50 protein-coding genes, 1 pseudogene and 1 riboswitch (1 of these 52 cut by a window edge) are annotated in these 57,187 nt (G+C 68.3%); of the genes and pseudogenes, 26 read left to right on the top strand and 25 right to left on the bottom strand.

Going from position 1 to position 57,187, the window contains the following annotated elements:
* From C1706_RS06515 to C1706_RS06575, 14 genes and pseudogenes are all read left to right on the top strand, one after another.
* On the top strand, nt 1-415 hold a 415-nt coding region (locus C1706_RS06515; protein ID WP_206661017.1), incomplete at its 5' end, for a type I restriction endonuclease subunit R, EcoR124 family.
* A 558-nt stretch (nt 416-973) separates the two neighbouring features.
* Complete coding sequence (locus C1706_RS06520) at nt 974-1,366, top strand: hypothetical protein (protein ID WP_129458431.1); 393 nt, start codon at nt 974-976, stop codon at nt 1,364-1,366.
* Nucleotides 1,359-2,666, top strand: coding sequence for an ABC transporter substrate-binding protein (locus tag C1706_RS06525; protein ID WP_129458432.1), 1,308 nt, complete (start codon nt 1,359-1,361; stop codon nt 2,664-2,666). The genes C1706_RS06520 and C1706_RS06525 overlap by 8 nt, the downstream gene beginning before the upstream one ends.
* Nucleotides 2,667-2,811: 145 nt before the next feature.
* Complete coding sequence (locus C1706_RS06530; RefSeq protein ID WP_129458433.1) at nt 2,812-3,753, top strand: ABC transporter permease; 942 nt, start codon at nt 2,812-2,814, stop codon at nt 3,751-3,753.
* On the top strand, nt 3,750-5,540 hold the full coding sequence (locus C1706_RS06535) for a dipeptide/oligopeptide/nickel ABC transporter permease/ATP-binding protein (protein WP_206661018.1): 1,791 nt from the start codon (nt 3,750-3,752) through the stop codon (nt 5,538-5,540). The genes C1706_RS06530 and C1706_RS06535 overlap by 4 nt, the downstream gene beginning before the upstream one ends.
* Entirely contained in the window at nt 5,537-6,415 is an 879-nt protein-coding gene (locus tag C1706_RS06540) for an ATP-binding cassette domain-containing protein (RefSeq protein ID WP_241653465.1), read from the top strand. Before C1706_RS06535 ends, C1706_RS06540 begins: the two co-directional genes overlap by 4 nt.
* Complete coding sequence (locus C1706_RS06545; protein ID WP_129458435.1) at nt 6,412-8,001, top strand: family 20 glycosylhydrolase; 1,590 nt, start codon at nt 6,412-6,414, stop codon at nt 7,999-8,001. The genes C1706_RS06540 and C1706_RS06545 overlap by 4 nt, the downstream gene beginning before the upstream one ends.
* A pseudogene (locus C1706_RS14965) lies at nt 7,998-8,147 on the top strand (glycoside hydrolase family 1 protein); the annotation flags it as partial. The gene C1706_RS06545 and the pseudogene C1706_RS14965, both read left to right, overlap by 4 nt.
* Nucleotides 8,148-8,152: 5 nt before the next feature.
* The gene (locus C1706_RS06550) at nt 8,153-9,022 is read left to right on the top strand and encodes a family 1 glycosylhydrolase (RefSeq protein WP_241653466.1); all 870 of its coding nucleotides are present in this window, start codon (nt 8,153-8,155) and stop codon (nt 9,020-9,022) included.
* 70 nt (nt 9,023-9,092) lie between these two features.
* Nucleotides 9,093-9,662: a MarR family winged helix-turn-helix transcriptional regulator gene (locus tag C1706_RS06555; RefSeq protein WP_206661019.1), complete on the top strand. Its 570-nt coding sequence runs from the start codon at nt 9,093-9,095 to the stop codon at nt 9,660-9,662.
* Nucleotides 9,655-11,535 (top strand): AMP-dependent synthetase/ligase, encoded by a 1,881-nt coding sequence (locus C1706_RS06560; protein ID WP_129458436.1) that lies wholly within the window; start codon nt 9,655-9,657, stop codon nt 11,533-11,535. The genes C1706_RS06555 and C1706_RS06560 overlap by 8 nt, the downstream gene beginning before the upstream one ends.
* Entirely contained in the window at nt 11,532-12,410 is an 879-nt protein-coding gene (locus C1706_RS06565) for a DUF1295 domain-containing protein (RefSeq protein WP_129458437.1), read from the top strand. Before C1706_RS06560 ends, C1706_RS06565 begins: the two co-directional genes overlap by 4 nt.
* Nucleotides 12,411-12,611: 201 nt before the next feature.
* Complete coding sequence (locus C1706_RS06570) at nt 12,612-12,941, top strand: ArsR/SmtB family transcription factor (protein WP_284690555.1); 330 nt, start codon at nt 12,612-12,614, stop codon at nt 12,939-12,941.
* 6 nt (nt 12,942-12,947) lie between these two features.
* The gene (locus C1706_RS06575; protein WP_129458439.1) at nt 12,948-14,192 is read left to right on the top strand and encodes an MFS transporter; all 1,245 of its coding nucleotides are present in this window, start codon (nt 12,948-12,950) and stop codon (nt 14,190-14,192) included.
* A gap of 23 nt (nt 14,193-14,215) precedes the next feature.
* On the opposite strand, the gene C1706_RS06580 is transcribed toward C1706_RS06575, so the two are convergent.
* Together C1706_RS06580 and C1706_RS06585 are read right to left on the bottom strand one after the other, a co-directional pair.
* On the bottom strand, nt 14,216-16,123 hold the full coding sequence (locus tag C1706_RS06580) for a BCCT family transporter (RefSeq protein WP_241653467.1): 1,908 nt from the start codon (nt 16,121-16,123) through the stop codon (nt 14,216-14,218).
* Between the two features lie 218 nt (nt 16,124-16,341).
* On the bottom strand, nt 16,342-17,190 hold the full coding sequence (locus C1706_RS06585; RefSeq protein WP_129458440.1) for an SDR family oxidoreductase: 849 nt from the start codon (nt 17,188-17,190) through the stop codon (nt 16,342-16,344).
* A 163-nt stretch (nt 17,191-17,353) separates the two neighbouring features.
* Between C1706_RS06585 and C1706_RS06590 the strand changes: the two genes are divergently transcribed.
* A complete protein-coding gene (locus C1706_RS06590) occupies nt 17,354-18,865 on the top strand; it encodes an NAD-dependent succinate-semialdehyde dehydrogenase (RefSeq protein ID WP_129458441.1) in 1,512 nt (503 codons plus the stop codon).
* 21 nt (nt 18,866-18,886) lie between these two features.
* Here C1706_RS06590 and C1706_RS14570 read toward each other — a convergent pair whose 3' ends face one another.
* From C1706_RS14570 to C1706_RS06605, 4 genes are all read right to left on the bottom strand, one after another.
* A complete protein-coding gene (locus tag C1706_RS14570) occupies nt 18,887-19,378 on the bottom strand; it encodes an amidohydrolase family protein (protein WP_241653468.1) in 492 nt (163 codons plus the stop codon).
* Nucleotides 19,309-20,055 (bottom strand): amidohydrolase family protein, encoded by a 747-nt coding sequence (locus tag C1706_RS14575; protein WP_241653469.1) that lies wholly within the window; start codon nt 20,053-20,055, stop codon nt 19,309-19,311. The genes C1706_RS14570 and C1706_RS14575 overlap by 70 nt, the downstream gene beginning before the upstream one ends.
* A 10-nt stretch (nt 20,056-20,065) precedes the next feature.
* Nucleotides 20,066-20,962, bottom strand: coding sequence for a patatin-like phospholipase family protein (locus C1706_RS06600; protein WP_431830689.1), 897 nt, complete (start codon nt 20,960-20,962; stop codon nt 20,066-20,068).
* Between the two features lie 93 nt (nt 20,963-21,055).
* A complete protein-coding gene (locus C1706_RS06605) occupies nt 21,056-21,817 on the bottom strand; it encodes a trimeric intracellular cation channel family protein (RefSeq protein ID WP_129458442.1) in 762 nt (253 codons plus the stop codon).
* Nucleotides 21,818-21,919: 102 nt separating this feature from the next.
* Here C1706_RS06605 and C1706_RS06610 point away from each other — a divergent pair, with 102 nt between their 5' ends.
* Both C1706_RS06610 and C1706_RS06615 read left to right on the top strand, forming a co-directional pair.
* Nucleotides 21,920-22,897, top strand: a complete 978-nt coding sequence (locus tag C1706_RS06610; protein ID WP_129458443.1) for a L,D-transpeptidase family protein — start codon at nt 21,920-21,922, stop codon at nt 22,895-22,897.
* A 38-nt stretch (nt 22,898-22,935) separates the two neighbouring features.
* Nucleotides 22,936-24,120, top strand: a complete 1,185-nt coding sequence (locus C1706_RS06615; protein ID WP_129458444.1) for a M20 metallopeptidase family protein — start codon at nt 22,936-22,938, stop codon at nt 24,118-24,120.
* 79 nt (nt 24,121-24,199) lie between these two features.
* Here C1706_RS06615 and C1706_RS06620 read toward each other — a convergent pair whose 3' ends face one another.
* A complete protein-coding gene (locus C1706_RS06620) occupies nt 24,200-26,395 on the bottom strand; it encodes an NADP-dependent isocitrate dehydrogenase (RefSeq protein WP_129458445.1) in 2,196 nt (731 codons plus the stop codon).
* Between the two features lie 443 nt (nt 26,396-26,838).
* Nucleotides 26,839-27,888, bottom strand: coding sequence for a VanZ family protein (locus tag C1706_RS06625; protein WP_206661020.1), 1,050 nt, complete (start codon nt 27,886-27,888; stop codon nt 26,839-26,841).
* 120 nt (nt 27,889-28,008) lie between these two features.
* On the opposite strand from C1706_RS06625, the gene C1706_RS06630 reads away from it, so the two are divergent.
* Nucleotides 28,009-28,746, top strand: a complete 738-nt coding sequence (locus tag C1706_RS06630; protein WP_164987463.1) for an FCD domain-containing protein — start codon at nt 28,009-28,011, stop codon at nt 28,744-28,746.
* 46 nt (nt 28,747-28,792) lie between these two features.
* Here the strand turns inward: C1706_RS06630 and C1706_RS06635 are convergent, their stop codons facing one another.
* The 11 genes from C1706_RS06635 to C1706_RS06685 form a co-directional block, all read right to left on the bottom strand.
* On the bottom strand, nt 28,793-30,067 hold the full coding sequence (locus C1706_RS06635) for a citrate synthase (RefSeq protein WP_129458447.1): 1,275 nt from the start codon (nt 30,065-30,067) through the stop codon (nt 28,793-28,795).
* 83 nt (nt 30,068-30,150) lie between these two features.
* On the bottom strand, nt 30,151-31,041 hold the full coding sequence (locus C1706_RS06640; RefSeq protein WP_129458448.1) for a ribonuclease HI family protein: 891 nt from the start codon (nt 31,039-31,041) through the stop codon (nt 30,151-30,153).
* Nucleotides 31,042-31,077: 36 nt separating this feature from the next.
* The gene (locus C1706_RS06645) at nt 31,078-31,833 is read right to left on the bottom strand and encodes a ferric iron reductase (protein ID WP_164987464.1); all 756 of its coding nucleotides are present in this window, start codon (nt 31,831-31,833) and stop codon (nt 31,078-31,080) included.
* 76 nt (nt 31,834-31,909) lie between these two features.
* Nucleotides 31,910-32,042: riboswitch (cobalamin riboswitch) on the bottom strand.
* A gap of 60 nt (nt 32,043-32,102) precedes the next feature.
* The gene (locus C1706_RS06650; RefSeq protein ID WP_164987465.1) at nt 32,103-34,472 is read right to left on the bottom strand and encodes an FtsX-like permease family protein; all 2,370 of its coding nucleotides are present in this window, start codon (nt 34,470-34,472) and stop codon (nt 32,103-32,105) included.
* 5 nt (nt 34,473-34,477) lie between these two features.
* Entirely contained in the window at nt 34,478-35,164 is a 687-nt protein-coding gene (locus C1706_RS06655; protein ID WP_129458451.1) for an ABC transporter ATP-binding protein, read from the bottom strand.
* A gap of 155 nt (nt 35,165-35,319) precedes the next feature.
* Nucleotides 35,320-35,997: a response regulator gene (locus C1706_RS06660; protein WP_129458452.1), complete on the bottom strand. Its 678-nt coding sequence runs from the start codon at nt 35,995-35,997 to the stop codon at nt 35,320-35,322.
* Nucleotides 35,994-37,229, bottom strand: a complete 1,236-nt coding sequence (locus C1706_RS06665; protein WP_129458453.1) for a sensor histidine kinase — start codon at nt 37,227-37,229, stop codon at nt 35,994-35,996. The genes C1706_RS06660 and C1706_RS06665 overlap by 4 nt, the downstream gene beginning before the upstream one ends.
* Nucleotides 37,226-38,131, bottom strand: coding sequence for a metal ABC transporter ATP-binding protein (locus tag C1706_RS06670; protein ID WP_129458454.1), 906 nt, complete (start codon nt 38,129-38,131; stop codon nt 37,226-37,228). Before C1706_RS06670 ends, C1706_RS06665 begins: the two co-directional genes overlap by 4 nt.
* Complete coding sequence (locus C1706_RS06675) at nt 38,128-38,976, bottom strand: metal ABC transporter permease (RefSeq protein WP_129458455.1); 849 nt, start codon at nt 38,974-38,976, stop codon at nt 38,128-38,130. The genes C1706_RS06670 and C1706_RS06675 overlap by 4 nt, the downstream gene beginning before the upstream one ends.
* Before the next feature lie 13 nt (nt 38,977-38,989).
* Nucleotides 38,990-39,991, bottom strand: coding sequence for a metal ABC transporter solute-binding protein, Zn/Mn family (locus C1706_RS06680; RefSeq protein ID WP_129458456.1), 1,002 nt, complete (start codon nt 39,989-39,991; stop codon nt 38,990-38,992).
* Nucleotides 39,992-40,083: 92 nt separating this feature from the next.
* Nucleotides 40,084-40,515, bottom strand: a complete 432-nt coding sequence (locus C1706_RS06685) for a MarR family winged helix-turn-helix transcriptional regulator (RefSeq protein WP_164987466.1) — start codon at nt 40,513-40,515, stop codon at nt 40,084-40,086.
* Nucleotides 40,516-40,573: 58 nt separating this feature from the next.
* Between C1706_RS06685 and C1706_RS06690 the strand changes: the two genes are divergently transcribed.
* On the top strand, nt 40,574-42,370 hold the full coding sequence (locus C1706_RS06690; protein ID WP_129458458.1) for an ABC transporter ATP-binding protein: 1,797 nt from the start codon (nt 40,574-40,576) through the stop codon (nt 42,368-42,370).
* Nucleotides 42,371-42,385: 15 nt separating this feature from the next.
* On the opposite strand, the gene C1706_RS06695 is transcribed toward C1706_RS06690, so the two are convergent.
* A complete protein-coding gene (locus C1706_RS06695) occupies nt 42,386-43,483 on the bottom strand; it encodes a GTP pyrophosphokinase (RefSeq protein WP_164987467.1) in 1,098 nt (365 codons plus the stop codon).
* A gap of 94 nt (nt 43,484-43,577) precedes the next feature.
* Between C1706_RS06695 and C1706_RS06700 the strand changes: the two genes are divergently transcribed.
* Nucleotides 43,578-44,891, top strand: coding sequence for an MFS transporter (locus tag C1706_RS06700; protein WP_129458460.1), 1,314 nt, complete (start codon nt 43,578-43,580; stop codon nt 44,889-44,891).
* A 96-nt stretch (nt 44,892-44,987) separates the two neighbouring features.
* Here C1706_RS06700 and C1706_RS06705 read toward each other — a convergent pair whose 3' ends face one another.
* Nucleotides 44,988-46,298, bottom strand: coding sequence for a YncE family protein (locus C1706_RS06705; RefSeq protein WP_206661021.1), 1,311 nt, complete (start codon nt 46,296-46,298; stop codon nt 44,988-44,990).
* A 165-nt stretch (nt 46,299-46,463) separates the two neighbouring features.
* On the opposite strand from C1706_RS06705, the gene tkt reads away from it, so the two are divergent.
* On the top strand, nt 46,464-48,533 hold the full coding sequence (tkt, locus tag C1706_RS06710; protein ID WP_129458461.1) for a transketolase: 2,070 nt from the start codon (nt 46,464-46,466) through the stop codon (nt 48,531-48,533).
* A gap of 175 nt (nt 48,534-48,708) precedes the next feature.
* Nucleotides 48,709-50,472: a VanW family protein gene (locus C1706_RS06715; protein WP_129458462.1), complete on the top strand. Its 1,764-nt coding sequence runs from the start codon at nt 48,709-48,711 to the stop codon at nt 50,470-50,472.
* On the opposite strand, the gene C1706_RS06720 is transcribed toward C1706_RS06715, so the two are convergent.
* Entirely contained in the window at nt 50,469-51,053 is a 585-nt protein-coding gene (locus C1706_RS06720) for a hypothetical protein (RefSeq protein ID WP_129458463.1), read from the bottom strand. The genes C1706_RS06715 and C1706_RS06720 overlap by 4 nt on opposite strands.
* A 77-nt stretch (nt 51,054-51,130) precedes the next feature.
* On the opposite strand from C1706_RS06720, the gene fdxA reads away from it, so the two are divergent.
* Both fdxA and dapC read left to right on the top strand, forming a co-directional pair.
* Nucleotides 51,131-51,451, top strand: coding sequence for a ferredoxin (fdxA, locus tag C1706_RS06725; protein WP_129458464.1), 321 nt, complete (start codon nt 51,131-51,133; stop codon nt 51,449-51,451).
* Nucleotides 51,448-52,548 (top strand): succinyldiaminopimelate transaminase, encoded by a 1,101-nt coding sequence (gene dapC, locus C1706_RS06730; protein ID WP_129458465.1) that lies wholly within the window; start codon nt 51,448-51,450, stop codon nt 52,546-52,548. The genes fdxA and dapC overlap by 4 nt, the downstream gene beginning before the upstream one ends.
* A gap of 53 nt (nt 52,549-52,601) precedes the next feature.
* Here the strand turns inward: dapC and C1706_RS06735 are convergent, their stop codons facing one another.
* Genes C1706_RS06735 through C1706_RS06745 form a run of 3 tightly spaced genes read right to left on the bottom strand, consistent with a single transcriptional unit; the run spans nt 52,602 to nt 55,686 of the window.
* Nucleotides 52,602-53,468 (bottom strand): hypothetical protein, encoded by an 867-nt coding sequence (locus C1706_RS06735; RefSeq protein ID WP_129458466.1) that lies wholly within the window; start codon nt 53,466-53,468, stop codon nt 52,602-52,604.
* Nucleotides 53,469-53,474: 6 nt separating this feature from the next.
* Nucleotides 53,475-54,413: a 2,3,4,5-tetrahydropyridine-2,6-dicarboxylate N-succinyltransferase gene (dapD, locus tag C1706_RS06740; protein ID WP_129458467.1), complete on the bottom strand. Its 939-nt coding sequence runs from the start codon at nt 54,411-54,413 to the stop codon at nt 53,475-53,477.
* A 19-nt stretch (nt 54,414-54,432) separates the two neighbouring features.
* Nucleotides 54,433-55,686, bottom strand: coding sequence for a hypothetical protein (locus tag C1706_RS06745; RefSeq protein ID WP_129458468.1), 1,254 nt, complete (start codon nt 55,684-55,686; stop codon nt 54,433-54,435).
* Between the two features lie 62 nt (nt 55,687-55,748).
* Between C1706_RS06745 and dapE the strand changes: the two genes are divergently transcribed.
* A complete protein-coding gene (gene dapE / locus C1706_RS06750; RefSeq protein WP_129458469.1) occupies nt 55,749-56,804 on the top strand; it encodes a succinyl-diaminopimelate desuccinylase in 1,056 nt (351 codons plus the stop codon).
* A 29-nt stretch (nt 56,805-56,833) separates the two neighbouring features.
* Nucleotides 56,834-57,187: the 5' portion of an LOG family protein gene (locus C1706_RS06755; RefSeq protein ID WP_241653470.1), read on the top strand. It continues 414 nt past the right edge of the window; 354 of the gene's 768 nt are visible here — the first part of the coding sequence; the start codon lies at nt 56,834-56,836; the stop codon falls past the right edge of the window.

Genomic DNA, 57,187 nt, shown 5'->3' on the forward strand with positions numbered 1-57,187 from the left:
GGACGACCTGCTCCGGGGTGTGACGCTTCCTGCTGTTCGTCATGATCTGACCAGTCTCCCCGCCCGCGACCGCGGGCAACAGGACGACTCTCATAACGACTGGACCTACGAAACGGGGTCAGCCCAACTCCACAGGCAGGCGTACATCTCCACGAAGCGCGAGGCCGAGCTTCAGGAGCTCATCGAAGCGCACAAGCTCAAGCTGGAGGAGACGCAGTCGTTCGTGGAAGAGGCGTTCCGGGACGGACAACTGCGCACAGCGGGAACTGAGATCACCCGCATCCTGCCGCCCGTGTCACGGTTCAACCGCGAGTCCAACCACGGCGACAAGAACAAGCGGGTCATCGAAGCGCTCTCCAGATTCTTCGAGCGGTTCCGCGCGCTAGCCTCGGGGAATGAAGCGTCTACGGACTGAGACCAGCAACGGGTGGGATCATGGGCTCATGACCGAGGACAACCCCGATCGCGCGCCGAGGGTCATTCGCTGTAAGCACTGGTCCGAAGATGCTGGTCGATACTACGGCTGGCACCACCATGACGGTCCCCACGCGTGCGACTGGGGAAACCACGATGGAGAATGTCCGTACTTGGTCGGCCCGTAGCGCACGCCGCCGCATCGGTGCAAATCGTGTGCATCGCTGCATGCTCCGACCTGTACAACGACGCCTGACGCCAACCCCTCAATCTGCCCCGGTGCTGCCCTGGTCAGCAGGGTCCGATCGGCCCCGATGGGCGGCTGCTGCTGCGGCTATATCCGACCAAAACCCCAGGTCAGAGGGCGACTCCCCCTCGATCTGACGCTCCTGCCAGACCTGTACAACGCACATGTTTCTACGTGCCGGAATGCGGTGGAGTTCCGGTTCAACGTGTGTCGTGTGTGATGGCGGCGCCTCCGGGCAACCCCGCTGAACCGTGAGCTCGCCGGGCCCCGGCACGGGCGGCGTTCCCCACCGGCGTCGCGGGGATCTAGGACATGTCTATTTCGACGACGCCGGTTCCCAAGGCGGGCGACACGCTCGTCTCCACGCTCGGCGGCGAAACGTGGACCGTTCCGAACACCGGCGACAAGACCAAGATGGCGAAGGCCGCCGCGCTGGTGGCAGCCCTGAACGCGCCGGAGATCCAAACCGAACTCGCCACCAAGCGCAAGACCGTCCCGACGCGGTTGGCGCTGCTGGACGACTTCAAGAAGCCGATCCCCTTCATGGCGCCGTTCGCCGACAGCATCAAGACCGCCCGTGCACGCACCGGCGAACTGGGCCCCGACTGGCCCAAGGCTGCGACGAAGATCTACACCGCCATCCAGCTGGCTCTGGCGGGTGGAAAGTCGCCGAGCGACGCGCTCGCTGAGGCGTCGAATGGCTAGCACCACCCCCGAGGGCGGCAGCATCGAGACTGCTGCCGCCCTCGGCCCCGGCGCGGGGGCGGTTGCCGCCCCCGCGCCGCGGCGGACCGGACACTATTCCAAGAGCCGCAAGCAGCGTCTCGTGCAGATCCTGTTCATCCTTCCCGCAGTGATCTACATGCTCGCCTTCTTCGGATATCCGGTCATCAAGAACTTCGTCATGGGGTTCCAGGACTACACGACGACCACGTTCTACACCGGCGAGGCCCCCTGGGTCGGCCTCGACAACTACGCGGACGTCGTCCGTTCGCCCGTCTTCATGCAGGCCGCGATCAATACGGTCATCTTCACCGTGGGATCCATCGTCGGTCAGCTCATCATCGGCATGATCCTCGCCCTGTACTTCCAAAAGAAGTTCCCGGGCAGCGGCGGTCCGTACACGATGAACGCCAGCGAGACCACGATCGGTACCTCCTGGGTGTTCGATCGTCGCGACGACTACTGGGGCGACAAGCTGCCCTTCAAGCGCGTGGTCATCAGCGTCTTCGACAACGAGAACGCCATGGTCAACGGCTTGAAGACGGGCCAGCTCAACTCGGTGCTGCTGCAGACCGCCGACCAGCAGGCCGCAGCCAAGTCCGATGCGAACCTCACCAGCCAGGACACGTCCTTCGACTTCCAGGGCATCTTGATCTTCGACCGGGGCGGCAAGCTCAACCCGGCCCTCGGTGATGCCCGCGTCCGCCAGGCACTGAACTACGCCGTCGACCGCGACGCGCTGGTGAAGGGCATCCGTCAGGGCCGCGGCACGGCCACCTCGCAGGTCTTCGGCACGACCACCAAGGGCTACGAGGCCAAGCTGGACACGTACTACTCCTACGATCCGGCCAAGGCGAAGGCGCTGCTGGCCGAAGCCGGCTACGCCAACGGCCTCACAGTCACGCTGCCGAACCTGCCCACGATCTCCACCGACAACATCCGCACGGCGCTGACCTCGCAGATGGCTGAAGCCGGGATCAAGCTGGAATGGGCCGAGAGCGCCAACCCGCTGCAGGAGATCTTCCGCCAGTTCAAGTTCTCCGGCATGGTCATGAACATGGGTCAGTCGTCGAACGACTGGAACTACGTCCAGACCTACATCCAGCCCGGCACGTTCAACTTCTTCGCCAACACCGACCCGGTGCTGACGGAGCAGGCTGCCAAGCTGCAGAAGTCGACCGGGGCTGAGTACGAGGCTGCCGCGAAGGCGATCAACGAGCGCTTCGTGGAGCAGGGCTGGTTCATCCCGTTCTACCGGATGAACCTACTCCCTGGTCTCTGACAAGACGGTGACGGTGGTGCCGCAGGACGGCATGGCAGTTCCGTCGCTGTACAACTACACCCCCGCCTCCTGATAGACGCTTCTCTCACCTTCTGAGGCGGGCGGGTCGCACGCCCGCCTCAGAACCAGAAGGGCAAACCGCATCATGGTCAGATTTGTTGCGCGGCGTCTCGCCGCCGGCGTCGTCTTGCTGTTCGTGATCTCCTTCCTGTCCTACGTCTTGTTGTCCCTTCCGGGCACCGACGTGGGGCGGCAGTTGCTCGGACAGTCAGCCGCTCAAGAGCTGGTGGACGCCAAGAACCACGAGCTGGGCCTGGACCAGCCGATCCTTACCCAATACTGGAACTGGCTTGTCGCAGCGCTGCAAGGCGACTTCGGCAAGTCCTGGTTCACCTCCGAGAGCGTCCTGCGCGCCATCGGCAACCGACTCCCCGTGACCCTGTCGCTGATGATCGGCGTCACGCTCATCACCGCCGTCGTCTCCTTCGCCGTCGGCATCTGGGCTGGCGTACGCCGTGGCGTGGTTGATCGCGCCCTGCAGATCTTCGCCGTCCTCGGCTACGCGCTCCCCGGCTTCCTCGTGACGCTGGTGCTGGTGCTCGTCTTCGCCGTCCAACTGCGCTGGTTCCCCGCGATCGGCTACATCTCGATCGACCGCTCGTTCGTCGGCTGGCTCTCCACGGTGACCCTGCCGATCATCGCGTTGTCGATCGGCTCCATCGCAGGCACCAGCCAACAAGTCCGCGGCTCGGTCATCGAGGTCATGCGCCAGGACTACGTCCGCACCCTGCGGGCCCGGGGCCTCCCGATGCGCACGATCCTGATCCGCCACGTGCTGCGCAACGCGTCCGCGCCGGCGCTCACCGTGCTGGGCATGCAGTTCGTCGGCCTGCTCGGCGGCGCCGTCATCGTGGAGCAGATCTTCGGCCTGCCGGGCATCGGCTCCATGGCCGTGAAGTACACCACGCGCGGCGACATCCCCATCATCATGGGCCTGGTCATGGTCACCGTGGTCGGGGTCATCATCATCAACCTGCTGGTCGACATCATCATCGGCTGGCTGAACCCGAAGGCGAGGGTAGCGTGACCCAGCTCACCCCAGCAGACGTTTCCAGCCCGAACGAGAGCGCCGCTCCCGCGTCCGCACCGCCGCGCTCCGGCGTGCGCGCACCGCTGCGCAACCCCTTGGGGATGATCTCGATCATCCTGCTCGCCCTCGTGGTGCTCCCCGCGATCTTCGCGCCCTTCCTCGCCCCGCAAAGCCCCGAACTCGCCGAACTGGGCCGCGCGTTCGAGGGCCCCCAGCCAGGCCACCTGTTCGGCTTCGACTCGGCCGGACGCGACGTCTTGTCCCGCATCGTCTTTGGCGCTCGCTACACCCTCGGCGGCGCAGCGCTCGCCCTGGGCGTCGCCTTGGTGCTCGGCGTCCCGACCGGCCTACTGGCCGGTTACTACGGTAAATGGTTCGACTCCCTGTCCACCTGGGCGACCAACCTCATCATGTCGCTGCCCGCCATGGTCGTCCTTTTGGCCGCCCGCGCCATCCTCGGCCCCACGGTGTGGGTCCTGATGGTGATCATGGGTGTCCTGGTCGCCCCCAGCTTCTTCCGCCTGACGCGCGGCATCGTCGCCAACGTGCGCGGCGAACTGTACGTCGACGCCGCCCGCGTCTCAGGCCTGCCCGATTGGCGCATCATCGGACGCCACGTCCTCATCGTGGTGCGAGCCCCCATCATCATTCAGGTCGCCCTCGTGGCCGGTGTCGCCATCGGTCTGCAGGCTGGCCTGGAGTTCCTGGGAATCTCCTCGGGGTCGATGCCCACCTGGGGCGCCATGCTGAACGAGGCGTTCCAAAACATCCAGCGCGCGCCGATGCTGCTGCTGTGGCCGGGCCTCGCCTTGGGCATCACCAGTTCCTGCCTGGTGCTGCTGGCCGCCGCGCTGCGCGACGTCTTGGAAGATCGTGGTGCCGAACCCGTCGGAGCTAGCGCGGTCAAGGCCGCCGTGGCGCCGGTCAGCATGGCACCGGACGCTCCCGGGCGCGCAGGCCTGCTGTCGGTTCGCGATCTCAAGGTGGCGTACACGCTGCCTGGTGGCGGGGACAAGGAGATCGTCCACGGCATCGACCTGGACATCGCCCCGGGCGAGGTCCTGGGTCTGGTGGGCGAGTCGGGGTCGGGTAAAACCCAAACCGCTTTCGCCATCCTCGGCATCCTGCCCGAGGGCGGACGCATCTCCGCAGGCTCGATCACGATCAACGGCCAGGAAGTCCGAGGCATGCCGGACGCCGCCCGCCGCGGCCTGCGCGGCGACGTGGTCGCCTACGTACCCCAAGAACCGATGAGCAACCTGGATCCGTCGTTCACGATCGGCAGCCAGCTCATCGAACCCATCCGGTACAAGCTGGGCCTCTCCCGCAAGGACGCCCGCGCGAAGGCGATCGACTTGCTGCGACTGGTCGAGATCGCTGACCCGGAGCGGACGATGGATCTGCATCCGCACGAGATTTCCGGCGGCATGGCGCAGCGCGTCCTGATTGCCGGGGCCATGTCGTGCGACCCGGCCTTGCTGATCGCCGACGAGCCGACCACGGCCCTGGACGTGACCGTGCAGGCCGAAGTGCTCGAACTGCTGCGCAAGCTGCAGCGCGACCGCGGGCTGGGTGTGCTGCTGGTCACCCACAACCTCGGCGTGGTGGCCGACCTGTGCGACACGGTCGCCGTCATGCAGCATGGCGTCATCGTCGAGCGTGGGACCGTCACCGACGTGTTCGATCACCCGCAGGACCCCTACACGCTGAAGCTCATGGGAGCCGTCTTGGACGGTTCCGAGACGCGCGAGGCATGGCATGCACCGCTGGAGGTGGCGAAGTGAGCGCACAGGATCAATCCCTCCTCACCGTGCAGGATCTGCACGTGAGCTTCCCCGGACGCGGGTGGCGCGCCCAACCCAAGGAGGTGCTCAAGGGCATCAACCTGGACGTCCGCCCCGGCGAGACGCTCGGCCTGGTGGGGGAGTCCGGTTCGGGCAAGACCACCATCGGACGCGCGATCTTGGGGCTGGCGCCGGTGGCGTCCGGCTCGATCCGCTTCGACGGGGAAGAGATCGTCCACGCGAACCCCCGGCGACGCAGGGAACTGGCCCGCGACATTCAGGTGATCTTCCAGGATCCCTACACGTCGCTGAACCCGTCCTTGACGATCGGGGACACCTTGAGCGAGCCTCTGCTGGCCCAAGGGCTGTCGCGGGATGAGGCACGCTCGCACGTCGCGGAACTGCTGACCAGCGTCAACCTTCCCGCGGACGCGGCCGACCGGCTGCCCCGCGAGTTCTCCGGCGGGCAGCGACAGCGCGTCGCGATTGCCCGGGCGCTGGCGATCAAGCCGCGGCTGATCGTGTGCGACGAGCCGGTCTCGGCTCTCGACCTCACGACGCAGCGCACCGTCTTGGATCTGCTGTTGAAGATCCAACGCGAGACGGGGGTGGCGCTGCTGTTCATCTCCCACGATCTTGCGGTCGTGCGCGCGATGAGCCACCGGGTGGCGGTCATCCACCGGGGTCTCATCGTCGAGTTTGGCCAGGCGGACGTCGTCACGTCCGACCCGACCGACCCCTACACCCAGCGCCTGCTGCTGGCCGCGCCCGTCCCCAATCCGGCCAAGCAGCGCGAGCGCCGCGCCGAACTGGAGAAGGTGCGCGAGCGCGAGCGGGCCATGCAGGCCGCGGCGGGTGCGGAGGCCGGGCGATGAGCGACGCACGCGAGGGCAGCGTCTTGATGGTCGTTGCAGGGCTGGAGGCCGCGCTGGGTCAGGAACGGGCGTCCGGTGTGGCGGACCTGCTGGTCCGCGCCGCGGGCCTGGAACTGCGAGACGCCTCGCGCACCGACGCCGTCGCGTCCGCGCGCGAGGGGCGCGAGACGCTCGCCGTCGCAGCACGGGTGGTCTCGGCGCAGGAATGGGAGGCGGCGTGTGCGGCGGCCGGGGTGCCTCCGGTCGCGCCCTCCACGGGAGCCGACCCGCGTCCCGGCACGCAGGCCCAGCCTCGCGACGAGCGGTACCTGATCACGCCCGACGGTGACGGCCTGCAGATTCTGGCGGTGGACCCGGAAGGTCTGCTGCGCGCCCTGATCGCCTGCGGGCGTGAGGTCGTGGCGTCCGATCGGGTTGCCACGCAAGCGCGTGCCGAGGGCCCCGCCCTTGCGTGGCGGGGGCTGTCCCTGGACGCGGTGCGCTACGCGTTCACGCCGCAGGACATCGCTTCGGTGATCGATCTGCTCGCCTGGCTTGACCTGTCGGTACTGCACCTGCACCTGACCGACGTCCAGGACTGGCGTCTTGCGATGGCCTGCGAGCCGCGCCTGACCGACGGGATCGACACGGCGATCAGCGTCGCCGACTATGACGCGCTGGTGGCCTATGCGGACGCCCGCGGGATCACGCTGCTCCCCGAGATCGACCTGCCGGGCCACGTCGCCGCGGCGTTGGCGCGCGTCCCCGATCTGGTCGGGGAGCCCGCACCGCACCCGATGCTGGGCTACCTGGATCCCCGGCTCCCCGCGGTGCGTTCCTTCATCACCGCCGTGGTCACCGAGTTGGCGCAACGCTCCCCGGGTCGTTACGTCCACATCGGCGGCGATGAGGCGTTCGGGATGCCCGAGGGCCTGTACGCGGACGCGGTGAGGCTGGCCGTCCAGGCTGTGCGCGACGCCGGGAAGATCCCGGTGGCGTGGCAGGAGGGGGCACGCTCGGAGGCGTTCGTCCCCGGGGATCTCCTCCAGGCCTGGATCAGCCCCGGTGACGCTTTCGACGCCGACAAGGCTCGCAAGGAGCACCCGCCGGAGGCGCAGCCGATCATCGAGATGGTCGCGGCGTGCTTCGCGCAGGCCCCCTTCGACGTACCGCGCGCGGCCCAGGCAGGCGTGGAGATCGTGGCCTCGCCGCAGTCGACCGTGTACCTCGACCGTCGCTACGCCGAGTCGAGCGTCGATCCGGCTCAAAACGAGCGCGCGGAGCGGCTGGGGTTCCCCACCTACGAACCGGAGGGCGTCTTGGCCGCGGCGGGCTGGGTGCCGAGCGCCACGCCGGAGATCGTGGAGTCGGGTGGTCGCATCGCGGCCGCCGAGGCTGCGCTGTGGTGCGAGACCGTGACGAGCCTGGACGATGCGGCGTTCCTGCTGCTGCCACGCCTGGCGGTCATCGCCGAACGCATGTGGGCCGATGCGCCTGCGACGCCGGACGATCTCCCCGCGCGGCTGCGTGCCCAGGCGCCCGCCTGGGAGGCGTTGGGCTTCCACGATCACTTCCGTTCCACGGCCGTGTGGGGGCAAGCGCGATGACCGCGTTCCCGGACGGCTTCCTCGTCGGTGCGGCCACCGCCGCGCATCAGATCGAGGGCAACAACGTCGCCAGCGACATGTGGCGTTTGGAGACTCAACCGGACTCCCCGATGCCTGAGCCGTCGGGGGACGCCTGCGACTCCTACCACCGGTGGCGCGAGGACATCGACCTGGCCGCACAGGCGGGGTTGCGCGCCTACCGCAGGACGCGACCGCGCGCTTCCTGGCCTACGTTGAGGCGATCGAGCCCGTGTTGGCCGAGGCCGGACGCTACGTCGTCACGTTCAACGAGCCCAACATGGTCGGTGTCATGGCGGCCGTTCGTGCTGGTCAGGGGAGCTTGACGACGGGGCTGGGTGGCGGCTTGCCCACCCCCCATGACCCGACGGTGCAGGCGCTGATCGCGGCGCACCGTGCGACCCGCGACTACCTGCACGCGCGGCATCCTCACCTGCTGGTGGGCTGGACGATCGCCAACCAGGTGGTCCAGGCGCTACCGGGCGGCGAAGCGGGGGCGCAGACCTACCGCGAGGCGATCGAGGATCAGTTCCTGCGCGTGTCGTGCGAGGACGACTTCGTCGGCGTGCAGTCCTATACGCGCAACCGGGTGGGGCCAGAAGGCGTCCTGCCCCCACCGGAGGACGCCCCGCGAACCTTGACCGGGTGGGAGTACTACCCGCCTGCTTTGGGTGAGGCGGTGCGCCACACGGCTGAGGTGGTCGGGCCTGCGGTGCCCATCCTGGTGACGGAGAACGGGATTGCCACTGCCGATGATGCGCAGCGGATTGCCTATACCCAGGCAGCGCTGGTGGGGCTGGCGGCGGCCATGGCCGACGGGATCGATGTGCGGGGGTACCTGCACTGGTCGTTGCTGGATAACTACGAGTGGGGTCACTACGGGCCCACGTTCGGCCTGATCGCTGTGGACCGCGCGACGTTCATTCGGACCCCGAAGCCGTCGCTGAGCTGGCTGGGGGAGTGGGCCAAGCGAGGCGAACTCGAGCCACCTGCCGAGTCCTAGCGTTTCCCCTCGAGAGGGAAGATAGTGGGTAGCCTGGCTAGTAGCTAGCTAGGTGTAGTAAGTTCCGGCTGTGGACCAGAACCTCGGCGTGACCTCAGGCGGCATCCGTCCCTACGGCGTCATGGCCAGCGCCCCTCACGGACACCTGCGTGAGGGGCGCGACCTCGATGACGGTGATGTCGCGCAGATTGCCGAACTCGTGCAGGCGATGGCTGATCTGCGCGAGGCCGAGCGGCGCGCCAGCCAAGCGTCCGCCCGCTATATGGACCTCAACGAGACTGACATGCGGGCCATCCGTTTCGTGATGTTCAACGAAAATCGGGGCGTCAGTGTCACGGCGGGGGATCTCTCTGCGCACCTGGGCATCTCCACGGCGTCCACGACCAAGCTGCTCGACCGGCTCCAGGCCCGGGGGCATATCGTCCGCAATCCGCATCCCACGGATCGTCGGTCGCTGCAGATCTCCGTCACTCCCGAGACTCGACGCGTGGCCCGCGACACGGTCGGACGCCACCACGCTCGGCGCTACGAGGCGGCCGCGCGGCTGACCCCCTCCGAGCGCGAGGTCGTCATCCGGTTTCTGCGGGAGACCACCGAGGCGATCGACCTGAAGAACGCCGACTGGATGCCCCATGAGTGAGCGCCTTGTCGAGGTCTCCACGCCCGCGCGCATCGTCGATGATCCCCGCCGTATCGTCTCGGACCTCCTGATCGCTCGTGTCGAGCAGGCTCCCCGTCATCCAGCCTTCCGGGTTCGGGTCGATCCCCAACTCAGTGAGGATCCCGACCGTGACGTGAGCACCGAGGAGTTTCACGCGCTGGTCGTTGCCGTGGCCAAGGGCCTGGTCGCGATGGGCGTGCGGCGCGGTGACACGGTGGGGATCCAGGGCCCGACCGGCTACCCCTGGGCCGTGGCCGACATGGCATGCCTGTGGGTCGGTGCCGTGGTGGTCCCCCTCTTCGATAGCGCGGCTGCTGACCAGGTCGGCTACGCCGTGACCAACGCGCGCATGGCCTGGGCCTTCGCCAGCACCCCGGCCCAGAGGGCAGTGCGGCGTGGGCATCGTCCGCCGGGTGGTGACCCGCTCACGGTGTGGTCGCTGGGCTTCGGCCCCGACGGCATGGGGCTCCTGATCGACGCCGGACGTGCGGTAGAAGACGCCGAACTCGAGCAGCGACGTACCACGAACACGGCGCAGGACGACGCCACCCTCGTCTACACCTCCGGGACCGAGGGCCATCCCAAGGGTGTGCGCATCACGCACGCCAATCTGGTGGGTCAGGTGCTCAACATCGGCGCCGAGTACGCCGATGTCGTCCGGGAGGATGGGCGCACGGTCATCTTCTTGCCGCTCGCGCACGTGCTGGCTCGCGGCCTGCAACTCATCTGCCTGGCTGGGGGCATGACGATCAGCTATGAGGCCGACCCGGGGCGGGCCGTCGCCGCGCTCGCGAAGGTCCACCCCACGTTCCTGGTGGTGGTGCCGCGTGTCCTGCAGAAGATCGCGGAGCGAATCGCGGCGACGGCCCAGGCCAAACACCTGGGGTGGCTATGGCGCCGCGCCGAGCGCACGGCGATCGCCTACGGCAGGCACGTCCAGAGTGCGCCGACGGCACGCCCGCCGGTGGGGCTTCGGCTGCGGTGGCGGCTGTACGACCGACTGTTCTACGCACGAGTGCGTGAGCTCATGGGCGGCAGCCTGGACTACGTGTTGTGCGGTGCGGCGCCGCTGGGTGCGGAGTTGGGGCTGTTGTTTGCGGGCATGGGCGTGGAGGTCATCGAGGGGTATGGGCTCACGGAGACCACCGCACCGCTGACCGGGAACCGGCCTGGTGACCACCGGGCAGGGACGGTGGGGCGTCCCGAACCCGGTCACACCGTGCGCATCTCCGCCGAGGGAGAGATCCTGGCTCGGGGTGTGGGTGTCTCCCCGGGGTACTGGGATCCGCGCGATGACCAGGACGCCTACGTCGACGGGTTCCTTCGTACCGGCGATCTGGGCTCGTTCGATGCGGATGGTCGACTCGTCATCACCGGACGCCTCAAAGACGTCATCGTGACGGCCGGGGGCAAGACGATCTCCCCGCAGGGGTGGCAAAGCGATGCCGAAGCGGAGGCCCTGATCGCTCACGCCGTTGTCGTGGGGGACTCACGCCCTTACCCGGCCGCGCTGATCTTTCTCGATCAGGACGAACTGGACCGGCAAGGCCTCGGTGCGCACGCGGTTCCTGGGCTGCTGTGGCCGGTGAGCGAGCCACGCGTCCTCGCACGCATCGACGCGGCTGTGGAGCGTGCCAATGCGCGCGTGTCGGGGCCCGAACGGGTCAAGCGTTACGCCGCCTACTCCGTCGATCTGGTCCCCGGTGGCGCCTGGGTGACGCCCACGATGAAGCTGCGTCGCGCTCATCTGCTTGCCGCGATGGCGTCGCAGGTCGACGCGCTCTATGCCCAAGGGCGCGAACTGCCCGGTGCGGGCCCCCTCCACGACCGAAATCGAAAGGAGCCGTCATGACCCTCGCGTCGCAAGCCTCGAAGGTGGCCGTCCTGGCCGCAGTGGTCTGTCTCGCCGCCGGTGTCGCCTGGGCCGGCGGGCACAGCGGCATCCTGGCTGCGGGGGTCCCGCTTTTCGCGTGGGCTGTCGCCGCGGCGTTCCTTGTGCAGTGGATCGCCTACGTTCCGGCACAGATCCTGCGCACCGAGCGATTCTTCGATGCGGTCGGCAGCGCCACGTACATCCTGATCACCGTGGCCCTGTTCGTGGCGCTGGGGGAGCCAGGGCCCCGGGCTCTCATGCTGGGCATCGCCGTGATCGTGTGGGCGGCGCGCCTGGGGGCGTTCTTGTTCCTCCGGATTCGGGCGAGCGGCTCCGACAGCCGGTTCGATGAGATCAAGGGTTCTCCCCTGCGGTTCTTCACGGTCTGGACGATGCAAGGCTTGTGGGTTTCCCTCACGGCGTCCGCCGCGTGGATCGCCATGACGTCCACCACGCAAGCGCCCCTGTCGGTCTCGTTCTTCGTCGGGGCCGCGTTGTGGGCGGGCGGACTAGCCCTTGAGGTTGTCGCCGACGCGCAGAAGTCGCGGTTCCGCGCCGATCCGGCTAATCGTGGTGCGTTCATCTCCACCGGGTTGTGGTCGTGGTCGCAGCACCCCAACTACTTCGGGGAGATCGTGGTGTGGGTGGGGATCGCGGTGATGGCGCTGCCCAATCTGGCCGGGTGGCAGGTGGTGGGGCTGGTGTCTCCGGTCTTCGTCGTCCTCCTCCTGACCCGGGTCAGCGGAATTCCGTTGCTCAGGCAGAAGGCCGAGCAGCGGTGGGGCGGAGACGCACGCTACCGCGAGTATCGTCGTCGCACCTCAATCCTCGTGCCTTTGCCTCCGCCGTCCTAGGGACGGGAAATGTCTCCGGCTAGCGTTGCTGGTGGCCGCACGGAAGCATTTCTTCACTAGGTAAGGGCGATCCTCGCACGAGTCATCCCGCAGTGAAGGAGCGAGCCTGGGCCGAGTGTGGCCCGGGCTCGCTCGCGTTCTGAACGGCAGCCACCCTGCAAGTGTTACTATCCGCGTATGTACGCAGATAGCAGTGTTTCGGTGTCACGAGAATGCGTTGACCTCGCCGTCGAGGTGCTCCGCATCCTCGCTGACGTGACCCGGGTCCGCCTGGTGCTGGCCCTCCACGAGGCATCCGAACTGTCGGTCAGTGCGCTGGCGGAAGCGGTGGAGAAGAAACCATCGGCGGTATCGCAGCACCTGGCGCGCATGCGGATGGCGCGCATCGTGTCCACGCGGCAGCAAGGCACCAGCGTCTTGTACCGCCTCACCGACGAGCACGCCCTCGCCGTGGTGCTGGAGGCCATCAAGCAGGCCGAGCATGCCGTATCCCAGGGGCAGATTCCGCCCCACCATCACGGGGCGGACTGACACGCCATGCTGAGCGTGCTCCGCAACCGCGCCTACGCGTTGCTCTTCAGCGCGCAAGTCATCGCCCTGGTAGGAACAGGCCTGCTCACCATCGCCTTGGGGTTGCTGTCCTTCGACATCGCCGGGGGAGACGCGGGCGTCATCCTGGGCGTAGCCATGACCGTGAAGATGATCGCCTACGTGACCGTCGGGCCCCTCATCGCGGCGCTGACGGCGCGGCTGCCGCGCAAGCCGCTGCTGATCACCGCTGATCTCCTTCGGGCCAGCGTCGCCATGTCGCTCCCGTTCGTCACGCAAGCGTGGCAGATCTACGTGTTGATCTTCATTCTGCAATCAGCATCGGCGACCTTCACCCCCGCCTTCCAGGCGGTCATCCCGTCGATCCTGCCGAAGGAGGGGCAGTACACCCGCGCGCTGTCCTTGTCCCGGCTCGCTTACGACCTGGAATCGCTGGTCAGCCCCGCGCTGGCCGCCCTCCTCCTCACCCTGGTCAGCTATCACCAGCTCTTCGTCGGGACGGTCATCGGCTTCCTCGGGTCGGCGTCCCTGGTGCTGGCCGTGCGGTTCCCGCGGATCGAGGCGCCTCCGGCTGCCCCCTTCCTGGCTCGTCTCACCGAAGGCGTGCGGGTGTTCGGCTCCCGCCCCGAACTGCGTGCCCTGATGGGGCTCAACCTCGTGGTGGCTGCTCCGACCGCCATGGTCATCGTGAACACGGTCGTCCTCGCGCAGGGGCATCTGGGGCGACCCCCGTCCGACACGGCCGTCCTCCTGGGGGCGTACGGCTGCGGGTCCATGCTCGTCGCGTTGGGCATGCCGAAGCTCTTGGACGCGCGACCCGATCGTGGAGTCATGATGATGGGGGCCCTTGCGGCGCCCGCTCTCCTCGTGGCGAGTGCCGCGCTCATCGCCTGGGGGAGCGGGAGCCTGGCCTGGCCTGCCCTACTGGTCGTGTGGTTCCTGACAGGGGCCGCCACCTCGACCGTGGCAACACCCTCGTCGCGGATTCTGCGGCGCAACAGCACCGAACAGAATCGGCCCGCCGTGTTCGCCGCGCAGTTTTCGCTCTCCCACGCCTGCTATCTGGTCGCCTATCCGCTCGCGGGTGCGCTCGGCGCGACCGTAGGACTCCCGGTGATCGCCCTCGTCTTGGCGGCGCTGGCGGTGGTGGGCGCGACGGCAGCGGCCCGTGCCTGGCGTCCTGATGGCCGGGTGTGCCGCCTCGACCAGACGGCACAGGCCACCCGGCATTAACGTTCAGGAGACCTGGACGCGCTTCATTCCGTCACCGTCTCCGGGGTGGCCTCGTCCTCGACAAACTCCTCCTCCGTCTCGGGCTCGGGGGTGTCGACCCGTGCGCCGACCCCCTCGCCGGGGGGCGTTTCCGAGATGGCCAAGACGAAGTCGTCGCCATGCTGCCGGACGCCCTCGACGACCGCTGTGTTGATCGCCTCGACGGCGTAGCGTCGCCGCACGATCATGGGATCGGTGTTGAGATCGCGCACCAGGGCCACGGCAATGCCGATCATGACGATCATGAACGGCAAGCCCGCGATGATGGTGATCGCCTGAAGACCGTTGAGCGCATCCGCCCCGCCCGCGACCAACATGATGGCTGCAGCGGCGCCGGTTGCCACCCCCCAGAACACCACGACCGGACGCCGGGGCTCCATCGTGCCGTTCTCGCTCAACGTGCCCATGACGACCGAGGCGGCGTCCGCGCCAGAGACGAAGAAGATCGCCACCAGCACCATCACCAAGACGGAGGTGATCGTCGGCCAGGGCATCGTGTCGAGCAGGGCGAACAGCGTGCCTTCGGAGGAGCCGACAGCGCTGAGTTGCGCGCCGGCCTGCTCGGCGTTGATGGCGGCTCCGCCGAAGATGGCGAACCAGATCAGGCTGACGAGGCTGGGCAGCAGCAGGACGCCGGTCACGAACTGGCGGATCGTGCGGCCCTTGGAGATGCGGGCAATGAACATGCCGACGAACGGCGTCCAGCTCACCCACCACGCCCAATAGAAGATCGTCCAGCTAGCCAGCCAAGCGTTGGCGTCGGGGCCCGCGGCGCCGGTGCGCGCCGACATCTCCATGATGGTCTGCAGGTAGGTGCCCAGGGTGGTCGGCAGCAGGTTCAAGATGAAGACCGTCGGGCCGACGACGAACACGAAAGCCGCCAAGACAACGGCGAGCACCATGTTGATGTTGGAAAGATACTGAATGCCGCGTCCCACCCCGGATACCGCCGACAAGACGAAGCAAATCGTCAAGGCGGTGATGAGCAGGACCAAGAAGGTGTTGCCGACGTCCCCGATCCAGCCGACGATCTGGGCGCCGTGCGCGATCTGCAGTGCGCCAAGACCGAGCGAGGTCGCCGAGCCGAAGAGCGTGGCGAAGATCGCGAACATGTCGATGATCTTGCCGCCGGGGCCATAGGCCTGCCGTTTGCCCAGGAGCGGTTCGAAGGCGGCGCTGATCGTCAGGGGGCGTCCCTTGCGGAACACGCTGTAGGCAATTGCGACGCCGACCACGGCGTAGATGGCCCAGGGATGCAGCCCCCAGTGGAAGAAGGTCGTCGCCATGGCTGTCCGGACGGCGTTCTCGTTCCCGGGAGCGCCGGTGCCGGGCGGGGGAGTGATGAAGTGAGCCAGGGGCTCGGCGGCACCGTAGAACATGAGGCCGATCCCCATCCCTGCGGAGAACATCATGGCGATCCAGGACACCGTGGAGAACTCGGGGCCCTCGCCGTCGCGGCCGAGGGGGATGTTGCCGTATTTCCCTGCGGCGAGCCACAGCACGAAGAAGACGAATCCAGTCGCGGCGAGGGCGAAGAGCCAGCCAGTGTTGTCGACAACCCATTCCAGGCCGACGCTGGACGCCTGGCCCAGCGTCATCGGGGAGATGATGCCCCACGCGACGAAGGCGATCGACAGCAGGGCGGTGACGCCGAACACGACGCGGTCCAAAGAGCCGGGGCGTTCGCTACGGAGCGCCTCCGCGGGAGGTTCGAGCGCCGGATGGGCGGCGTCGAGAACTTGGCCTTGGCCGGTCATGCGCGCAACGCCTGCTCCGGCGGTGATGTTGAGCAGGCTCCTACGGCCCGGCGTGGCCTGGTGATGATTCCTTGCCGCGCGGCTGGGGAATAGCCGACGCGCACCACGCGTGCTGGGGCGCTCTTTTTTCGCCATGGAGGGGGTCTCCTTTGGTGGACAACCCTCCCCACGTTAGCGAGGTCCTAGCATCAAGTCACCTTGTAAACGCGAGATTACGTTGTCTCGCGTTGTCACGGCCGGGTTCGTTTTGGGCGCGCGGGTCCGATCCGGGTCCGCTGGGAGTGGTGAAATCCAGGCCGATAGTTGTTGAATTCTGTATGGCGCAGGTGTCCCGGAGTGCGCCGTGGTGCGCGCTAGTTCAGGGAGCGGGCGAAGGCGTCCAGGGATGTCGCGGGACGCCCCAGAATGCGCTCGACGTCGGGGCTCACCGGCGCCAACGCGCCGGTGGCGATCGCCGCATAGGTCGAGACCCAGGCGTCGTAGACCCAATCGGGCTCGCCAGGCCAACCCGCTCGACGGGACGCGTAGGCCTGCTCCAGCGTCTCGTTCTCGAAGCGGTACTCCTGCCCGGTCGCCTCGCTGAGGACGGCATAGGCCTCGGCCAGCGTGAAGGATGCGGGGCCGGTCAAGGTGTAGGTAGCACCCCGATGCTCCAGCGGCTCGCGCAAGACGGCTGCGGCAACCTGTGCCACGTCCTCGCGCACGACGAAGGAGCAACGGCCCTCCCCTGCAGGACCGCGTGCCACCCGCTGGGCCCCGGCAAAAGCCGGGAGCACGTCCGCGTAGAAGTTGTCACGCAGGAAGGTGAAGTGCAGCCCCGACTCCCGGATCACCGCCTCCGTCGCGCCATGATCGCGCCCCAACGTGAACACCGCGTCGGGGGCCGCGGCCGCGAAGGAGGTGTAGACGACGTGCTGGACGCCTGTGGCAGCGGCCGCGCGGACGAACGTCTCCTGATCCTGCTCTCGAGTCGCCGATTCCCCGGCCGACACCATCAGTGCCACGTCGATGCCCGTCAACGCGGCAGTAACGGCGGCGGCATCCCCGAACGTCGCGACGGCCACCTGCGCGTCGGCCAGCGCGGGCGCACGCGAGGCATCGCGCACGACGAGGCGTAGCGGGATCCCTTCGGCGGCCAGCAACGCGGCCACCCGTCCGCCGAGGTGTCCTGTTGCTCCAGTGATAGCGATACGAGAAGACATGCCTGCACTGTGGTTCGCCGGTTTGCTCGACCAGCAGCGTCGGATGCCGGAGCCCTCACGTGCCCGCCCCAGTGGTGAGGGAGGCGCCTATCGTGGGGGCAGAAGCGGACGCCGGCGTCGATGCAGAGCCGGACGCGAGCCAGGCAGCCACGAGAGGGACGAGATGAACCCCACCCAGACCAGCGCAACGGATCCTCAGGGCAGCCTTGCCGCACGCACGGTGGCGCTCCTAGGCCGCGTCCCGGACGGCCTCCTGATCGACGGGGTGTGGCGTCCCGCCGAAGGGGATCGAACCTTCACCGTCAGCGACCCGGCGACTGGCCTGCCCCTGGTGCGTATCGCCGACGCGTCACCCCGCGATGCGCTGGACGCTCTCGCGTCCGCCGATCGCGCTTTTCCCGCCTGGGCCAGGGTGGCGCCCCGTGAGCGTGCCGAACTGCTGCGCGCCGCCTTCGAGGAACTCCAGCGACGCCGCGACGAGTTCGCGCTGCTCATGACCCTGGAGATGGGCAAGCCGCTGCAGGAGTCGTTCGGGGAGGTGGCCTACGGGGGCGAGTTCCTCCGCTGGTTCAGCGAAGAGGCGGTCCGCATCCAGGGCCGTTACGGCATCACCCCGGAGGGAACTGGCCGCGTAGTGGTCAGCCAGCACCCGGTGGGGCCCTGCTACCTCATCACGCCGTGGAACTTCCCGTTGGCCATGGCGACCCGTAAGATCGCCCCGGCGTTGGCGGCAGGCTGCACGGTCGTGGTCAAGCCTGCTTCCCTCACCCCACTCACGACCTCGTTGTTCGCGCAGGTGCTCCTGGACGTCGGGGTACCCGCCGGTGTCGTCAACGTCGTGCCCAGCACGAAGTCCGGGCCGGTGAGTGCGGCGATCCTGGACGATCCGCGCGTCCGCAAGCTGTCTTTCACGGGGTCGACGCCGGTGGGGCGCGACCTCCTGGCGCGGGCCGCGCCCGGTGTCCTGCGCACCTCGATGGAGTTGGGTGGAAATGCGCCGTTCCTCGTCTTTGCCGACGCCGATCTGGATGCTGCCGTCGCGGGCGCGCTGACGGCCAAGTTCCGCAACATCGGGCAAGCGTGTACGGCGGCCAATCGGTTCTTCGTGCATGCGAGTCTGGTCGAAGAGTTCACTGCCCGGGTCACCGAGGCCGTGGCCGCGTTCGAGACGGGCGCGGGGACGCAGCCCGGAGTGACCATCGGCCCGTTGATCGATTCTCGGGCGGTCGCCAAGAGTGAGGAACTCGTCGCGGACGCCGTCGCCCGCGGCGCCACGGTGCGGACCGGCGGGCACGCCGTGGAAGGCCCAGGGTCGTTCTTCGAGGCGACCGTGCTCGCCGACGTGCCAGCCGACGCCGCCCTCATGCGGGAGGAGATCTTTGGCCCGGTCCTCGCGATCACCACATTCGAGAGCGAGGACGAGGCCGTCCGACTCGCCAACGACACCGAATATGGGCTCGTCTCCTACGTCTACACCCGGGACCTTGCCCGCGCCCAGCGCATGATCGAGCGGCTCGCGACCGGCATGATGGGGCTCAACGTGGGGGTCGTCTCCAACGCGGCGGCCCCGTTCGGGGGCTGGAAGGAGTCGGGGCTCGGCCGTGAGGGTGGCCCCGAAGGCATCCGGGAGTACCTGCAAACCAAGTACACCCTCACCCCCGACCCGTTCGCCTGAACCGGTCGGGGCGGGCGGGCCTCAGTAGCGGGACGCCCAGGTTGCCTGACGGGTGTCGGGATCCCAGGAGTAGACCTCGTCGCCGGAGACGAAGGTGCGCAGCACCCGGTTGCGGATGTCGAGAGGATCGCCGTTCCACAGCACGACGTCGGCGTCCTTGCCCTTCTCCAGGGAGCCGACCCGGTCGGCGACCCCCATCACGGTGGCGGGGTTGATGGTGATGGCGCGCAACGCGGAGGCGGGCTCCATGCCCTCCTTGACGGCCAGCGCAGCCTGCGTCACCAGGAAGTCGATCGGCACCACGGGATGGTCGGTGATGATCGACACGTCGACGCCGGCGCGATCCAGAATACCGGGGGCGGCAGGGATGCGGTCACGCACCTCCACCTTCGACCGGGACACGATCAGCGGCCCGTACAGGACCGGGACGCCGCGTTCGGCGATCAGATCAGCGATCTTCCAGCTTTCGGTGCCGTGATCGAGGACGAGGTCGTAGCCGAACTCCTGCGCCATCCGCAGGGCGGTCGCGATGTCGTCGGCGCGGTGGCAGTGCTGACGCCACGGGATCTCACGGTTGAGCACCGACAGCAGCGCATCGTGACCAGGTTCTGCTCCGGGGACTCCTGAGCGCCGACGTTGCGGGCGGCGACGAAGGCCTCGCGGATGGTGAGCGCCGTCCCGAGCCTCGTGGAAGGAGTCTTCTTCTGCTCACCGTAGAAGCGCTTCGGGTTTTCGCCGAGGGCAGCCTTCAAGCCGGAGGGGGAGCGCATGACCATCTCGTCCACGACGCGGCCAAAGGTCTTGATCGCAACGGTCAGGCCGCCGATGGGGTTACCCGAGCCGGGATTCACGTTCACGGAGGTGACGCCGCCCGACAGGGCATCGTCGAAGCCCTTCTCCATCGGGTTGATCGCGTCCAGGGCCCGGGCTGCGGCCATCACGGGGTTGGTCGCCTCGTTGGTGTCGTTTCCAGCCCACCCCTCGCCCTCCTCGTGGACGCCCAGGTGGACGTGCGCGTCGATGAAGCCAGGCAGCACCCAGGCGCCCTCTGCGTCGAGCACGGCGTGCCCCTTCGGGATCCGCGCCCGGGGCCCCAGCGACGAGATGTGCCCGTCGGTCATGACGATGGTCCCCTCGAACGGCTCCGCCGTGATGGGGACGATGTGGGCTCCGGTGATCGCGAGATTCATGGCATCGACTCTAGTCACCGGCGGGGACGTCCAGGTATTCGCGCCAGGCAGGGACTTCGCGACGCGCCTGTTCCAGGCCGAGTGCATGGGCCCGTTCCAAGGCGTCCACGTGGCGTTCGGAGTTACTGATCGGCATGTGGTCGGGAACGAAGAGGTAGGCGTCCCCGCTGCGCTCGAGTTCGAAGAGTTCTTCCCGGGTGGCGTTGTAGCGTGCCGGACGCGTGAGCAGCGCGTCGGCGACTGCGGGCATCCGGCGGAAGTGGGCCTGGTAGAAGCGCGGATACTTCATCGGCGCCTTGATGTATCCCCGCTCCTGGGTCAGGACGACGAAGAATTTCGTGTACCCGACGGCGCGGGCCGCGTCGAGGGCGATGCCGCCCGACTCGCCGAGCGCACCGTCGACGTACACCTCGTCATCGATGGTCACGGGCGGCATGAGGACGGGCATCGTGGAGGACGCCTGGACGCGCACCATCAGGTCCCCCATGGTGCCGATGTCGCGTTTGCTCCAGCGCACGGTGGCGCCGTCGCGGCAGCGGAAGGCGGTCAGCGACATCTCGGCCGGATGTGCGACGAAACGGTCGAAGTCATACGGCAGCGCCTCATCGGGGGCCGAGGTGTGCTGGTAGATGTAGTCGGCGTTGAAGAACCCCTGGCCGCGGACGAAGGTGCCCAGCCCGCCGAAACGTGGATCGGCCGCAAAGGTCGTGAAGGACGCCTTGGCTCGGGGGCCGTCGCCTGCGAGGTAGTTGGCCGTGTTGGAGGCGCCTGCCGAGATGCCTGCCACGAACGGGAACACCAGCCCCGCTTTCAGTAGTTCCACGACGACGGCGGAGGTGTAGGCGGCGCGCATGCCGCCCCCTTCGAAGATCAAGGCCACATCGGGCACGTTCACCACTGGTGTCACGGCTTCTCCTGGTTCGGGTTCACCCCAGCCTAAGCGGCGAAGCGAACGTGCAGGGCCGCTGCCGCGGGTCCGGGCGTGCGCGGCGTGGCTGTCTCACAGGGCGTCGTCGACGCTGTCCAGGTCGGGGTGGCTGTCCTGTTTGGCTTCTGCTTTGGCGCGCCGCCGAGCCAGCCGCCGCCCGAGGCGTTGCGCGCTGGCCTTGGGGCCCAGCGGCCGGATGCGGAGCGCGCGGAGGTTGAGTTCGACGGGTTCGGGCAGCATCCACCCTAGTCGGCGCGCCATCACGCCGAGCACGGCCGTCGTCAGGATCGAGACGAGCATGCCGAGTTGGGGGCGTTTGAGGATCTCCGTGAAGATCCACGTTTCGGCTCCCCCCAGCATCGCCAAGGTGGCATACAAGGTGTTGCCGCCGAACACCGTGGGGGTGCGTCCGACCAGGACGTCGCGCAGCATGCCGCCGCCGACGGCGGTGATGACGCCCAGCAAGATGCACGGCATGAAGGCCAGGCCGAGCCCTGCCGCCTTGATCGTGCCGGTTGCCGCCCAGCAGCCCAGCGCCAAGACGTCGGCGAAGGCGAGGGCACGCCGGGGCAGTGCTCCGTCCAGGCGCACCACGTACGCCACGAACGCGGCGATCAGGGCGCCGCCGAGATAGGCCGGGTCCGTCAGCGCCACAGGGAAGCCCGTGTTGAGCAAGACGTCGCGGATCATGCCGCCACCGAGTCCCGTGATGATCGCCAACGAGACGAATCCGACGATGTCGAACCGCTTGGACCGGGCCACGGCACCGCCGAGCAGCCCGCTGGCCACCACGCCGGTCACATCGACGACCCGGAAGAGGCTGTCCAGTTCCACGCCCCGCTCCTACCTTCACTTCCGTCTTGTCCGCTTGTAGTCTCTCGCCGAACGTGACGTGAACGGAAACCTGGGCAAGACACGTACCGAGGTGCTGCCCGAATGCGAGACACTGTCATGGTGTTGTCACGCCGCCCTCCTACGCTTCTTGTCGTCGCCCTTGTTGTGGCCGCTTCGTTGACGGGCTGTGCCGTGCCCGCCGCGCAGCGCGCAGAAGGGTCACCCCTCGCCGCATCCTCGCCGTCGACGTCGGCCAACCCCGACGCCACGAGCGCGCCCGCAGGGGCCCCCACTCCGGGGGAGAGCGTGGCGGCGTCCACCTCCGCGCCGGAGAGCACCGCCAGCGCCCCGGAGGCGCCAGTGTCGCCTGGTGCCCCGGCCTCGGACGCCACTCCTGAGCCGACCCTTCCGGCGTTGTCGGCCGCCCAGCAGGAACGGTTCGGCAGCTGCCTGGCCGAGGCGGTCCGTCACTGGTCCAGCGGGGCGTGCGCCACGCTGGCGCAACAGGCCTTGGCCGAACAGGGGTACCTGGAGGGCAACCCCACCAAGCGCATCGACGTGCGGGGCGCCAACGCGATCCTGAACTACCAGCGCTCCCGCGGGATCCACGCCACCGGGACGCTCGATGAGGCCACCTGGGTGGCCTTGGCCACCAACCAGGAACCCCGCTCGAGCGAGTTGCCTGAGGCCTGCCGCGTCGCGGGAACGGTGCTCTGTGTCGATCAGGGGGCACGCACGTTGCGCTACGTCGTCGACGGCACGGTGGAGCGGACGGTGCCGGTGCGGCTGGGGGGCTTCGCTCAGCACGCGAAGAACAAGAACTGGCGCAACTTCCCCACCGCCAACGGCACCTATCGCGTCTACGACAAGCAGCGCAACCCGCGCTCGGAGAACTATGGCGCTGGCGCGATGCCCTACAGCATCATGTTCCACCCCGACATGTACGTGCACTATTCCTCGGGGTTCGCCAAGCAGGGCTATGCAGGCTCCAGCCACGGCTGCGTGAACGTCGGCGACAAAGCCGCCATCACGTGGTTGTTCGAGCACACCCCCATCGGGGCCACCGTTCACGTGTACTGAGCGTCCCCTGGTCAGGGGTGCGGCGATAGCCTGAGCCCATGACCTTCCTGGACGACGCTGCGACCGCAGCAGATGAGCTGACCGCGCTTCGGAGAAGCCTGCACGCCGACCCCGAGGTGGGCTTGGACTTGCCCCGCACTCAACGGCGGATCCTCGACGCGATCGCCGACCTGGGGCTGGAGATCACGCTCGGCACCTCATCTACCTCAGTGGTGGCGGTGCTGCGCGGCGGTCGTCCCGGCCCGGTCGTCCTGCTGCGCGGCGATATGGATGCGCTGCCTGTCACCGAAGAGACAGGGCTGGATTACGCCTCGACCAACGGGGCCATGCACGCGTGCGGACACGACCTGCACGTCACCGGGCTCGTGGGTGCCGCCCGGCTGCTCGCCGCCCGCCGCGACGACCTGCCCGGCAGCGTGATCTTCATGTTCCAACCGGGAGAGGAAGGCGACGGCGGCGCCGCCCGCATGATCGCCGAAGGCGTCCTGGACGCCGCCGGTGAGCGCCCGGTCGCCGCCTACGGCGTCCACGTGGCGACGGGGAAGTTCGGCGTCTTCGAGACACGGGCAGGCACCCTGATGGCAGGCGCCAACGAACTGCATGTCACCGTGCATGGGCGTGGTGGGCATGGGTCACAGCCCGCCACCTCGGTGGATCCGGTGCCCGCCCTGCTGGAGTTCGGGTCGGCCCTGCAGACGATGGTGACCCGCCGGTTCTCGGTGTTCGATCCGGTGGTGGTGACCGTGACGCAGTTGTCCGCCGGGCAGGCCGTCAACGTGATCCCGCCCTCGGCACGCCTGGGCGCCACGGTGCGTGCGTTGTCGCAGGCGTCGGTCGACAAGCTGATCGTGGAGACCAAACGGCTGGCGGAGGGGATCGCATCCGCGCATGGCTGCACTGTCGACGTCGACTTCCAGATCGACTACCCCGTCACGGTGAATGACCCCGACGAGGCAGCGTTCGCCCTCGCGGTGGCCACGGACCTCGTCGGTCCCGACGACGCCCGCGAACTCGCGGCCCCGCACATGGGCTCGGAGGACTTCAGCTACGTGCTCAATGAGATCCCCGGAGCGTTCGTGTTCTTGGGGGCCACCCCGCCGCAGGTGGACTGGGAGACCGCAGCGTGGAATCACTCGCCGCTGGTCGTGTTCGACGACGCGGTGTTGCCACGGCAGGCCGCGTTCTTGGCCGAGCTTGCGTGGCGCCGCCTCCACCGCGGCTGACCCATGATGCGACCGGGGCCCCGGAATCCACATCAGGATTCCGGGGCCCCGGTCGCGTTGCTGTGTTGGCGGGCGAACCTCAGCCGACAGCGTCGATGATGGCGTTGAGCGTGGCCGAGGGACGCATCACCGTGGCGGTCGCGACCGGGTCTGGCCGGTAGTAGCCGCCCAGTTCCACCGCATGCCCCTGGACGCCGAGAAGTTCGGCGTCGATCGCGTCCTGGTTCGCCGCGAGGGCCTCGGCGACGGGGGCGAACACGGCCGCCAACTCTGCGTCCTCGGTTTGGGCGGCGAGTTCCTGCGCCCAGTAGCGGGCCAGCCAGGCGTGGCTGCCGCGGTTGTCGATCTGGCCGACGCGACGCCCGGGGGACTTGCCTTCCTCCAGCAGGGTGCCGGTGGCGGCGTCCAGTGCTGTGGCGAGCACGGCTGCGCGCGGGTTGTTGGTGCTGCGGGCCAGGTGCTCCAGGCTTTCGGCCAGTGCCAGGAACTCACCGAGGGAATCCCAGCGCAGGTAGTCCTCTTCGACGAGTTGCTGGACGTGCTTGGGGGCCGAGCCGCCTGCACCCGTCTCGAAGAGGCCACCGCCTGCCATCAGCGGGACCACGGACAACATCTTCGCCGAGGTGCCCAACTCCAGGATCGGGAACAGGTCGGTGTTGTAGTCGCGCAGCACGTTCCCGGTGACCGAGATCGTGTCCAGGCCCTGGCGGATCCGGTCGATCGAGGTCTGGGTGGCCTCGACCGGGGAGGCGATCGTGATGTCGAGCCCCGTGAGGTCGTGGTCGGTCAGGTACTTCTCCACCAACGTGCGCAGATTGCGGTCATGCGCGCGCTCGGGGTCGAGCCAGAAGATCGCGGGGGTGTGGGAAACGCGGGCGCGGGTGACGGCCAGCTTGACCCAGTCGCGGATCGGGGCGTCCTTGGTCTGGCAGGCGCGCCAGATGTCCCCAGCGGCGACGTCGTGCCGCATGAGCACCTCGCCCGCAGCCCCCACGACGCGCACCGTGCCGGGGCGCTCGATGATGAATGTCTTGTCGTGGCTGCCGTACTCTTCGGCCTTCTGCGCCATGAGGCCAACGTTGGGCACCGACCCCATCGTGGTCGGATCGTAGGCACCGTGAGCCTTGCAGTCGGCGATGACCGTTGCGTATACACCCGCATAGCTGCTGTCGGGGATGACAGCCAACGTGTCGGCCTCGGCGCCGTCAGGGCCCCACATGTGGCCGGACGTGCGGATCATGGCGGGCATGGACGCGTCCACGATCACGTCGCTGGGGACGTGCAGGTTCGTGATGCCGCGATCGGAGTTCACCATCGCCAAGGCGGGGCCCTCGGCCAGCTCAGCGTTGATGGACGCCTTGATCTCCGCTCCCTGGGGGAGGCCGTCGAGCCCGGCCAAAATGGAGCCGAGCCCGTTGTTCGGCGTCAGACCCGCCGCGGCGAGTTGGTCACCGAAGGCGGCGAACGTCGTGGGCAGGAAGGCCCGGACGGCGTGGCCGAAGATCACCGGGTCGGAGACCTTCATCATGGTGGCCTTGAGGTGCAACGAGAACAACACGCCGAGTTCTTTGGCTCGCGCGATCTGTTCGGTCAAGAAGGCGTCGAGGGCTGCCGCGCGCATGACGGTGGCGTCGACGACTTCCCCTGCGAGGACGGGGAGTTCCTTCAGCACCGTGACGGCGCCGTCGGCGTCCACGAATTCGATCCGCAGGGTGTCGGCCTGCCGCATGATCACCGACAGTTCGTTGGAGCGGAAGTCGTCAGCAGTCATGGTGGCGACTTCGGTGCGGCTGTCGGCGCTCCAGGCGCCCATCGAATGGGGGTGCTTGCGGGCGTAGTTCTTCACGGCCAGAGGAGCCCGGCGATCGGAGTTGCCCTCGCGCAAAACCGGGTTGACCGCCGAACCCTTGACCGCGTCGTAGCGGGCCTTCTCCTCGGCCGTGGCGTCGTCGTAAGAGGGCAGGTCGTAGCCCTGCGCCTGAAGCTCGGCGATTGCGGCGTTGAGCTGGGGAACGGAGGCGGAGATGTTGGGCAGCTTGATGATGTTGGCTTCGGGGCGCTGCACGAGTTCGCCGAGTTCGGCGAGGGCGTCGGCGACGCGGCGATCCTCGGGGAGGCTGTCGGCGAACGCCGCGAGAATGCGGCCCGACAGCGAAATGTCGCGGGTTTCCACCTCGACGCCGGCGGCCGAGGTGAACGCCTCGACGATCGGCAGGAACGAATAGGTGGCCAGCAGGGGCGCCTCATCGGTGAGCGTGTAGATGATCGTGGCCATGCGACTGTGATCTCCCTTGAATCGTCGTGACGGTGCGTCGCTCAGCTTATCGGTAGCCGAACCGGGCACGCGGATCCGGTCGCCCCGGCCGGGGACACCCTGCGTCTCGACACAGCAATGGGCCCTCGTCGATGCCCCATACGACGAGGGCCCACCCCGTTGATTCTGGCCGGAGATGGCGTGACGATTCCGGCCATGGCCCGGCGCGAACCGCCTCCACCCACGTCACCAAAGTGGAGCGCCGACGCGCAGTCGGCGGCGGTCGATCATCCGGCCATACGACGCCAACGTTCAGCGTGTAGGTACTTGTCTAGCGGGCCGCCACGGGGCCCCGCAAGAAAACCTGAACTGTTCTCACGCCCAGTGGCCGCTGTCCACCGAAGTGCGTCCTTGTCCACAGCGAACCGCCCGTTGTGCACAGGTGTGTCCACCGCGCGAGGGCCTCACGGCTCGCGGGCGTCGACCAACTCCTGCCCGCTGATCAGCCCTGGAAGGCCGCGGCCGTTGCGCGTCGCGAGCCAGGTGATGAACGCCAATATGAGGAACGGCCCTTGGTAGTTCGGGCCCGACTCGGGCAGGCCCAGCAGGATGAAGCCAGGAATACCGCCGAGGGCGCGCAGGAGCCGCGCGAGGAGGACCGGTAGGGGGCCACCCCGGTAGCGAAGCTGTACGGCGTAGTCCCCGATGGAACGTCCGGTCACCATGATGGCGAGGAACCAGACGAGGGCGGGAAGGCCGGACCCCAGCCAGGTGGCCTGGGCGGTTTGTTGCACGTCCAAGTCGGGCCTCATCAACGACACGACGACGTTCGTGGCCGCCGCCGTCGCCACTCCCATCAAACTGGCGGCCAACACGTCGCAGACCATGGCCAGGAAGCGGCGTCCCCGCGTGACGGGGTGGGGCAGTGCGGCCTCTGGCCGGATCCCGGCCCGGCGCCACGCTCCCGGCACCGCCAGGGCAATGATGGAGCCCAGGAGGGCCCCCAAGGTGTTGGCTTGGAGATCGACGACGTCGAAGACCCGGTAGGCGCACGGGTACAGGCCCCACACGCCCGTGAGCTGGGTGAACTCGACGACCGCTGAGACGCCGAGCCCGGACGCGGTTGCGACGACGACGCCTCGCCCACCCAGCGTGCGGATGAAGAACCCGAGGGGCACAAAGAGCGCGACGTTCAAGACGAGTTGCTGCAAAGCCGGATGCCGCAGCGGGTTGCCGCCTGCGGCGAACGACCGCTGGATGTCATGGACGAACGCCAGCGGGTTGAGATTGATCCCTGCGCAGCGATAGCTGCCCACCTGCGGCAAGGGCAGCAGGGTGTAGGCCCAAATGGCCCAGAAATAGATGACGGCGACGAGCCAGGCGAGCATGCGACCTGCGCTGAGGCTGCCGCGGCGTCGATAGCTTAAGGCGACGAAGGGAACGAACATCAAGACGCTGACGACCAAGCCGACCAGGATCGCTACGACCGCCTGGAACATCACGCCATTTCCCATTCGCTGAACCTTACAGCCGCACACCAGGCCTCCCTGACAATGGCAACTTTCTGGCAACAGCCAACGTGGTGCGTTGTCCCGATTTATCGTCAGGCACGATTCCCGAGGAGGCCGGATTCGATGTTCGTCAACGATGCGTTCGTCGAGACGCTGCCGTGCCCGCCCGCCGAGCGTGTGGCGCGGTTGCGCATGCTCATGGCCGACGAAGTCCTGGTCGTGGACACCCCCTATCCGCTTGAAGACATCGCCGCCTTCCTGGAAACGGGCGAAGAGGAGGCGCTGGACGTCTTGCGCGAACTCGGCCGCGACGGCTTCTTGGAGCGTCTCGAGTCAGGGGCGGTCCGTATCCGCGGCGAGGGAGAGTTCTGGGGCAGCGACGTCGTCGGGATCCGACGCCTCGTCGAGCCCGCCGCGGTGCAGGTGGCCAGCATCTTCGTGCGTCCTGCCGACCTCATCACGTTGCGGCAACTGGAGGGGCGCTGCTCGGAGGCGTTGCAGGAGCGCGACTTCCACGCTTTCCGCCGCGCCGAAGACGCCTTCTTCGCCTCGCTGCTGACTTTGCATCCGAATGTCGAACTCACACGTCTGGTGGCTGACCTTCGTGCCCGGACGCCGTTGGATGGGCTCCGCAGCGGCGTCGAGTGCGGTGTGGTGGCGGCGTCCCTTCTCCCGCATCAGCGGGCGCTGGACCTGATTGAGGCGTCCGAGTTCGAGGCAGTCGCCTGCCTGATGGACTTCGCGCTGGGGGCGTTGCGCTACGTCGGCTCCCCGATCATGGACGCGCCCCACCTCGGCGGTCCGCCCGGAGATCTCGATGAGCGGCCCGACGGCGAGTTCCTCGACGCGACCCTCGACTGACGCAGATCCCGAGCGCGGGCACGGTGAGCGCCCGCGCTCGAAGCGCCTACCCGCGCTGGTCTTGGGGTACGAACGTCCGTTCGCGGTAGCCGGTGTAGATCTGCTTGGGGCGCATGATCTTCTGGTCAGGATCGGTCATGTTCTCCAACCATTGCGCGCACCAGCCTGCCGTTCGCGGGACGGCGAACAGCACGGTGAACATCTCGGGTGGGAAGCGCAGCGCCTCATAGATCAGGCCTGAATAGAAGTCCACATTCGGGTAGAGGCGACGGGAGACGAAGTATTCGTCCTCCAGGGCGATCTTCTCCAGTTCCAAGGCAATGGACAGCAGCGGGTTCACGCCGGTGACCTCAAACACGTCGTCGCAGGAGCGCTTGATGATTTTGGCGCGGGGGTCGTAGTTCTTGTAGACCCGGTGACCAAAGCCCATGAGGCGGGCGCGGCCCTCCTTGACGCCGGCGATGAAGTCGGGCACGCGATCAATCGTGCCGATCTCTCGCAGCATGCCCAAAACCGCCTCGTTCGCGCCCCCATGCAACGGCCCGAACAAGGCACCGATGCCGGCGCCGACGGACGTGAACAGGTCGTTGCCCGCGGAGGCCACGGAACGCACGGCATTGGTGGAGCAGTTTTGCTCGTGGTCGGCGTGCAGGATGAACAACACTTCCAGCGCCCGGGAGACGCGGGGGTCGGCGCGATAGACGCGTTGTTGGCTTTGGAAGAGCATGGCCAAGAAGTTGTCGACGTAGCCGAGTTCGTCGTTGGGGTAGACGAAGTGACGCCCGATGGAATGCCGATAGGCCCAGGCGGCCATGGTGGGGATCTTGCCCAGCAGCCGGATGATGTTCATTTCTCGGGCTTCGGGGTCGTCGATGCGACGCGAACTGGGATAGAACGTCTGCATGGACGCCACCCCCGCCATGAGCTTGGCCATGGGGTGGGCGTCGTAGCGGAAGGCGTCGATCAGTTCGCGCACGTTCTCGTGGACGAGCCGATGGGTGTTGATCTGCTTTTCCCAGGACGCGAGCTGGTCGGGGGTGGGCAGTTCGCCGTACAGCAGGAGGTAGGCCACTTCGAGGTGGGAGGCCCCTGCGGCGAGCTGGTCGACCGGGTAGCCGCGGTACTCCAGGATGCCCGCATCGCCGTCAATGTAGGTGATCGCGCTGCGACAGGAGGCGGTGTTCATGAAGCCGGGGTCATAGGTGGCCAGCGGCCCGCTTTGTGTGGGGACCTGTTTGAGGTCGGTCGCGCGGATGGTGCCGTCGGTGATCGGCAACTCGAAGCTCGCCTCGGGGGTTCTCACCTGCAGGTTTTCGGACATGCGCACACCCTAAGGAGGCATGTGGCCTCGTGGGCGGGCTGTTCACCGTGCGGGCGCCCACCGTGGGGCCCGCCGGTGTGCTTTCAGCGAGTCGTGGCGGTCGCCTGGTCGAACCGCAGGCGCCACGCGTCCCCCTGCTTGACCCATACGGACGCGTGAGCGCTGACGGCCGAGCGACTGCGCGCGTGCCAGCGCACGAGGACCACCCAGGGCGCCAGCTCTTCGACGCCGTCGATCTCCATGCTGACCGGGTCGGGGAAGGGCGCCAGCGACGCCAGGATGCGGCCCTTACCCGAGGAGACCCCGCGGGTATCGACTCCCGTGAAGCGCGGGTGGAGGAGTTCTGCGGCCGCGTCACGGTCGCCTCGGAGCTCATCGGAAAGCCAGCGGCGCTGCGAGGCGATGGCCGGATGTTCGGTGGCCGCCTCGGCTTCGGAGAAGAGGTCGGGTTCTGCGGCAGGAACGGGAGCAGGCGCGGCTTCGGGGGTGCAGGAGGCCGCGGAGGCGGCGGGCGTGCCGGGGAAGCCGGGCCCCGCGTTCACCGGTTGCCGCTGCTGGTAGGCGGTGGCTGCGGCGCGGGCGCGGGCATCGGCTGCTTCGTTCAACTCGTGGCCGGCGTGGCCCTTGACCCATTCGAAGGTGACGCGGCGACCGGGCAGGGCGGCGTCGATCGCCTGCAGCAGGTCGACGTTTTGGACGGGTTTGCCGTCGGCCTTCTTCCACCCCTTGCGCTTCCAGCCGGGCATCCACTTGGTGACCGAATTGATGACGTACTGCGAATCGCACAAGATCAGCAGATCATCGTCTGCCTCAGCGGTCTGCTCGAGCAGATCGAGGACGGCCTTGAGTTCGCCCATGTTGTTGGTGCCGTGCGGCCATCCACCCGCAGCCCACGTGTCGCCGTCGACGAACCACGCCCATCCTGCCGGGCCGGGATTGGACAGGGAGGAACCGTCGGCGGCAGCGATGATCATGGACCTATTGTGCCGGGATCCCGACCCGGGCTCGCTCTAGGGCGTGGGCGTCTCGGCGGCCATGGCGTCGATGAACCGGCACGTCCGCTCCTCATGCGTCAGACGTGAGCAGTAGGAGCAGTAGCTGCCCTCGGGAATCTCGAACCAGTGGCAGCAACTCGCGCGGTCGTAGAACAGGCGTGGTCCGTGCGGGCCCTCCAGGATGCGACATGAGCCGAGGCGTTGCAGCACCTCTCTGGTCCCGAAGACGGGTGCGACCGCGCGGAGCACCTCGGCGGCGGGCCGGACGGTGGAGAGTGTCCGGGCGGACATGCCGAGAGCGGCCGCGATGTTTCCCCACGTTTGAGGCTGCGACAGGCGCGCCGCGCCCTGTAGTTGCGCAGCGAGGGGGAGGAGGTGTTCCTCCACGAGGCCGCTGACGAGGTCCTCGGGGGTGTGGGTGGGTCTCAGGCGTCCGGTGAACTGGACGCCGGCCGGGCTGCCGTCGCGAATCTGGACACTGACCTGTCTTGCCGACGCGTCGAGGGCCATCCCGGTCAGGACCCAGACACCCAGTGTGGCCGAGCACAGCCGGTGGCAATAGCGCTGGAAGAACAGGGAGGCCGCATGCCGGGGGACCGAAATCGAACGTATGCGCGCGTGCTCGGCAACGAGCGCGGCGACGATCGAGGGGGCGGCCAGCAGGTCCGCCGCCGGAATCCACTGCCCCCCGACGCTGAGGTTCATCGTGGGTGTGAGCCCATGCAAGACGGTCTCGGCTTGGCTGAGATCGAGGTGGTTACCGTTCGGCATGGGTCCCCTTTGAAGGCGGGACGCGTGGCCAGGCGTGGGCGAGTCGACCCTCGCGTGGAGGACGCGTCCAGGAGGTGAGCTGTGTGCCTGGTGGTGGAGTATCTGGCTCATCCGACAGGGTGATCTGCTGGACTCACAGTGGCGCGACCGCACCGGAATCTCACCGGCTTCCTCGTCCCCGAAGCGTGTACAGGCTAGCAACGATTGTGTGTCGTGGCCCGGTGTCCACGTGAACACCGGGCCACGACTCTCCGAGGGGTGGAGTCAGGTCACTCCTGCGCGAGCGCCGTCGCCGGTGAGACCGAGGCGGCGCGCCCCGCAGGCAGCACGGAGGCGATCCAGGCCAGCCCGAGCGTGAGCCCGATCAGCAGCAGCAGTTGCGCATAGGGGATGCCGATCGTTACGGCGGTCTCCTTGCCAAGCATCGCTTCCATTCCCGCGATCCCGTAGCCGATGCCGAGCAGGACCCCAGCGACGCTCGCGACGCCGCCCAGCAGGAGTGCCTCGCCTCCCAGCAGACGCTTGACCGCCGAAGCGTCCAATCCCAGGGCCCGCAGCAGCGCCGTCTCGCGGCGGCGCTCCAGCACCGACAGCCCCAAGGTGTTCCCGACGCCGACCAGTGAGATCAAGACGGAGACGCCCAACAGGCCCAACACGACGGCCAGCACCGCCGCGAACGATTGAGCGATCATCTCGCGTTCGGCATGGGCCGAGGTGATCGTCACGCTGGCACCGTCGAGCGCCGTGCCGATGTCACCCAGGAGCGTTGCGGGATTCGCATCGGCGGTCGGCTTCACCAGCATCACTTTGCTGGTTTCGGCTCCGGGTGTGGACAGCACGGCCGGATTCACGGCCGTCATCGCGGCCTGGGGAACGATGCGGGCGCGGAGAGGAATGGCGCGGCCGCCGATCGTCAGGTTGACGGTGGCTCCGTTGGCGATGGTGGAGGATCCCATCGCGATCTCGTCGGGGGCAAGGTTCTCTGCGGACGCCCACCCCAGGGTGGTGGCCTGTGCGGTGGTCAGCCCGATGGCCATCACCTGGGTCGACTTCCCGTTCGCCTCCACCGTGCCGTCGGCGACGGTTGCGTCAACCGCGGCGGCAACGCCCTTCACGGCTGCGACGCGTTGGGTCAACTGCGAGGTGACGTCGCCGTAGATGAGGATCTCGACCGGATGACGCCGGTCAACGGTGTCTTGGATGGTCGTGTTCGCGATGGCTGCACCGGTCAGAACCATGGAGACCAGCGTCGTCCCGATCAGCAGGGCACCTGCGGTGGCAGCGGCGCGACGGGGCGTGCGGCGGGTGTTCTCCCCGGCCAACTGCCCCACGATGTGCCCGCGGAACGGACGCCCGAGTGCGGCGGCCGCGGCCGGGATCCACCAGGGCCCCAGCAGCAGGACGCCAGCGAAGTTGAGCACACCGGCGACGACCCCGATCAGCACGCCGGTCTCTTTCCCGATCACGGCGGCGGCGACCAGACCCGCGCCACCGGCGACGAAGGTGAGGATCCCCATCGTCGTGCGGAAGGCGCCGATCGCCCGGCCGCTTGCTGGGGCCAGATCGGGGCGCAAAGCCGCCAGGGGAGGTACCCGGGTTGCGGCTCGTGCGGGCAGCGCGGCGGCAGCGACCGTGACGACGACGCCAGCGAGCCAGGGGGCGATGAGCGCGACGGCGTCGGGGGTCATCGCTTCAGCGCCAAACACGCTGGGGGCGAGTAGCGGAAGGAGGGAGACGAGCCCCCAGCCCACCCCGAGACCGATGAGGCCAGCCACCGCCGCGGTCAAGAATGCTTCGCTGAGGACCTGCCGGAACGTTTGAGCGCGCGAGGCGCCCAGGCAGCGTAGGAGCGCCAGGCGGCGAGTGTTCTGAGCGACCAGGATGGAGAAGGTGTTGCTGATGACCAGCGCGGCGACGAAGAAGGCGATGACTCCGAAGATGAGCAGCACATACGTGGTCACCGAGGTGTTGTTCGTGTAGGCGGCGACCTTCTTGGCCGTCCAGTCAGCCGCCGTCGCGACGGAGGCCTTGTCGGTGCTGATGCCGGGCAGGGCCTTGATCGAGGCGACCAGTGCATCCGGGTTGTTGCCGCTGACCATCACCAGGGCGTAGTTGCCGCCGCTCAGCCGCAGGGCCGTCGCGTCCGGTGCCAGCACCAAGGGGATTGCGGTGGACGATGTCGCGGCGGATCCCGGCTTCACGATCCCGACGATGGTGTCCCCGGAGCCCTCTTTCCAGGGGAGCTTGTCGCCCACGGAGAGGTGCCCGACTTGGGCGAGGTCGTCGTTGATCACGACCTCGCCGGTGGCGGCGGGGAGCCGACCCTGCACGACGGTGGTCTTGCCGCTTGCGGGCAGCGTGACGATCTGGACGTAGAACTCAGGGGTTCCGACCATGGTTCCGTACTCCACCAGCGGACGGGTGGCGGTCACGCCCGGCACTGTGCCGATCGCCTTGACGGTGGCCGGGGACAGAGCTGAACCGGTGACGACGACGGACGCGTCACCGACCCGGCCTGCGACCTGGTCGGTGTAGGAGCGGGACAGGGACGACCCCAGGATCAGCGTGGCGCAGGTGAAGGCGACGCCCAGGATGATCGCTAGGGCGGAGGAAACGAGACGACGTGGTTCGCGCAGCACCGTTCTCACCGCTCGTCAGCGACGATGCGGCCATCGGCCAGGCGCACGACCCGGTCGCACGCGCGCGCGGCGGAGGCGTCGTGGGTCACCATGACGACGGTCTGGCCGTACATGTCGACGGCCCGGCGCAGGACGCCCAGCACGTCGGCGCTCGCGGCCGAGTCCAGGGCACCGGTCGGTTCGTCGGCGAAGATGACGGTGGGGCGCATGACCAAGGCTCGCGCCACGGCGACGCGCTGCTGCTGGCCACCCGACAGTTCGGAGGGGCGGTGGGTGAGACGCTCGGTGAGGCCAAGGGTGGAAACCACCTCGTCGAACCATTCCTGATCGGGGCGGCGCCCCGCCAGGCGCTGGGGGAGCAGGATGTTCTCGCGGGCGTTCAGCGTGGGAACGAGGTTGAACGACTGGAAGACGAAGCCGATGTGATCGCGGCGGACCTTGGTGAGCCGCTTGTCATCCAGTCCGGTGATCTCCACATCACCCACCCAGGAGCGGCCATAACTGGCCTGGTCTAGGCCGGCGAGCAGGTGGAGCAGCGTCGACTTGCCGCTGCCCGAGGGCCCCATGATGGCGGTGAACTCACCCGACTCGAGCTGGGTGCTGACGGCGTCCAAGGCGGTGACGGACGTCTCGCCGGAGCCGTACACCTTGGTGAGCGACTCGGCACGGACAGCGGGTGGTGCGATGGGCATGGGGAATGATCCTCCTCGTGTGGGCTACCTCTCCACCCTGCCGGACGCCTGCCTTCGCGTCATCGGTCCGCCGCAGCGTGGGGGGTGCTGCCATTGGCGGGGGTGTCCCTCGCCCCTGAGGTGCAGTCGGTCAGACCACGGGATGAGGGGGCGGCTCACGCCTGTGGGGAGACCAGCCCGGCATCGTAGGCGAGCACGACCAAACCCACCCGGTCACGGATCGCGAGCTTGGCAAGGATGTGCCCGATGTGGGTCTTCACGGTGGCTTCTGCGAGAAACAGCGTGGAGGCGATCTCGTTGTTGGTCAGCCCCTGGGCCACCAAGGTGAGGACTTCGCGTTCGCGCTCGGTCAGTTCCTCCACGCGTGCGGCGGCGCGGGTCGCGGCGCCTGCGCCCGGCAGCAGAGGCACGAAGCGCTCCAGCAGGCGGCGGGTGGCGGTGGGGGCGACGACGGCCTCGCCGCTGTGCACCGCCCGGATCCCGGCCAGCAATTCAGCCGGTCCGGCGTCCTTGAGTAGGAAGCCGGACGCCCCCGCCTGCAGGGCCGCGAAGACGTACTCGTCCAGGTCGAACGTGGTCAAGACGAGCACTTTCGTCTGCGCGCCCGATTCGACGATGCGGCGGGTGGCCTCGACGCCGTCCATGATCGGCATGCGGATGTCCATCAGCACGACATCACAACCGGTGGGGCCCGTGGCGGCACGCACCGCGTCCGCGCCGTTGCCCACCTCGCCGACGACGGTCATGTCGGATTGGGCGTCCAGCACCATGCGGAATCCCAAGCGCACCAACTCCTGATCGTCGGCGAGGATCAGGCGGATGGGCTCGGTCATGCTGTGGCTCCAGGGTTGGTAGGAATGAAGGCTTCGATCACGAAACCTCCGGTGATGTGGTTGCGTGCGGCCATCGTGCCACCAAAGGCGGCGACGCGCTCGCGCATGCCGACCAGCCCGTGTCCGAGACCGTCGGTGACCCCTGCTCCCTTGCCGTTGTCGCGGATCTGCAGCGACACCCCGGCGGGGGAGTGGTGAATACGGACCCGGACGGCGGCGTCTGGCCCGGCATGTTTGACCGCATTGGTGAGGGCTTCTTGGACGATGCGCACGATGGCCAGTTCCATCGCGGGGGTCAGCAGGCGGCGCAAGCTGACGTCGCCGGTGACCTCCAGGCGCACGTCGCGACCCGCATCGACCAAACCTTGGATGATGCCCTGAAGATCACCAAGGTTGGCGGCCGGGGAGAGTTCGGGTGCCTGACCGTCGCGCAAGACACCAACGAGACGGCGGGTCTCGGCGAGGGATTCTTGGGCGGTGGTGCGGATGGTGGTGAGCGCGCGCTCAGCCACGGCGAGACGCTTCTCCGGGTCGCCGTCCATGCCCGCGGCATACGCACCGCCATCGGCCTGGACGACGATCACGGCGAGGCTGTGGGCGACCACATCGTGCATCTCCCGGGCCAGACGCTGACGCTCCTGCGTCGCCGTGAGCAGCATCGCCTGCTGGTATTGCTGCTGCTGGGCGAGGAGGGCGTGGAGGGAGGCGTCCCGGGCGACCGAGCGGGAGCGGACGGCGCTGCCGATCGCCCAGGAGGCGGCCACCAGGGAGGCCATCGCGGTGAACGATGCGGCCAGGGCGAACATGTCGCTCACGTCCGGATGCCACGACATCCCCGACCAGGAGATCGCCGCGAGTAGCGCGGCGGCAAAGCCGATGATCAGCCAACTGTTGCGCCACCGCTCCCGCCCGTAAGCGGCGACGGTGTACAGCATGATCGGGACGGCGATGTTGGTCAGCGACGGCCCCATCGCGAATCCGACCTGGAGCAGGTGGACCGGGATGATGGCGAGCGCCACCAGGTCGGGGAACTTCAGACGCCACAGCAGGGGGATCGCGATGCCGACGAGGCGAAGCAGGAACCACGAGCCGCCACCGACGTACCACTGGTCGAGGGCAACGAACATCACGAGCGCAGCCAACATGGCATCCGTCGGGCGCGGGATCCAGAAGGACGACTCCCGCCACCGGGGGAGGGTCGTCTGCTCAGGTGCGGGGAGCGGTGTGGTCACCTGACCAGCGTAAACACCCCGCACCAGGGGAGCATCAGCCCTCGGGATGGGCTGCGCCTCATCCCCTGGGGCGGTTGCCGTGGGCCATATCCCCTGGGGCGGTTGCCGTGGGCCATATCCGGCGTGCTGTCGGGTCGATGGGGCGGGCAGGCTGGATCGTCGAGGAGGTCCGTGGTCGCCGGGTGTAGCGCGCCCAAGCCGTAGGCCTTCTCCACGTGTTCGCGGGTGAGGACCTCGTCGGGAGGGCCCGCCGCGAGAACGCGGCCTCCCGTGAGGAGCACCCAGTCGGCCGCGCGAGCCTCGTCTAGGTCGTGGGTGGTCAGCACGACGCCGTGGCCTCGCTCGCGTTCAGCGTGGATGATGGCGTCGATCGTCCGCATCGAGACCAAGTCGAGCCCAGTGAGGGGCTCATCAAGCAGCAGCATCTGGTGGCGTTGGGTGATCCCTTGAGCCACATAGACGCGTTGGCGCTGTCCGCCGGACAACTCATCGAGGTGCCTGCCTGCGAGCGCGGTCACGTCCAGGCGTTCCATCGCCTCCTGCACCCGGGCCCGGTCGCGGGCGCGGGGACGCCGGAACCAACCCAGGTCGGAGTACAGCCCCATAGCGACGGCCTCGCCGACAGTGATGGGGGTGCCGGTCGGGAACGCGGGTGACTGCATCACGTATGAGGTGACCCCGCGGCGTCCAGGTGGGCCCCCCAGCACGCTCAGCGTTCCCCCCATGACCGGGAGGATGCCGGCCAGGGCGTTGAGGAGGGTCGATTTTCCTGAACCGTTAGGGCCGATGATGGCGGTGACGCCCTGAGCTGGGATGGTGAAATCGGACGCCGCCAACGCGACCTGATGGCCATAACCCAGCGTCACCCCGGTGCCGAGAGCAAACGGGGGTGTCGCGTTCATGCGTGGACCTCCTGGGCGGGTCGGGCTGCCAGCCATGAGGCGGTGCGCCGGACGGTGAGGGTGAGGAAGAAGACGGCGATGGAGACCAGCGCCATGGTGGCCGAGCCTGCCGTGCCCCAGTGGTAGCTGAGCGTGAGGCCCAGCCACACGGCGAAAGCCGCGAGTACCACGGAGGTCAGGAACATCTGCGGGACGGTGCGCGCCAGGAGCGCTGCCGTGGCAGGGGGGCCGACGAGCAGGCCGAAGACGAGCAGAGTCCCGACGGCCTGGAAGCTGCCGATCACTGCCGTGGCGATGAGCACGAGCAGGGCGGCATGGGTGAAGCGCGGGTTCATGCCCAGCGTCTGCGCCTTCGCCGAGGAGAACGCTAGCGCCAGCAGTGGCCGGTACAGCACCAGCGAACCGGCGACGACGATGACACCCAGAACGCTCATCGACACGACGGTGGACTCATCGACTCCAAAGATGTCGCCGAAGAGGATGGAGGTGAGCGACCCCGTATAGGAGCGAGACTTACTGATCAGCGCCACGCCCAGGGCCATCATCCCGACGAACAACAACCCGATGGCGGTGTCCTCCTTCAGCGACGTCTGCCGGTGGATCAGTTCGATCCCGGCGACCATGACCAGCGCCGCGATGGCAGCTCCCAGGAAGGGGCTGAAGCCGAAGATGACCCCGGCGGCGATGCCCGGCAGGACGCCATGGACGAAGGCGTCCCCGAAAAAGCTCATGCCGCGCAGGACAAGCCACACCCCGACGACGGAACAGGTGGCAGCGGCCACCATTCCGCCGATGAGTGCGCGTTGCTGGAAGCCCAGGAGAAAGGGCTCGATCCACCATTCCATGGCTGGCCTGCCCTCACGCCAGCGCGTCAGCGATGCGCTGCGCGTCGGTGAGCATCATGCCGCGGTAGGTGTCGGCGCCAGACCCCGCCGGGCCAACGGACCCTTCATACAGTTCGACGACGGCGAGCGGGGTGCCCGCCTCGCGGGCGACGGCGTCAACCAGGCGCGGATTGACCGTGTTGTTGGAGAAGATGGCGCGCACTCCGGTGCGGTGGACGACGTCCACGAGCGCAGCCAGTTCGGCGGAACTGGGCTCGGCGTCCGTGCCGCCGCCGGGGATCACGACGCCGGCGACGGTGAACCCGTACGCCTGCGCGAAGTAGTTGTAGGCCTCATGATCGGTCAGCAGGACGCGTCGCTCCTGGGGGATCACCGACAGGATCTGGCGAACCTCGGCGTCGGTGTCGCGGAGTTGCTGCTCGACCTGGGCGCCGCAGGTCGTGAACGTGCTGTTTCCGGTGGCGTCGGCGAGGGCGGATCCGACGAGGGCGGCCCCTTTGGCCATGCGTCCGGCGTCCATGTGAACGTGGGGGTCGGTGGTGCCGTGGTCGTGTCCGGCGTGGTCGCTGTGGGGTTCGGCGCTTCCGCCGTGCTCGGCAGCATCGCTGTGTTGTGCTGATCCGAACGGGATGGGGTCGAGTTGGGGTGCCATCTCGACCAGGTGGGCGCCGTCCTTGGCCGCGTTGGCGAGGGTGGTGCGCAGGCCGCCCTCGAGCCCGAGCCCGTTGGTGATGACGAGTTTGGCCTTGACCAGGTTTGCCACTTCCGCCGAGGACGTGGAGAACTCGTGGGGATCGTCCCCGGGTCCCATGAGCGTGGCCGAGGTCGTTCCCGCGCACTGGCTGATGTCGGACAGGATCGAGCCCCAATGGGTCGTTGTCGCGATGGCCAGCGGTGCGTCCGCGGCGGAGCCTCCGGGAGGGGAGGAGGGCGTCGCGGCCCCGGATGAACAGGCGGTGGCTAGTAGGGCAAGGGACGCGATGAGACCCGGAAGGGCCACGCGGGAGGCGCGCATCGGAAGCTCCTAACAATAGTGAGAATAGTTCTCAATACTAACGTGTGCGGAGTCCTTCGACAAAACGGGGCCCGTGGATCGCTGCGGGTGGGTTACGCCTGGGGATCGGGGGTGGTGAGGGGGGTCAGGGCCTCGGTGAGCGTGGCGCGCTCCTGGGGGGAGAGTCCGCCGAGGATCCCCTCCGCGCCGCGATCGCGCGCCTGTGCGACGCGGGCCAGGAGGTCTCGGCCCGAGGGGGTGAGGGAGAGCAGGGTGGCGCGTCCGTCGGAGGGGTCGGGGGTGCGTGCCACCCAGCCGCCGGCCTCGAGCGTGTCGATGACCTCCGTCGCCGACCCTCGGGCGACGCGGAGGCGTCCGGCGACCTGCGAGGGGCGTGCGGGCTCGAGTCGGGCGATGGCGCGCAGGGCGTGGGCCTGGTGAGGGTTGACGGGGAGCCCGTCGAGGGCGGCCGCGTGGGCAGCGCGCAGGCGTCGTGCCGCGCGCAGGATGAGGTCGGCCAACTCGGACGTGGCGGGAATACTCACAGAGCCTCCGCAGTTGATAGTGAGGTAACCTCAGTATAACGACAGAAAGGGGCACCAGATGGCTATGGGCCCCCCAGAACTCCGCGGCCCCGCCCGCATCGATCCCGCCGACCGCGCACAACTCGCCGAATCGCCTGTGAGTTGGGAGCGGGTCGTCCGCCTCTTCCGGCCCCACCTCGGCGCGCTGAGCGTCGTCATTCTTGCGGTCGTGGCCGCATCGCTCGTCGGCTTGGCGCAACCCTTCCTGCTGCGCGCCGTCATCGACGACGCGCTCCCTCACGGCGACCTCACCCTCCTGGCCTGGGCCGTCGGGGGCATGATCGCCATCGCCATCGCCACCGGAGTGCTTGGGGTCGTCCAGACATGGCTTGCCACCGCGATGGGGCAGCGGGTCATGAGCCGCCTGCGTTCCGACGTCTTCGCCCACCTGCAACGTCAGTCGATGGCCTTCTTCAAGCGCACGCGCGGCGGAGAGATCCAATCGCGCCTCATCAATGACATCGCGGGGCTTCAATCCGTCATCACCACCACGGCGACCTCCGTGGCCTCCAACGTCACCACCGCCGTCGGCACCGCCGCAGCCATGGTTCTCCTGGACTGGCGCCTCAGCCTGCTCAGCCTCATCGTCCTTCCCCCCGCTGTGCTGCTCACCCGCCGCGTCGCGTTGATTCGCCGCGACATCACCGCTCAACGGCAGGCCACCTTGGCTGACCTCCACGCCCAGGTCGACGAGGCCCTCAGCGTCAACGGCGCCCTGTTGACCAAGACCCTCGGTGCCGCACAAGCGCGCGTCGACGCCTTCGACGAAACCTCGGCGACGCTCGTCGATCTGGAGATCCGCAGCCAACTCGCCGGGAAGTGGCGCATGGCCACCATGCAGATCGTCTTCGCTGTGATCCCCGCGATCATCTATCTCGCCGCAGGCTTCCCCGCGCTCACCGGTGACATCACGATCGGCACCCTGGTCGCGTTCACCGCCTTGCAGTCGCAGATCTTCCGTCCCATCCTGGGGCTGCTGAGCATGGGAGCCCAGTGGGTCGCGTCCATGGCGCTGCTGAGCCGCATCTTCGGCTACCTCGACCTCCCCGTGGACGTCCCAGAACCCACGCATCCCACACCCCTGCCTGCCGCGTCCGTGCGTGGCGAGGTCGTGTTCGAGGACGTCAGCTACCGCTACCCCGACGGTGACGTGGACGTCGTGTCCGACGTCGATCTGACGCTCGCGCCCGGACGGACGGTCGCCGTGGTGGGGGAGACCGGCTCAGGCAAGTCCACGCTGGCCTCACTCCTGGTGCGGCTCGCCGACCCCACCCGTGGGCGCATCACGCTCGACGGGATCGACCTGCGCGACCTCTCCTTGACCGACCGCGCCCGCGCCATCGGCGTCGTGAGCCAAGAGACGTACCTGTCGCATGCCAGCGTCCGCGACAACCTCCTCCAGGCCAAGCCGGACGCCGACGACGCGGAACTGTGGCGTGCCCTCGGGGTGGCTCAGGTCGCAGAGACCATCGTCGCGCTGCCCGCGGGGTTGGACACCCTGGTCGGGGCGCGCGGTCATCGGCTCTCGGGTGGCGAGCGCCAACGCGTCGCGGTGGCGCGCACGCTGCTGGCCGATCCGCGCGTTCTGGTCCTCGACGAGGCGACCAGCGCGCTCGACACCGAGACCGAACGAGAGTTCCAGGCTGCCCTGGACGCGCTCGCCCAAGGACGCACGACGCTCACGATCGCCCATCGCCTCAGCACGGTGCGCGACGCCGACGAGATCGTCGTCATGGACCACGGGCGCATCGTCGAGCGGGGCACGCACGAGAGCCTGCTGGCAGCCGGTGGTCGCTACGCGGAACTGGCGGCCTAACCCCAGACGCCAGGCTCAGTCGCGACCGCGAGGAACCTTGTTGCGCAACAGCCGCCAGCGCCAGCGCAACTGGTCGCGTCGGGCCTGCATCGACGGGTCCGACCCGGCGTGTTGCGTCGCGCGCAGGTAGCGCTCCCCATAGGACGCCAGGAGTTCGTCGTCGAGGGCGCGGACGCGGGAGATGCCGGTGCTATCGCGGCGCAGGTTGTTGGCCACCAGACCGGCGGGCAGCCGTTCGAGACGGCGCTTGATCTGGTCCAGCGGGTCGCCGATGGCGCGCAGGAGTTCCACCGCGAATCGCAGCCCCTGATCTGAGGGTTCCTCGGCGTCGGGGTATCGGGCCGCGATCCACGCGCGGACGGCGGCGATCTCGATGTCGTCGGCATTCGGCTGAGGTACAGGAGGCTGACTGGGCAGCGCTGCAGGCGCGTCGTCGCGGGGCGCGACGGTCGCGGCGGGGCCGGGCAGGTCGCGCAGTCGGTCGGCGATGCTGAGGAACGAGTCGTCGAGGCGCTGGCGCAACTGGTGCGCCTCCAGGAAGAGGGCGTCGATCTCGGCGCGTCCTTGGGGTGAGAGTTCGGCGTACTGGGTGCTCTTGTAGCGCAACGCGTGCTCATACTCGGCCCAGGCGTGCGCGGCCACCGTCCGGACTTGGATCTCCAGGCCGTTGAAGGCGTGGAAGTAGTGGTCCAGGTCGCCGCCGCGTTGGATCCACTGGGAGTCGAATCGCTCGCCGGTCACGATGAAATGCCAGCAGTCGTATCCCTTGTGGTCGCCGTCGCGTTCGTCGCCCGGGTTGCGGTCCTCGGTGAGGGTGAACCGGGCCCGGATGGCCGCCATCGCGCGCTCCCGTTCCGCCGACGTGTAGACGATGACACGGGCGGCCACGAGATCGGTCACCTGGTGGCGCGGGTCGGCATACCCCTTTGCGCGGCACTTACGCAGGAACGAGGCGATCGACTTGGATCGGGCGGTGATCAGGTGGGCGTTGATGGGCTCTTCGGCCATCAACCGACGCAGATACTCCTCAAGTTCCACCGCAGCGCCCGGCAGCCAGTCCCATTCCTGAGCCAACTGCTCGTCGAAACCCACGGGGGTCAGTGCGGACGTCATGGCGTCCATTGTTCCTCGTTGCGCCTGTTCCTCGTCGCGCCGGGCTTCGGACGCCTGGTGCGGTGGAGCGGTGAGGGGCCTAGTCTGCACGGACATGGAGCAGAAGCTGACCCGGGCGCAGCGCCTGGACCGACTGCCGTTCACGCGGCAGCACACCCGACTGCTGGTCGGGTCGGGGGTCGGGTGGGCGCTGGACGCCATGGATGTGGGCCTGATCTCGTTCGTGATGGCCGCCTTGGCGGTCTCGTGGAAGCTGGATCCCACGACGCTCAGCGTCATCGGGTCGATCGGGTTTGTCGGAATGGCGCTGGGGGCCAGCCTGGGCGGGCTGCTCGCCGACCGGGTGGGTCGTCGCCAGGTCTTCGCGCTGACGCTCCTGGTGTACGGCATCGCCACGGGAGCTTCCGCGCTGGCCGGATCGGTCGCGGTGCTGATCGCGTTGCGCTTCCTGGTCGGGCTTGGTCTGGGTGCCGAACTGCCGGTGGCCTCCACCCTGGTGAGTGAGTTCGCCCCCCGTCAGATGCGCGGCCGCGTCGTGGTCGCGCTGGAGGCATTTTGGGCGGTGGGCTGGATCGGTGCGGCGCTGCTGGGCTACCTGCTGGTGCCGGCAAGCCCCGACGGGTGGCGTTGGGCGCTCGCGGTGGGCATCGTGCCCACCCTGTACGCCGTGGTGGTCCGCTACGGGTTGCCTGAATCGGTGCGGTTCCTGGAGAGCAAGCGCCGGTTCGCCGAGGCGGAGGCGTCCGTGCGGCGCTTCGAGGATGCGGCAGGGGTGGCCCCGGTGCCCAGCCCGGACGAACCCCCCACCGTCACGGCGGGCACGGTGTCCATCTGGAGTCCGGCCTTGCGTGGTCGCACCGCCGCCTTGTGGGTGGTGTGGTTCTGCATCAACTTGTCCTACTACGGCGCCTTCATCTGGATCCCCAGCCTGCTGGTGGGGCGAGGCTTCCCTCTGGTGAAGAGCTTCGAGTTCACGCTCATCATCACGCTGGCGCAACTGCCCGGCTATGCGGCGGCCGCCTGGTTGATCGAGAAGTGGGGACGCCGCCCCACCTTGGCCACGTTCTTGGCTGGGTCGGCTGTCGCTGCGGTCGGTTTCGGCGTGGCGAACGCGGAGTGGTCCATCCTGCTGACGGGCTGCCTGCTGTCGTTCTTCAACCTGGGCGCCTGGGGTGCGCTGTACGCGGTGGGCCCTGAGTTGTACCCGACCACGCTGCGGGGCACCGGTGCCGGGGCGGCGGCCGCTTTCGGGCGCATCGCGTCCATCATTGCTCCCCTGGCGGTACCGGTGATGCTGGCGTCTGGGGGGTCGGGGCTGGTGTTTGGCGTCTTTGGTGCGGCGTTCGCGCTAGCCGCTGCGGCCGCGACGCGGCTGCCGGAGCGTCGAGGTACGGCGCTGGAATCCTGACCTGCCGCAGGGTGCGGCCCTCTCCCCACCGCCGGGGAGAGGGCCAGGGCCCGGGCGTCCGCAGCCAGTCAGACGCCCGGGGTCAGGGGCGGGCCGTCAGCCGTGGGCGTGATCGTGCTGGTCGGCCTCTTCTTCTGCGGTCATGCCGTTCACGACGGCGACCTCGATGGGTGTCGCACCCAGGGCGAGCGTGTGCGACACCGCGCGCGAGTGAAGATCGATGACCGTCACGCTGGAGGCTTGGGCGTCCGTCACGTAGGCGGTATCGCCGGCGACGGTGATCGAGGGCCCGGCTTCTTGCCAGTCCGCCTTCTCACTCCAGGGGCCGATGGCCGGGATGGACGCCTCGATCGCTCCCGATTCGGGGTTGATGATCTTCACGGCACCGTCGTAGGTGAGGACGAGCGCTTCGCCGTGGGGGCCGCGAGCCAGGGAGCGGAACCAGTACGAGGAGCCCAACTCGACCAGGGACAGCGCGTTGGTGCGCGTGTCCACGAGCGCGACCCGCGTCGGATGCTCCTGCTTGGCCTGGGCATCGGACTTGTAGTCGGTCAACACGATGGGCGAGACGGAGGATCCGGCGGCGTTTCCGGTCCGTGCGTACGCGTCGGGGGCCGACACCTTGTGGAAGGCGCCGTCGCGCCACACGACCGGACCATTGGTGCAGCCCAGCAGAACCGTGTCGCCGTCGGAGGTGCTTTGCGCGGTCGCTTCGCCATGGACGCCGGGGCAGTCGTCGGTGTGGGCGATGATCTGGTCGCCGCGCCGGACCTGCACCGTCGAGCGGGACTGCTCGGTGCCTTGGGTCACGAGCACGGCATCGTCGCGCAGCGGTACCGCGACGCCGTGGTGGGGCGCGTCGGTCGACAGTTCCGTGCGCGGGGCGTCCGGGTCGGCCACCCACTCGGAGTCGACGATCGTGAGGGCGCCGGTGCCGTCGGAGAACAGGGCGGTGTGGGCGTTGTGCGCGACGACGTGTCCCGCGTGGGGTGCGGCGTACTCGGTGGCGGTCAAGCCGGGTGTGTACGTGTAGTGGTGCGCATGGTCGCCGTGGGGGCGGGAGCGCACCCCGGCGTCGTAGACCAGGAACCGGTCGCCGTCGGTGACGACGACGTGGCGCCCGTCGCCAGCCTTGTTGAGCCGTAGGAAACCGGGGTGTGCGGTCTCCTGGACGACCTCCCCGGACGTGGCATCGATCAGCGTGAGGCCGTTGTCGTGCGAGAAGAGCAGCCGGGTTGTTTGGCTGCGTCCTTCGCGGGAGTTTCCGCCGACGTGGGTGGCGGGGTCTGGTGTCGGGGTTGGGGTGCCTGCGGAGGGTGCGGGGGCCGCGCAGGCGCTGAGGAGGAGGGTTGCGGCGGCGAGACCGATGGCGGGACGGAAGGGAATGGGTGTTCGGCGTGGCGTCATGCCACTAGTCAACACATAATGAGAATCAATATCAAATGCGGGAGGGTCGCGTCCCCGGGACGACGAGGCGTGGCATCCGCCGGGCAACAGCGCGCTTTGGCGTGAGGGTGTGCTCTACCCTGACCTCGTACCCTGTCCGCACCCATGTGCAACGAACGAGGAGTGTTGATGACCGCATTCACCTGGACCCAGCAGGACCAACGCGCGGTGGATACCGCGCGGGTACTCGCCGCCGACGCGGTCGAGAAGGTGGGCAACGGCCACCCCGGGACGGCCATCTCGCTGGCCCCCCTGGCATACCTGCTGTACCAGAAGGTGATGACGCTCGACCCGGCCGAGCCGCGCTGGCTGGGGCGCGACCGCTTCGTGCTGTCGGCCGGTCACGCCTCGATCCTGCAGTACAACCAGCTCTTCCTGGCCGGTTTCGGGCTGGAACTGTCCGACATTGAGGCATTGCGCACCTGGGGTTCGGCCACCCCCGGCCACCCGGAGTTCGGCCACACCGCGGGAGTTGAGGCCACCACGGGCCCCCTCGGTGCGGGCGTCGCCAACGCCGTCGGGTTTGCCATGTCCGCGCGTCACAGCCGCGAGCTCTACGACCCGACCGCAGCCCCGGGCACCTCGGTGTTCGACCACTACGTCTACTGCATCGCCGGGGACGGCTGCATGCAGGAGGGTGTCTCCGGCGAGGCCTCGTCCCTGGCGGCAACCCAGGAACTCGGCAACCTGATCCTGTTCTACGACGACAACCGCATCTCGATCGAAGGCGACACCAAGATCGCCTTCTCCGAAGACGTCGAGGCCCGTTACACCGCCTACGGCTGGCACGTGCAGCACGTCGACTTCACCAACGGCTTCACGACCTACGAAGAGAAGGTCGCCGAACTGTACGCCGCCGTCGAGGCCGCCAAGGCCGTGACCGACCGTCCGTCCTTCATCAAGGTGACCACCGTCATCGGCTGGCCGCTGCCGAACAAGGCCGGGGACCACAGCGTCCACGGCTCCAAGCTCGGCGGCGCCGAGATCACCGCGCTGAAGCAGGAACTCGGGTTCCCCGACGTTCCGTTCGGTATCGAGAATGACATCGTCGCCTACACCCGGGCCAACGCCGCCGAGCGGGCCAAGGCCGCCCACGCCGAGTGGGATCCCCGCTTCGAGGCGTGGCGAGCAGCCAACCCCGAGCAGGCAGCCCTGCTGGATCGCGTTGTGAGCAAGCATGCCCCCGCCGACCTGATCGGCCAGCTCCCCGTCTTCGAGGCGGGCTCCATGGCGACGCGCGCGGCGTCCGGCAAGGTCCTCGGGGCCCTGGCGACGGCGGTTCCGGAACTGTGGGGTGGGTCTGCTGACCTGGCCGGGTCGAACAACACGACGATGTCCGGGGTCGCTTCGTTCCTGCCCGCCGATCGCTCCAGCGAGAGCTTCGAGGGTGCCCCCGGTGGCCGGACGCTGCACTTCGGCATCCGTGAACACGCCATGGGCAACATCATGAACGCGATCTCGATGGACGGCCTCAGCCGTGTGTACGGCGGCACCTTCTTGGTGTTCTCCGACTACATGCGCACCACCCCGCGTCTGGCGGCGCTGTCCCACGTCCCGACCACGTTCGTGTGGACGCACGACTCCATCGGCGTCGGCGAAGACGGCCCCACCCACCAGCCGGTGGAGCAGGTGATGAGCCTGCGGCTCATGCCTGGTCTCGACGTGGTCCGCCCCGGCGATGCCAACGAGGTCGCCCAGGCCTGGGCCCGGATCCTCAACGACTGGGATCGCCCCGCCGCGCTGATCTTGTCCCGGCAGAATGTGACCACCTACGAGCGGTCGGCGGAATCCGGCTTTGCCGCCGCCGACGGGGTTGCGCGGGGTGGCTACATCCTCAAGGAGGCCTCTGCCGCACCGAAGGTCGTCCTGGTCGGGACGGGCTCCGAGGTCGAGATCGCGGTCGCGGCCGCGGAGAAGCTCGAAGCCCAGGGTGTCCCCGCCCGGGTCGTCTCGCTCCCGTGCGTCGAGTGGTTCCAGGCCGAGGACGCCGCCTACCAGGAGGAGATCCTGCCTGCGGGGCTGCCGAAGGTCGTCGTTGAGGCGGGTGTCACGGTGGGCTGGAAGGATCTGCTGGGGGCCAACACCGAGGCGATCGGTGTCGACCAGTTCGGCGCCTCGGCCGCGGGACCGACGATCTTCGAGAAGTACGGGGTCACTGCGGACGCGGTGGTCGCGAAGGCCACGGCGCTCATCTGAGCAGCCACGCCGCTCGTCTCCACAAACGGTCGGTGCCCCGCCCATCAGGGCGGGGCACCGACCGTTTCCTCACAGCCTGATCACGGTGTTCCGGCCCCCCGTGGCGGCTGCGGTGACTCTGCGCGAGGAACACCTACGATGGAGCGACCGTAGTGATCAGGACGCAGGAGAACCCATGGCCGATTCAATGAGCGCGGACCCTCGCGGCGGGCGGCGTCCGCGGCGCGGCCTGGTCGTGGGTGGCGTCCTCGCCACGGTAGCGGTGCTCGCCGGAGTGAGCTACGGGGTCGCCTACGCCGTGTCGGGGAACACGCTGGCCCCCAAAACCAGCATCGCCGGGGTCGACGTGGGCGGCCTGACGCCCGCCGAAGCGCAAGCGAAGCTGACGGCCGACCTCACGCAGCGCTCCAGTGAGCCGATCACGGTGACCGCAGCCGATCAGAGCACGACGCGCACCCCGGCCGAACTCGGTCTGGCCGTGGACTATGCCGCCTCAGTGCAGGCGGCGGGGGGCGCCAAGTCGTTCGATCCGCGCATCATCTGGGACAACCTGACCGGGGGCTCCGCGCGTCCGGCTGTGGTGACCGTGGACCAGGGGGCCGCCGAGGCTGCGCTGAGTGAATTGGCGACAGCAGCACACACCGACCCGGTCAACGCCGAGTTGGCCGTCGTGGACGGCAAACCCACGGTGAGCAACGCGAGTGCTGGTCGAAGCCTGGACGTCGCGGGGGCCATCACCGCGCTCCAGCACGGTTTCCTCACCTCGACGCGGATCGAGGCCCCCCTCAGCGCCGCCGATCCCGACATCACCACCGAGGAAGCCAACGAGGCACTCGCCACTGTCGCGCAGCCGGCCCTCTCTGGCCCCGTGACGATCTCGATCGGTGACAAGACGCTCGATGTATCGGCCCAGACCATCGGGTCGGCGTTGACCTTCCAGGCCGCCGACGGCAAGCTCACCCCGCAGGTGAACCCCACCACGCTGCTCAAGGCGTCCGAGGAGCGATTGGACCAACTGGGCATGACGGAGCCGAAGGACGCGAGCTTCACCTTCGCCGATGGGCGACCCAAGGTGGTGCCATCCCAGGACGGAAACGGTGTGTCGGCGGACGCGCTGGCGGCTGCCGTGACGTCGACGATGACGAAGACCACCGATCGTGTCACGTCGGTCGAGGCGGGCCCGCTCAAGGCTTCGTTCACGACCGAGGACGCCGAGAAGCTCGGGATCAAAGAGGTGACGGGCGAGTTCACCACGAACTTCCCCGCCACGGCCTACCGGGTCAACAACATCGGAAAGTCCGCAGGCCTCGTGAACGGGGTGCTGGTGAAGCCTGGTGAGACGTTCTCGATGAACAAGCTCCTCGGCCCCCGCACCTTGGCCCAAGGCTGGATGGCCGGGGGTGCGATCGACGGGGGCAAGGTGGTTGAGCGGATGGGTGGCGGCATCTCCCAGACGACCACGACGACGTTCAACGCGATCTTCTTCGCCGGGCTGCAAGACGTGTATCACAAGCCCCACTCCCTGTACTTCAGCCGCTACCCGATGGGCCGCGAGGCGACCCTGGATTACGTCTCGGTGGACATGAAGTTCAAGAACAACACCGACTACGGCGTCCTCATGCAGGCCTACACCAACAACCCGAAGGTGGGCGGCCAGGGCACGGTGACCGTCAAGGTGTGGTCCACCAAGTCTTATGACGAGATCAAGGCGTCCGACCCGGTGCAAAGCGACTTCCGTTCGCCCGGTCCCGCCGTTCAAAGCGACGCGGCCGTGTGCAGCCCGCAAAGTGCGATGCAGGGCTTCCGCGTCGACTACAACCGTCTGTTCTACAAGGGCGGACAGGTCGTCAAGACCGAGCCCTTCACCTGGACGTACAACACGCTGCAAGCGGTCACTTGCACCAACCCCGACGCGCGCGCCGACCGCATCGAACGCTAGGCCGCAGCTCCGTCCAGCGAGGTGAACCCGGCGGCGAGGAGGGCCTGCGCCACAGCGTGTGATGCCTCGTCGTCGGGCACCCGCACCTGCACGCTGCGTGCACCCATGCGGGTGGCCCACCAGGCTGCTGCGCGCCAGACGGTGACGTCGCCGCCGGGCACGGTCACCCACTCGCCCTCCATGCGCGCCGTGACGGCCCCGAACGAGGCGGTGGGCCCCCAAGCCGGGACGGACGCTGGGGGCGTTTGCCCGGCCAACAGATCGGTGATGCGCGTGACCCACGGGGCGCCGGGGGCCTGTGCACGATCGGCGAGGGCGTCGAGAAGGTCGCGAGGGGTCGCCTGAGGGCGGCGTCCGCGCGCAAGGGGGACCCGGCGCAGCGCCGCCACTTCGCGGCGTCGCCCCTCGTGGGCCTCGCCGTGACGGTCGAGCACGGTGAGGAGATCATCAGTGAGGTCGGTCACGAAGCCGAGGACCTCCGTGGGCTGGCCGTCGACGGGGGTGAGGAGGACGCTGACGCGCTCACCAACGACCAGGGGCGGCACAAGGCCCGCAACCGGATCGGTGTCTCCCTGTTGCATGGTTCCTCCCGAAGCGAGTTGTAGAGTGATCCTGTCTTGTCTGACCGGCCCGTCACTAATCTAGGGGAGCAGTTTTCATGACCTACGTGATCACGTCACCGTGCGTCGACGTCAAGGATCTCGCGTGCGTGGAGGAGTGTCCGGTCGACTGCATCTACGAGGGCAATCGGATGCTCTACATCCAGCCCGACGAGTGCGTGGATTGTGGCGCGTGCGAGCCGGTGTGCCCGGTGGAGGCCATCTACTACGAAGATGACGTCCCCGCCGACCAGGCCGAGTACTACGACATCAACGTGAAGTTCTTCGACACGATCGGTTCTCCGGGCGGCGCCGCCCGCATGGGCAAGATCGACGGGGATCACCCGACCGTCGCCGCGCTGCCCCCGCAGGGAGAGTGACTTCGCCGCAGTCGGAGCGCCTACCCGACTTTCCCTGGGACACCATCGCTGGGGCGAAGGCGCGCGCCCAAGCTCACCCGGACGGGTTGTGTGACCTGTCGGTGGGCACTCCGGTCGATCCGGTTCCTGAGGCCGCGCAGCGTGTGCTGGCCGAGTCGGCGTCCGCCTGGGCGGGATACCCCACGGTGTGGGGCACCCCCGGGCTTCGGGCCGCGATCCGTGGTTATGCCTCCTCGCGGTGGAACGCCTCGGGGCTGAGCGACGCCCACGTCTTGCCGGTGGTGGGCACGAAGGAACTCGTCGCGTCCCTGCCGCTGCAACTCGGGGTCGGCCCCGGGAGCACCGTCGTGATCCCGACGACCGCCTATCCGACGTATGAGGTCGGCGCGCTGATTGCGGGAGCCACCGTGCTGGCCACCGACGACCCGGCCGAGGCTGCTGCTGCCCATCCCCCCCTCATCTGGATCAACTCGCCGGCGAACCCGCACGGCGCCATCTTGTCCGCGGACGCGATGCGCGCCTGGGTGGAGGCCGCTCGCTCAGTCGGAGCAGTGCTGGCTTCCGACGAGTGCTACGGCGAATTCGGTTGGGAGGCCGAACCGGTTTCCGTGCTGGATCCGGCGATCAACGGCGGCAGCCTGGAGGGCCTCATCGCGGCGTTCTCGCTGTCCAAGCGCAGCAACGTCGCGGGCTATCGCGCAGGCTTCCTCGTCGGGGACGCCCCGCTGATCGGGGAACTCCTCGCCGTCCGCAAACACATGGGCCTCATTGTCCCGGGGCCTGTGCAAGCGGTCATGGAGACCATGCTGGGCGACGAGGACCATGTCTCGGTGCAGCGTGAGCGTTATCTGGCGCGTCGCGCGATCCTCAAGCCCGCCTTGGAGGCCGCGGGCTTCCGGATTGATGCCTCGCAGGGGTCGCTCTATCTGTGGGCGACCCGCGGCGAAGACTGCCGCATCACCGTCGATTGGCTGGCCGAGCGCGGCATCCTGGCCGCCCCCGGCGACTTCTACGGAGAGGCGGGTCGCCAGCATGTCAGGATCGCGCTGACGGCCACCGACGAACGCATCGCTGCCGCGGCATCCCGCCTGGCCTAAGCCGCGTCACACGCGCCCACCCGGGGCGGGCAAGCCCGACGCGGGGCCGACCGTCAGCGGCTCGGCGTCGGCTGTGGCGGGGCGGGATAGGTGATCGTGACGCGGGTCTCATTGGTGGGATCGCCCGTCCAGGACCCTGTGGTCGTGGGGCTGGGCGTCCACGTTCTGCCGCCAACCCGAACCGTCGCCGCCCCGTAGTAGGCGGTGTTCCCGACGGCGATGTGCGCGGCCGACCAAGCATCACGGTTGGTCCGGGTGGTGACGGTGACCACGTTGCCGTCCCGGGCGACGGTGGCAGAGGTGGGTAGCGTCTTGGTGAGGAACGTGGCAAGCCCTTCGGGATTGGCCGTGGGGGGATCCTTGACCAGGCAGGTGAAGGAGGCCGGGGTCTCGCCGGTCAGTGCGCTGGCCAGCCGTCGGGCGTTCTCGACGTGGCGGGCGTAGCCATTCGGGTGGCCGCTGCGCTGCACCGCCTGGGCGACATCGTTGACGTTCCCACTGTCCCAGCCGTCCACTTTCAGCAGGGCGTCATAGAACTTGCCCGAGGCATAGTACGGGTCACGCACCTGGGTTTCGGATCCCCAGCCTTGGGAGGGACGCTGCTGGAACAGGCCGAGCGAATCCCGGTCCCCGTAGTCGAGGTTGCGGATCCCTGACTCCTGGTACACGGTCGCCAACGCGATCGTGGACGCGCGCGGTACCAGGCCGCGGCGTGTCGCGACCCCCACCACGATGGAGGCGTTGTGGGTCTGCTCGACATCCAAAGGAACAGACAGGTCTTGAACCTGGGCGATGCACTGGTCGGCCAGCGGCAGCGGCTCCTTGTTGTAGGAGTACAGCAGCGTCAGACCCGCCAAGATCAGCACGGCGGTCAGCCCGGCGACCGCCAGCCCCGTGAAGACGCGTCCCCAGGCACCCATGGGCAGCTAGTTGGCGTGGAGTGCCGCGTTGAGTTCGACGGTCCGGCCTGCGCGGGGCTTCACCGACACGGCTCCGCTTTGGGAGTCGCGGTAGAACAGCCAGCCGTTGGTGCCCGACAACTCGGCGGCCTTGACGACGCTCCCGTCGGGCAGGGTCAGCTTGGTGCCTGCAGTGACGTACAGACCCGCCTCCACGACGCAGTCGTCACCCAAGGAGATGCCGATGCCGCTGTTGGCGCCCAGCAGGCAACGCTCGCCGATGGAGACCTGCTGCTTGCCGCCTCCCGACAGAGTGCCCATGATCGAAGCGCCGCCGCCCACGTCGGAGCCGTCGGCCACGACGACCCCAGCGGAGATACGACCCTCCACCATGGAGGTGCCCAGCGTGCCCGCATTGAAGTTGACGAATCCCTCGTGCATGACCGTGGTGCCCTCGGCGAGGTGAGCGCCGAGCCGGACGCGGTCCGCGTCCCCGATGCGGACACCGGACGGGACGACGTAGTCGACCATGCGCGGGAACTTGTCGATCCCGAAAACGGTCAGGTGGCCGCGCTCGGCGCGCAGCGAACAGCGCACCTCCTCGAAATCGGCGACCGCGCAGGGGCCCGCCGACGTCCACACCACGTTCGGCAAGACGCCGAAGATCCCGTCGAGGTTGAGAGTGCGGGGCTGGGCGAGCCGGGTGCTGAGCAGGTGCAGGCGCAGGTAGGCGTCCGCGGTGTCGGCGGGGGCAGCGTCCAGGTCGATCTCGACGAAGACAACATCGACGCGGACGCGACGGCTGTGGTCGCTGATGCGGGCGGTGAGGAGAGCGGCGGGGGTGTCCTCACGCTCAGCAGCACTCGGGATGCCGAGGTGTGGCTGCGGGAACCACACGTCGAGGGTGTCGCCGGAATCGGTGATGGTGGCTAGTCCCCAGCCCCAAGCAGTGCGCGCAGACGTCATGTCTGCAGCTTACCGGGGCTTAGGACCAGACGACGGCGAGCGGCTGCTGGGTCAAAGCCACCGTGTAGGTGCGATCCGCCTCCAGGCGCTGGGTGGCGTCCGTACTGAGACCGTTTTGCGTGATGGTCGCCGTGGCATCGACGGAGAGGTGCAGGCGGCCCGTGACCCGCATGGTGGCGGGGTCGAGGGCAGGGTGGAAGTCCGCCCACGGGTCGTTGACCAGGGCGAAGCGCACCGATCCCGGGGCGACCTCGACGTTGTCGGTGCGCACGCCGAACGGGCAGTTCGCCGGGCGTGATTCCGTCGCTGTGAGGCACTCATCGAGGCGGCTCTTGACGGTGTTCAGCACCGTTTGGCGTCCTTCATCGCTCAGCGCGGCCGCGACGGTCAACGAGGCGGGCTCGGAATCGGGGGTCGCCAACAGTGCGGTGGTGTCGCCTTGAGCGATCACGGTGGGCGCCGAGTTCGTCGCGACGACGTAGGAGCCCGGGAAGGCCGGGTTGGTTGACTCGGTGACCGGGACGCCGTTGACGGTCAGACCGGTCGGCGCGCTGAGGGTGAGGTCGGCGGTGCCATCGACGAGCAGCCAGGACGTGCGGCCATCGCCCACGAGACGCAGGGTGGTGGAGACGTCACGTCCGCCGATCTTGTAGGAGGCGGAAACGCTGGCTCGGGTGTCGCTGTCCAGCACGGGCGATGTGACGACAATGTCGGTGAGAGGGGCCCGCTCCTGGGACACCCGCAGCACGTCGCCGGTGAGCAGCGCCTCGTTGGTGGGACGCTCGGCCAGGGTTGCCAGCGCCGCCTGGGCGTCGGAGGCAGCAATGGATTGCAGGTAGGTGGTGGCGGTGGACGTGATGGCGCGTTCGCGGTTGCTGTTGGTCACCGCGACCACAGCCCAGGCGATCAGCGCGACCAGTACGACGGCCGCCACGGCGACCAGTGCCCAGAACCGGGGCGTGCGGCGGGTACGAGGGGCTGTCTCGTCGACGTGAGCGGTCGCGCTGGCTGGGGAAGGCGTCGCGTCCGGTTCGGCCTGCGAAAAGGTCCCCGCACTGTCTGCGGCGTGCTCGCTCAGGGCCTCCTCCGCCACCGGCTCCAGCGGACGCGTTGGCTGGCCCTCTTCGGGTTTAAGCACGCGCGTTGCCTCACCCTCGATCGGGTCGAGGGGGCGCGTGGGACTCTCGTCGCTCGAGAGGTCTTCTGTGGGCAGCTCTCGGGTTGGCTCGTTGTGCGGCTCCCACTCGCTCGGGGTGGCCGGGGAGTGGCTCATGGCGTCCTCCTGTGTCGTGTGCCACCAGCCATGATGCCATGTGGGTCATCTAGGCTTGCAGTATGCCCCTTGACCTGCGCGCCGATCTGCCGGATCTCCTCACCTCGGTGACCGACATCGAGTCCGTCAGCGGGCATGAGGGCGCCCTGGCTGACGCGGTCGAAGCGGCCCTGGACGCTGTGCCTCACCTGGAGGTCACCCGCGATGGGGACGCCGTGGTGGCGCGCACGTTGCTGGGTCGCGACGCTCGCGTCGTTATCGCCGGGCATCTGGACACCGTCCCGGTGGCAGGCAACCTCCCTTCGCGACGCGAGGGCGACCGCATCTATGGGCGAGGGACCGCCGACATGAAGGGTGGCGTCACGGTCGCCTTGGCTGTCGCGGCGGCGCTGACGTCGCCGCGCCATGACGTCACCTGGATCTTCTACGACAACGAAGAGGTCGAGGCCTCCCGCAACGGCCTGGGACGGCTGGCGCGCCAGCATCCCGAACTCCTGGCGGGCGACTTCGCCGTGCTGATGGAACCGACCGGCGCCGTCATCGAAGGCGGCTGCCAAGGCACCCTGCGTTTCGAGATCGCCACGCGGGGCCTGGCCGCGCATTCGGCTCGCAGTTGGCTTGGTCACAACGCCATCCACGAGGCCGCCCCGATCCTCGACACGTTGGCCGCCTACTCCCCGCGCACGGTGATGGTGGACGGGCTGGAGTACCGCGAAGGCCTCAACGCAGTCCGGATCGAGGGTGGCGTCGCGGGCAACGTGATCCCCGATCGCTGCACCGTGACCGTCAACTTCCGCTTCGCGCCCGACCGCAGCGTCGAGGACGCGCAGCGCCATGTCGCTGAGGTGTTCGCCGGGCATGACCTGGTCTTCACCGACGTGTCGGCCGCCGCCCGTCCGGGGCTTGACCATCCGGCCGCGGCGGCGTTCGTGGCCGCCGTGGGGGGAGAGCCCCGCGCCAAGTACGGCTGGACGGACGTGGCCCGATTCTCCGCCCTCGGGATTCCCGCGGTGAACTTCGGCCCGGCCGATCCTGGCAAGGCCCACGCTGACGACGAGTTTTGCCCCGTCGCGGACCTGTACGCGGTGCGCGACGCGCTGGAGCGCTGGCTGGCTTAAGCCCACGGGCCCCCCGATACGCTGGCCATGTGAAGAAGAAGCGCAGCAAGGACTACCGCCAGCAGGGTCCGGTAATCCGGCGGGGGGACCAGGTCCAGGCCACGACGACCGATCAGCGGCTGCTCCAAGGCGGCAGCGGCAGCGACTGGGTGCACACCGACCCCTGGCGGGTGCTACGGATCCAAGCGGAGTTCGTGGAAGGCTTCGGCGCGCTGGCTGAGTTGGGGCCCGCCGTCAGCGTCTTCGGCTCGGCGCGCACCTCGAAGTCCGACCCGATGTACGAGGCGGCGGTGGAGTTGGGGCGCAGGCTCGCTGAGGCGGGATACGCCACGATCACCGGCGGGGGCCCCGGCATCATGGAGGCCGCGAACAAGGGTGCCGCC

The organism is Propioniciclava flava (genome assembly GCF_004126535.1).
Classification (GTDB): domain Bacteria; phylum Actinomycetota; class Actinomycetes; order Propionibacteriales; family Propionibacteriaceae; genus Propioniciclava; species Propioniciclava flava.

Bases quoted from the DNA above. Each gene is read 5' to 3' on its own strand.
- C1706_RS06520 (WP_129458431.1), top strand. From the start codon at position 974: ATGTCTATTTCGACGACGCCGGTTCCCAAGGCGGGCGACACGCTCGTC.
- C1706_RS06525 (WP_129458432.1), top strand. From the start codon at position 1,359: ATGGCTAGCACCACCCCCGAGGGCGGCAGCATCGAGACTGCTGCCGCC.
- C1706_RS06530 (WP_129458433.1), top strand. From the start codon at position 2,812: ATGGTCAGATTTGTTGCGCGGCGTCTCGCCGCCGGCGTCGTCTTGCTG.
- C1706_RS06545 (WP_129458435.1), top strand. From the start codon at position 6,412: ATGAGCGACGCACGCGAGGGCAGCGTCTTGATGGTCGTTGCAGGGCTG.
- C1706_RS06560 (WP_129458436.1), top strand. From the start codon at position 9,655: ATGAGTGAGCGCCTTGTCGAGGTCTCCACGCCCGCGCGCATCGTCGAT.
- C1706_RS06565 (WP_129458437.1), top strand. From the start codon at position 11,532: ATGACCCTCGCGTCGCAAGCCTCGAAGGTGGCCGTCCTGGCCGCAGTG.
- C1706_RS06575 (WP_129458439.1), top strand. From the start codon at position 12,948: ATGCTGAGCGTGCTCCGCAACCGCGCCTACGCGTTGCTCTTCAGCGCG.
- C1706_RS06580 (WP_241653467.1), bottom strand. From the start codon at position 16,123: ATGGCGAAAAAAGAGCGCCCCAGCACGCGTGGTGCGCGTCGGCTATTC.
- C1706_RS06585 (WP_129458440.1), bottom strand. From the start codon at position 17,190: ATGTCTTCTCGTATCGCTATCACTGGAGCAACAGGACACCTCGGCGGA.
- C1706_RS06590 (WP_129458441.1), top strand. From the start codon at position 17,354: ATGAACCCCACCCAGACCAGCGCAACGGATCCTCAGGGCAGCCTTGCC.
- C1706_RS14570 (WP_241653468.1), bottom strand. From the start codon at position 19,378: ATGGCGCAGGAGTTCGGCTACGACCTCGTCCTCGATCACGGCACCGAA.
- C1706_RS14575 (WP_241653469.1), bottom strand. From the start codon at position 20,055: ATGAATCTCGCGATCACCGGAGCCCACATCGTCCCCATCACGGCGGAG.
- C1706_RS06610 (WP_129458443.1), top strand. From the start codon at position 21,920: ATGCGAGACACTGTCATGGTGTTGTCACGCCGCCCTCCTACGCTTCTT.
- C1706_RS06615 (WP_129458444.1), top strand. From the start codon at position 22,936: ATGACCTTCCTGGACGACGCTGCGACCGCAGCAGATGAGCTGACCGCG.
- C1706_RS06620 (WP_129458445.1), bottom strand. From the start codon at position 26,395: ATGGCCACGATCATCTACACGCTCACCGATGAGGCGCCCCTGCTGGCC.
- C1706_RS06625 (WP_206661020.1), bottom strand. From the start codon at position 27,888: ATGGGAAATGGCGTGATGTTCCAGGCGGTCGTAGCGATCCTGGTCGGC.
- C1706_RS06630 (WP_164987463.1), top strand. From the start codon at position 28,009: ATGTTCGTCAACGATGCGTTCGTCGAGACGCTGCCGTGCCCGCCCGCC.
- C1706_RS06635 (WP_129458447.1), bottom strand. From the start codon at position 30,067: ATGTCCGAAAACCTGCAGGTGAGAACCCCCGAGGCGAGCTTCGAGTTG.
- C1706_RS06640 (WP_129458448.1), bottom strand. From the start codon at position 31,041: ATGATCATCGCTGCCGCCGACGGTTCCTCCCTGTCCAATCCCGGCCCG.
- C1706_RS06645 (WP_164987464.1), bottom strand. From the start codon at position 31,833: ATGCCGAACGGTAACCACCTCGATCTCAGCCAAGCCGAGACCGTCTTG.
- C1706_RS06655 (WP_129458451.1), bottom strand. From the start codon at position 35,164: ATGCCCATCGCACCACCCGCTGTCCGTGCCGAGTCGCTCACCAAGGTG.
- C1706_RS06660 (WP_129458452.1), bottom strand. From the start codon at position 35,997: ATGACCGAGCCCATCCGCCTGATCCTCGCCGACGATCAGGAGTTGGTG.
- C1706_RS06670 (WP_129458454.1), bottom strand. From the start codon at position 38,131: ATGAACGCGACACCCCCGTTTGCTCTCGGCACCGGGGTGACGCTGGGT.
- C1706_RS06675 (WP_129458455.1), bottom strand. From the start codon at position 38,976: ATGGAATGGTGGATCGAGCCCTTTCTCCTGGGCTTCCAGCAACGCGCA.
- C1706_RS06680 (WP_129458456.1), bottom strand. From the start codon at position 39,991: ATGCGCGCCTCCCGCGTGGCCCTTCCGGGTCTCATCGCGTCCCTTGCC.
- C1706_RS06690 (WP_129458458.1), top strand. From the start codon at position 40,574: ATGGCTATGGGCCCCCCAGAACTCCGCGGCCCCGCCCGCATCGATCCC.
- C1706_RS06695 (WP_164987467.1), bottom strand. From the start codon at position 43,483: ATGACGTCCGCACTGACCCCCGTGGGTTTCGACGAGCAGTTGGCTCAG.
- C1706_RS06700 (WP_129458460.1), top strand. From the start codon at position 43,578: ATGGAGCAGAAGCTGACCCGGGCGCAGCGCCTGGACCGACTGCCGTTC.
- C1706_RS06705 (WP_206661021.1), bottom strand. From the start codon at position 46,298: ATGACGCCACGCCGAACACCCATTCCCTTCCGTCCCGCCATCGGTCTC.
- C1706_RS06715 (WP_129458462.1), top strand. From the start codon at position 48,709: ATGGCCGATTCAATGAGCGCGGACCCTCGCGGCGGGCGGCGTCCGCGG.
- C1706_RS06720 (WP_129458463.1), bottom strand. From the start codon at position 51,053: ATGCAACAGGGAGACACCGATCCGGTTGCGGGCCTTGTGCCGCCCCTG.
- fdxA (WP_129458464.1), top strand. From the start codon at position 51,131: ATGACCTACGTGATCACGTCACCGTGCGTCGACGTCAAGGATCTCGCG.
- C1706_RS06735 (WP_129458466.1), bottom strand. From the start codon at position 53,468: ATGGGTGCCTGGGGACGCGTCTTCACGGGGCTGGCGGTCGCCGGGCTG.
- dapD (WP_129458467.1), bottom strand. From the start codon at position 54,413: ATGACGTCTGCGCGCACTGCTTGGGGCTGGGGACTAGCCACCATCACC.
- C1706_RS06745 (WP_129458468.1), bottom strand. From the start codon at position 55,686: ATGAGCCACTCCCCGGCCACCCCGAGCGAGTGGGAGCCGCACAACGAG.
- dapE (WP_129458469.1), top strand. From the start codon at position 55,749: ATGCCCCTTGACCTGCGCGCCGATCTGCCGGATCTCCTCACCTCGGTG.